The following is a 57671-nucleotide window of genomic DNA, read 5'->3' on the forward strand; positions in this document are numbered from 1 at the left end:
TCACGAATCGCTTCGCTGTCGCTCGAACTACTGGTTGTTGCCGTCGGAGTGGCTGCGGCGGCAGACGCAACTGGGGCCGGGCTCGCAGGCGGGGCGCTCGCTGGGGAGGGCGAGGGAGCGTGACTAGGCGCCGGTACCGCTTCTTCGGCGGGCACCACGCGTCCATCGCCAAGCTGTTGACGCTGCTCGGCTAGTTCTTTTTCGGAATAGAGGCCGTGCGTTACGATTTGTCCTCGACCTTTAGGTGTCAGAGGAATTACCAGCTTCTTGCGCTGCAGTTCATCGAGTAGTGGCTGAAGCGACGCCATATCAGGGATTTTCCCCATGCGGGCAGCTCGGCCGCGAAGTTCGCCCACGGTTTGGGGACCGCGAAGCAAGAGTTCGGCCATGATTGCCAGTTCGTTGCCATCGCAGCCTAACCAGTCCTTCATGTAGTGGCGAAACTTAACGACACGTCCGTCGCCATGTACTTCCGCGACGGCGTTGAGGCTTCGAAGCTGTTCCAGGGCTTCTTCGACTTCCCAGCCCTCCAAACTCATCTGAGGGTCGCGGTTGCTTTTTTGGTTGCAGCCGGTTGTTAGGCCGTTAAGCGACATGGGATAAGCGTCCGGGGTGGTCTTGGCCTTTTCTACCAACACCCCGAGAACCCGCCGCTGAATTTTAGAAATGGGGCGCCAAGCGGGTTCGGGAGATTCTAGATCCTGGGACATGAGAGGCCTTCCTGCTAATACGACAAGATGTTTGCCGCGCAGGATACGACGCTCGCCCCCAAAAGGCAAGGTGCTCAGGAGTTTGAAGTTTTCAGTGTTCAGGTTTCTATGAAGAAACAGAACATGAGCGGGTTAACGAAGCGCGCTAAATGCAGCGTGTTTCCCAGATCGCCGAATACTGAAAACTTCCACGACTCCCAGCGGATTAGCCTTGCGACGAGTTGGCCTGAGCATCGCGAGCCGCCGGAATCAAGAATTCCAGGTGATGCTGGCAGTGCCACAAGTGGACTTTGCGCCACTGTTCGGCCGTCAGGTTGCCAAACGCCGGTGAGGCGACGAACTCGACATTGGGATCTTGGATGCGGGCAATCGCCTTTTCCAATTGGGGAAGGGCGTTGGCATCTTCGGTCCATTCGTCCGGTTCCAGCTCTTTGAGAGTTGGCATCTTGGCGGGGATCCGTTCGTTGCGAAGTACTTTGCCCAAGTACATCATCCGCAGAAACGGTCGCACAAGCGGAGCGAAACCTGGGGCCGACTTAAAGCCGTCGATCGAATCATCCATGAAGCGCGAGACGTGATCGCAGATCTGACCGAGCGACCACTTCGAGACACGATGGTACCCGACGCGAGACAGACTTTTGGCCTCCGCCAAAACATCCTCGAATGATTGGAGGTGAAGGTGACGCCGCGACAACCGGTCGGTAGCGCCGTTACGATTAAAGCTCATTTTGCACCGATGGTAATGTTCCAGTGTATGGCCCGCCCCGTTGGCGGACACACGGCAAGTTGCTGGGTGCCTCTGGATACCAAAAAACAATACACGGTTCCGACATGTATCGTCTCTTACGTCAGGTGGTGCCTAGCTTCTCTGCTGTTCCTTCCGCTGGCCTGGAAGTTATCGAATGTGCAAGAAGACTTTATGAGCTTTTATTGAATGATACGATCGTCTTCAGGCTTATCGACACGAGGAGTCTGACCGCCTCGCAGAACACTATTTCCTTCGAACAACGATCGCTGATCGATAGGTTCTGGAGAAAGCCAATCCGATTCCTCGAACTGACCGCTCTGACCATAGGCTGCCAGAGCGTTCTTGTAACAGGTTAGCTCAACGTGCTCTTTGGGAATACCCCGCTCTAGCATCAAATTCCCGGTTTTCGGAACCGCTAGCGGATCGGATACTCCCCAGTCGGCGGACGAGTCGATAATGATGCGCTCAGCACCATATTTCTTAACAACTTCAACCATTCGTTCATTACCCATCTTCGTCTTTGGATAGATGGTAAATGCCGTCCAATAACCGCGTCGTAAGACTTCTTCACAGGTCTCCTCATTATTGTGGTCAATGACCACCATATGAGGTGGAATTTCATGTTCCTCAATGATGTCCATGCTCCGATACGTTCCCTGCTTCTTATTGCGATGGGGCGTATGAATCAGGATCGGAAGATTCACTTCCTTCGCCATTTCCAGCTGAATTCGGAGGTACTTTTCCTCGGCGGCTGTCATGTCGTCAAAGCCGATTTCACCGACAGCCACGACGTTCTCTTTCGCCAGGAACAGCGGCATCAACTCCATCACTTGTTCGGCCAACGCTTCGTTATTGGCTTCCTTCGAGTTAAGGCCGATGGTGCAATAATGGCGAATGCCAAACTGCGCCGCGCGGAACTTCTCGAATCCGACCAGGCTACTGAAGTAATCTTGAAATGACCCTACATTGGTGCGTGGCTGACCCAGCCAAAATGCGGGCTCGATGATTGCTGCGACACCGGCAGCTGCCATCGCTTCGTAGTCGTCGGTAGTTCGCGAAGTAACGTGAATGTGCGGGTCGATGAATTTCATGGTTGGTAGCACGCAAGTGTGAAGTTTTTCAGTATTCAGTTTTCGGAAGCGTACGCTTGCTCGGCGATTCCACGCCAGGTGATATCACCACTCTCGGCTCGCTTGGCGACTTCGGGATCGGTTTTCAAAATCTCGTCCGCTTCATCGAGCGCCGTTGATACCAAGGCCAAAGCGATCGCCGACTTCTCGAGGTTCTCGCCTGAGGTATATAACGCCTTCATATCTTCTAAGGCGATCTCATCCGCGAAGGGAGCGGCAACCCGCCACAGTTCGACCGGGATCGGTCGCTTGGCGGCTCGGCGTTCGTGGGCAAAGTCGATCAGCATGCGAGCCAGTTCCGGGTTCACGCGTTGGTCCAGGCCTTCAATCGGATCGAGCGCGGCGCCGATGAACAATGCCTTTAGAACCATCTGGTTCCATGCTGGCTCCGACATTAACTCCATCGGTAGTGGATTGCAGTGGGCAATCGCACAGAAGACCGTCTTGATGTTCGTGCGAATGCCTTCGGCCAAACGGTCGTCGAACAGCTCTTGATGCGGAAGCAGCTGCAACGCTTGGTATAAGCAAATTTGTTCCCGAATCTCGGCTGTCTGGAACAGCTTCTCAATCGTCGCGAGATAAGCGGCATCGTCCTCGCTAGGCAACGACATGAGCAGCAGCACGCGTGCTGCTTGATCGATCGTCCAGGTCTGTGGCTGCCAGCCCGGACGAGATTCGGCAGCGTCGTTCAGGTCGCGCTCCGTCAGTTCGAGATCTGCCTTGCCGATCTTACGTGGGGCGAATCCGAACGCCAGATATAGTGACTTCGGATCGCCGGAAGCGACCGCTTCGCGCTGCGTATCCAGCCAAGCCTGACCGGCATCAGAGGCCTGACGCAAGATCCAATTCTCGAGTAGCTGAATTGGCGTGTAGGACATGTTGATCGACCTGATTGTCAAATGGAGGAATCCCTGTGGCTTAATCTAGCGTTAAGGGACCACCTTTTAGCCTAAATCTTGAAAGTCGCCCTGGCAAGAGATTCACGTCTACGACGTGAGTTCCCGCAAAGGAATGTAAATTGTCGTAACTAGCCGCTTTGAAGCAGCTTTGCCGCTTGGGGAGCAAAGTAGGTCAAGATCCCGTCTGCCCCCGCTCGCTTGAAGCCCATCAGGCTTTCCATCATCGACTTCTCGAGATCCAGCCAACCGTTTCCGGCGGCGGCGTGTAGCATCGCGTACTCGCCGGAGACCTGATACACGTAGGTCGGCACCGAGAATGTCTCTTTCACACGCTGCACAATGTCGAGATAGGGCATTCCTGGTTTGACCATCACCATGTCGGCTCCTTCTTTTAGGTCGAGCGCCACCTCGCGGAGGGCTTCGTCCGAATTGGCCGGATCCATTTGGTAGGTCTTCTTGTCGCCACCACCCAGGTTGCCTGACGAGCCCACCGCATCACGGAACGGGCCATAGAAGGCTGAAGCGTACTTTGCGGCGTAGGCCATGATCTGGACGTGTTGGTAGCAGTCGTGATCCAGGGCATTGCGGATCGCTCCAATCCGACCATCCATCATGTCGCTCGGTGCGATGATGTCGCATCCGGCTTGTGCTTGGACAATCGCTTGCCGGCACAGCATCTCGACGGTCTCGTCGTTGACCACGTAACCATCGCGAACCAGTCCGTCTTGCCCATGGCTCGAATAAGGATCGAGCGCCACATCACAAAGGATGCCCAAGTCGAGGTTTTGTTCTTTAATCGCCCGGACGGCTTGGCAAACTAGATTGTCTGGGTTGATCGCCTCTTCGCATTCCGGCGTCTTCAGTTCGGCTGGCGTAGCCGGGAATAGGGCGATCACCGGAATGCCCAAGCTTTCCGCTCGTTGGGCTTCTTCGACCGCGATGTCGATCGTCAGTCGATCGACGCCTGGGAGCGAAGGGACCGGGGTTCGCTTCCCTTCGCCAGGCTGTACGAAGATTGGCCAGATCAAATCGTCGACCGTCAGGGTGTTTTCGCGAACAAGCCGGCGTGACCAGGCCGTCTGACGGCTACGGCGCGGACGATAGCGTGGATAGTCTCCGAGATGACCCGAGGCGGACATAAATCTGGTTTTCCGGATAGGATTTCTGCGATGGATTGACTTTTAGCGACGCTTGGAAACGATTATCCATAAATAAGTTATCGACAATTCACGTTCCGCTCGCGAAGGGAATTGTTGAGCCGCCGCGGGTGGCAGACAACAATAATAAGTCAGTGGTGGGGTATTCGTTAGTTTACTCACTTCGCCCCCCGCTGGGCAGTCTCCCGCGAAATGTAACGTCGCGAGCTTCTCGTACATCTCAAGACTTACTGTTCGGATTGCGGTATCATAAAGCCCCCTAAGTGGTTTGATTCCCAACAAGGACAGCATGTCCTTTTGACTGAAATATGCGGTTGCCCCCGCGCGAATCTGCCGGTCTAAGACCTTGGCAATTTCCAACCGCCTTTGCATTACACTCCGCCAAGGAAACTTCGATGACGCCCGAGTCTCCCCTGTCTTCTCAACCTGGTTCGACTGCTTCGCTGACTCCCGACGCGATGCGTCCTTTGGCCATGGATACCTCACCACGTCTCCTTCCCGATGTGGCTAACGATACGGCGCCTCAGTTCCAATCGTCCATCGACCGGGTAGGAATGTCCGGTATCGAAGTCGCCATCCTGGTGAAAGGCGAGGACGACGTGCTGATGCGGACGCCGGCCAAGGTCGACGCTTACGTCAGCTTGGACGACCCAGCGATTAAGGGCATCCACATGTCCCGGCTCTACTTGAGCCTGCAGAACGAATTGCATACCGAGTTCTCGCGGAAGCAGATCGAACGCATCTTGGGCCGCTTCTTGGAAACTCACCAAGAGATGAGCGGTTCGGCCTACGTGAAGTTCTCGTTCGAGCACATGATCCAGCGTGCTTCCTTGCTTTCGGAGAATACCGCTTGGCGAAGCTATCCGATCCAAGTCGAAGCTCTGCAGAAGGGGAGCGAGGTTAAATATCGAATTCACGTTCGCCTGACCTATTCGAGCGCTTGTCCCTGCTCGGCAGCGTTGTCGCGTCAGCTTCTGCAGCAACAATTTGAAGAGCAATTCTATGGGCACAATTGGATGAGCGCCGCCACTGTGCTGAACTGGTTGGGATCGAACAGCACCTTGATCGCGGTTCCGCACAGTCAGCGTAGCCATGCTGACATCACGGTTGATCTGGACGAATCGCGAAGCGACCTGCCGATTGACGAGATCATTCAACGAACCGAAGGTGTGTTGAATACGGCAGTGCAAGCAGCCGTGAAGCGAGCCGACGAACAAGAGTTCGCTCGTTTGAACGGTGAGAACTTAATGTTCTGCGAAGATGCTGCACGCCGAATGAAGTCGGCCATCGATCCGATGGAGGGAGTTACAGACTACCGAATTCAAGCCAGTCACTTCGAAAGTTTGCATCCACACGATGCTGTGGCCATCGTGGTGAAGGGTGTTCCGGGGGGGGTGAAGCCGTAATCGCCGAACCAAAACCGTCCACTGCCAGGATCATTATCCATGGTTAATCGTCGTGATCTTATGAAACAAGCTGCCGCTCTGGTAGCTTGTTCTGCATTCATGGCTCCTCACCAGCTACTCGCAGCATTGGCTGAGGCTGAACTCCCGATTGCCACCCAGCAATATCCGTGGGGGACCTTCTATGGACGTAGCGGAAAGAACGCCGGTGATCTGAAGGCCTTATTGTCGGACGTGGCTTCCTGCGGATTTGTGGGGTACGAACCGATCGCTGGCTCGCCAGAACAAATCGGTGCGATCGCGAAAGAAGCCAAGGATAACGGACTGAAGGTCGATTCCCTCTACGTGAACAGCACCCTTCACGATACCAGCCAAACGCAGGTAAGTATGGAATCGGTCTTGGCAATCGCCACGGCCGCGAAAAAGACCTGTGGGACAAAGGTCATCGTGACCAACCCCAGCCCAATTCAGTGGGGAGGCGGTCAGGATAAGTCAGATCAGCAGCTTCGGACTCAAGCCAAGGCGCTTAATCAATTAGGAGCGAAGCTACGCGAAAACGGTCAGGTCTTGGCTTACCACAACCACGACGCCGAGCTTCGCCAGGGCGCACGGGAACTGCATCATATGCTGACGGCGACCAATCCAGAGAATGTCAAGTTTTGTTTGGATGCCCACTGGATCTACCGCGGCTGTGGTGACTCGGAAGTCGCCGTGTTGGATGTCGTTCGTCTTCATCGCTCTCGAATCGTCGAGCTACATCTACGCCAGTCGCACGACGGTGTTTGGGATGAAGCATTCGGAGAAGGGGATATTGATTACGGTCAGTTAGCGGAAATGCTGGCCGATTTGCCCACGAAGCCGTTGTTGGTGTTAGAACAATGTATCGAAGGTAAAACTCCCAACACGATGGATGCGGTTGAGGCACACCAGCGTGGGCGAGTCTATGCGCAGCAAGTCTTTCAGCGATGGGCCAGCAAGTGACAAACACGGATCAGCAACTGACTCTTCGTCAGGCTCAAGATGATGTCGATCAATGGATTCAAACGATCGGCGTGCGGTACTTCTCCGAACTCACCAACTTGGCGCAGCTCGTCGAAGAAGTGGGCGAAGTTGCTCGCGTGATCTCGCGGACTTACGGCGAGCAAAGTTTCAAGCCGTCCGATGAAAAGGTTGAGCTCTCGGACGAACTGGCTGATGTCTTATTCGTCTTAATCTGCCTCGCCAATCAAACAGGCGTCGATCTGACCGAGGCACTGAAACGCAACCTCGACAAGAAGACGAAGCGAGATGCGACTCGACATCAGCAAAACGCGAAGCTGAAATAGACGGCAGTTAGGAAGCCTACGTAATTCAGGTGTCCACCGATAAATAAGGTAATTGCTGGCGTAAAGTCATTTTATCTTCCGTTGAACATTCGCTCTGACGTAACAGGAACGAATCCTTCATCCGGTAGCCGAAAACATGTCGACTTAGAGCCTGGGTTTGGTGCTTTCGTTTCTATAGCTTGAACTCACGGGTAAGTATCAGCAACTCGTTCGCTCGCCATCGCTTACGAGGATTTGCCGGTTGGAAGCGGCGAAGAGAATTTCACTTCCTCGGTCGTCGCGTGTGAATGCGATCACTTAGATCGCTTTCATCACAAAAATCCACTGATTTCGTTGGATCTGCGGGGATCGCGATTGGCTTCGTCAAGAAACTCCCTCTCGTTAGGTACTAGCAAAGCTGTGTGAAAAATGGTACGATGGTTCGAGCTGTAGAGAAAGTATCGGCGACATAGTCGGGGTCATGAGGACTCCAATGACGTTCTTTGTTGTTCTCGATCCGTGAGGTAAATGAGTCAACTTCAATTGACTCAACGAATTACGGGCAGCCATCTGGCTTTATGGAGAAAGCTGTAACGTGCGAGCAGGAGGCTAAGCTCTTCGAATCCTTATCATAGGAGCTTCCCATGCTGACCGATGGTGAAAAGAAAGTCCTCAGAACGTTCCGCCAATACTTGATGGATCCTGGCCGAATGCTCTGCTTCACTGGTCCTATGCTGGCAACCCACAAAAACTCCCTCGCCAAATTGGTCAAGCGGGAATACTTGGTCCCGGAAACGTTTAAAGGCGCTTACAGCCTGACCAACGCCGGTTTCAAAGCGATGCGAACTTGCGGTAAATAACAACCTCCCTGAAGGTTGGATTCTTATATTCGGGTGTTGGGATGATTTCGCTCAGAAGTCGCCCAGCACCCGTTTTTCGTTCAATATCGAATGAAGCAACCCCGCTGCCAGGACAAACATGTCCGGCTACCCGGACAAGTGGCAAGGAAGCCACTTGCTCCTGACAGGCAGACTCTACGAATGACATCATCGGGAGTTCCATACGAGCTTGCTTTCGTTCCCTCTCGTGTTGAAGGGCATGTTGGCGTAACGCTTGTGCGTGTCTTCCCAGATCGCATGGTGATCAAGTCATCAACGGGGCAACGCGTCGTGCGATTTAGGAAGATTGCTCGCTATCATGAATCGCTTCCTCGACGGATCTTGTGGCGAATGCTACTCAAGCGTCCAAGCACACCATCTGTCGCCTACCGTGACTGGTTTCACGCTCCCCCGGAACGATTCTTTCGTTTTCACACCTCGCCTCCGCTCACGATCACGATGCCCGTCGACGAGCCGGCAGACTATGCAGCCAGTAACTTCTTCGCCATTCAGCAAGTGATACGTGCTGGCGGATACGAGACATTGGACCTCGGCTAGATTGGTTGACCCGTGATTCCTCGCCAGCGATCATGATGCTTCTCGAATCGGTCTCCAGGTCGCCCAGGTGCTCAACATTGGGGGAAGCTCATCATGACTCAAATGCAAAGCGGTGCGCTGATTCTCTCGATCGTGCTTTCCTCACATGCGGCGTTGTTTGCCAAAGACACCGACTGTGCATGGAAGCAAACGGCCGTGCTTAATGCTCCCGAGGCCTTTCAAGCCGCTGCGGCTGACAATCGTCATGTTTACGCGATCACCAATCGAACGATTGCCAAGTACGATCGTGCGACTCAACGGCTTGTCGCTCGGAGTGAAGGAGATGCCCATCATCTCAATAGTGGATTCTTGCACGAGGGAAAGCTGTACTGTGCTCATTCCAGCTATCCGCTGAAGCCGGAGTCGAGCATCATCAAAGTGCTCGATCTCAAGACAATGCAGTTGAGCGACTTTCACGACTTTGGCCACTCTGTCCATGGCAGCTTGACGGTCGCCTTATTCAAGGACAACGCATGGTGGTGCGTCTTCGCCGTCTATGGCAAAGAAGAAAATGCTCGGACCGCGTTAGTGAAGTTTGATCAAGCGTGGAATGAGAAGCAGGTGTGGACATTTCCTGAAAGTGTTGTGTCCGACTTGGGGTCGTCCAGTATCTCGGGTGGAATCTGGTGGGACGACAAGTTTCTTGCGACCGGGCATGATAAGAAGGTTCTCTATCGCTTGAAGTTGCCGCAGACCGGTACCGTGCTGGAACATCTCGCAACGTGCGAAACGCCGTTTCCAGGGCAGGGGATTGCCATTGATCCTGAGACAGGCGGCTTGGTAGGGATTAATCGCAAGAATCGGCAGGTAGTATTCGCGGAAACGGTCCCTTCTAAGAAACCGCAGTAACGTTGAGAGTATCTCCAATCGATCGATGATCTGTCTTATGCTGAAGCATTCTTATTGAGAACTACGCCGCCAACCCAACCCGGGCGACCAACGGAAGCCCCAGTTTCGCGGCAAGTTGGCCCGTAGCAATGTTAAGTCACGCGCGCAGAAATCAATAAATCGTTTCGCACGAGGAGCAGATCGGCATGAAGAAGCTGGATAGCAAGACAGCGATTGTCACAGGGGGATCACGAGGGATCGGGGCTAATATCTGCATGAGCCTAGCCGCCGCAGGCGCCAATGTAGTGGTCAACTATGCTCAGAATCAGGAAGCGGCTGAGCGAGTTGTCTCGGAAATCTTGTCTCAAGGAGGCAAGGCGATTGCGGTGGCTGGGGATGTTTCTAAATCGACCGAGGTGAAGCAGCTATTTGATCGCGCCGAATCCGAGTTTGGTCAAGTTGACATCTTGGTCAACAACGCAGGCGTCGTGCACTACAAGACGATCGCAGAAACCACCGATGAAGAGTTTGATCAGGTGATGAAGGTCAACGCCTACGGCGCGTTTTATGGGATGCGTGAAGCGGCAACACGCCTGGCGGAAGGTGGTCGCGTGATTAACATCTCGAGCTCGGCCGTCCGCATGATGCTACCGACTTATGGTCCCTACTGCGCAACCAAGGGAGCGATGGAGCAATTGACACGCAGCTTCGCCAAAGAGATGGGATCTCGCCGTATTACCGTGAATGCGGTTTCCCCAGGGCCGACCGAGACGGAGTTGTTTATGGAGAACAACGAGTCGGAAAAGATCGAACGCATGAAGAATCTTTCTGCGTTTGGAAGACTTGGCAAAGTCGAAGACATGGGGCCGGTCGTAGTGTTCTTGGCAAGCGAAGACGGCGGTTGGATTACCGGGCAAGTCATCCCGGTGAATGGTGGTACGGCTTAGCGGGTTCGTCATCGCAGAGGTGAAGATCTTGCCATTGGTTGTCTATCGGGCTGCATCTCCGCCTATTGTTAAGCTCCCAACTTTGTCGTCCTCCCTGAAAGGGCAGTGTAATGATAAGTTCTGGGATTAAGTGATTAAAAGCAGTGGATATCTCGGGTAAGCATGATTTGTGGGCACCAACAAACGAAGAGCCTAATGTCCTAGCAACTTCGCATCGGTGGGTCTTGTTTGGTTAAGAATCTGCGAACATGGTGCAAATTTGCAACGTCAGTGGATGTAATTGAAACCGCCTTTATCTCTCGGTTAATGGACTCACTGTGGATGCTGCTGGCTCTGTGACTGGCATTGCGGTCAAACGTAAGCCGTTGGGCCAGAGGCGCGGAACAGGATTTGTACTCTAGTCTGCCATGCATTTGTTAATGGCTTTTTCTTTGCCATTCATATTTCCTGCTTTCCATTCTTTTGGAGTCTCCCTGAATGACCGTCCGTACCCCACAGCGACATGCATTCACTCTTGTTGAGTTATTGGTCGTGATCGCGATCATCGGTGTTTTGATCGCTCTTCTGCTGCCGGCCGTGCAGCAAGCTCGTGAAGCCGCTCGCCGAATTCAGTGCACCAACAATCAGAAGCAAATTGGATTGGCTCTGCACAACTATCACGATACCTATGGCAAGTTGCCATACAACGCCGTTCCACAAACCGGCAGTGTTGGCGATCGTCAGCGCGGACCATCGTGGTTGACGCGCATTTTGCCTTTCGTGGAGCAGAGTGCTGCCTACGATCAGTTCGTCTTCACCGGCGACTGGACGATGCAGGACGGGCCAAGCCCAAATGCGAACATCCTTGGTCAGCTACGTGTTCCTGGGTTCAACTGTCCTTCCAGCCCACTGCCGGAAACCGAAACACAATCGACCAACGCCAACGGCGACGTGATTCTGCAGGTTGTGAATTACGTTGGCATCACCGGTTCGTACTGGCAGGGTGGAACAACCAACGTTGTGTCCCCTTCGCCACAAGATAGCAGCTATGGCGATGCGGTTTACAACGGCATGATCGTGCCGGTCAACACGAAGAGCAATGCGATCAGTCTGGCGAGTGTCACCGACGGTACCAGCAACACGATGATGGTCAGCGAACAGAGCGACTTCTTCTACGACGTCAACCGTGCGAAGATCACCCGCCGTAGCTCAGGTCACGCAGGACGTTCGTGGGGCAACGGTGGCGGTGCCGGTACCTGGACCGCAAATGTTACGACCTTGCGTTATCCGATCGCGACCGAAGGTGGTACGGGCAATGGAGCGAACTATCACGTGAACGTCGCTTTGGTTTCTGCTCATCCAGGTGGTGTGCTGGCAACGCTAGGTGATGCGAGTGTTCGTTTCGTCACCGAAACCGTGAACTTCGCAACCTTGACCGGACTGGCCGATCGCCAGGATGGTAACGTCCTAGGTGAATTCTAAGCCGCTGTCGATTGAAGTTAATCTCCGCAGGCTCATCGTTTGGATGGGCCTGCGATGCATCTCGTTTGATTGAGTGGCGCTTTATAAGCGTTGAACGCTCAGCATAGCACGCGAGGTGTTTCTCGATATCTTGGGCGGAATTTGATTTTGTGGAGCTGAATTAAGAATGACTTCGTGTAAGTACAATCCAGGCCTGCTTTCGCTTTTAGCGATTCTGGCAGTTAGTGCTCTGGGGTGCGCCGAGGAAGATTACGGCGATCTCGGGAAGGTAACTGGGGTAGTGACGATGGATGGTCAACCGTATCCCGGTGCCATGATCACGTTCACGCCTAGCGAAGGACGTCCCTCAAAGGGAATTACCGATCAATCAGGCAACTACGAGTTGATCTATATTCGTGATACCAAAGGTGCCGAACCAGGTCAGCATCGCGTGATGATCACAACCGTCCCGCCGGATCAACCCGACAACTACAGTGGTCCGAAGTTTAAGGACCCGATCCCGTCGAAGTACAACCTTCGTTCCGAATTGACCGAGAACGTCGTGCTTGGCCCGAACGAGTTCAACTTCGACCTGAAGAAGTAAGTGGCCAGCATCGCCTACTCGCTTCCATTTCCCAAGAGACGCCTCGGAGCTTACGCGTTCTGAGGCGTCTTTTTCTTTTCTTGAGGGAAGCTAGGATTGTGGGGGACCCTCTTTCTTCAGCCGAGACCAAACCATGATTGAAGAACAAGACCCACAGCCGGACGATCAGGAGTCGAGCGACGGCTATCGCCCACCCGTGGAGACCATGAAGTATGGCCAAATTGATCGCGAGCTAAGGGAAGTGTTTGGTGTCTCAGTGATGTATCTCCTGGTGCCGATCTTCTTACTGGTCACGGGTTCGATATCGGTGGTCGCTTCTCGATGGTTCTTGCGTGTGCTGCCGGGAGCGGCTGCCGTATTTGTGGCCTACTGGATCCTGTTGCGTGCGTTCGCCCCGATGTACGATGCCTCGCCCGAAATGGCCAATCGCTACTCACTGCTCATCTCACGAATCGCGGGCGGTATTATGAGTACTTCTCATAGTCGACTGGCTGCTCTCTATGATCGACGCGAAGAATTGAAGGACCTGGAACACGTAAATTGAGATATATTGCGGATTCCTTTAGATTGAGCAGTTTCACCTTAAGCGTGTGGGGGTTTACGTCCGTCGTTCCAGCCTCACGAGCGATCCTTCGAAAGGGGAGTGCGGATATAAGCCAAATACAGGATTAAGGACAGCAATTTGCTATGTGTAATATTGCGGGATATCTCAGCAATATAGACACTTAGTTGATTAGTGATGGAATTGTTCGATCGCCATGCGATTGAGTAGGGATAGGGAAAAAAGTCTACTTTCTCAGGATTATGCGCACCACGATTTCTCGGCCTGTATCCCTCGTTTGAATGGGGCTGTGTGAAATACAGCACCCTTAAGGTTAATTGGTGCTGTGTCAGCAAAAATACTTTCTTATACTTGCGCAAAACCGTAGCTGTAAGCTAGAGAAGTTGAGTATAAATGAACTTGCGGTGGCATAAGTTTCGTACGCGAACTAAATCGTCGTCCAAACTTGATCGCCCATCGGGAAGAATTGCCAAAGAGGCGCGGGGGGAGGACTCTCCGTGGTGATTCGACCGGCTCCTTAGATCCTGTAAGCGAGGAGCTCATCCACAACTCAATTTCTTTTATTTGTCTCTGGGAACAGAGAAGGAGACCGTACGTGACTCATTCCTCGTATGCGCGCCGGGGGTTTACCCTGGTGGAATTGCTCGTCGTGATCGCGATCATCGGCGTGCTGATTGCCCTGTTGCTGCCCGCTGTGCAGCAAGCTCGTGAAGCTGCCCGCCGTATTCAGTGCAACAATAACCTGAAGCAAATCGGTCTGGCGGTTCAGACTTATCACGACACCTACCGTAACAAGATCCCGTTCAACACCATGGGGAACTCAGGATCAAATCCATCTTTTTTTGTGCGATTGTTGCCGTTCATCGAACAGTCGGCCGCCTACAACTTGCTGGAATTTCCGGTCAACAATTTCGTAACGACAAACACCTACAACGGACAGTCGATTCCTAATGCGACAACGTTGTCGGCACTACGTGTGGATGGCTTCAAGTGCCCATCCAGCCCACTGCCAGAAACCTTCACCGACACGAACCTAAACCTTCAATTCCAGTTGGCTAGCTACGTCGGTATCAGTGGTTCTTACCTGCGTGGTGGTACGGCTCAGCCGTCGACCTTCCCGCCAACCACTCCGACTGGTACCCCAAACTTCGGCACCAACGGCGGCACCACTTACAACGGTATGATCGTCGCTTCCAGTCCCTCTGGGGTGAGCGTCTCGTCGCGTCCAATCGGTTTGGAAAGTGCCACGGACGGTACCAGCAACACGATGGTTGTCAGTGAATGTGGTAACTACTACTACGATCAAAACCGCAATCGTCAATCGCAGAACCTGAACTCCAGCTACGGCCTTGGCCTGGGTGGTGCTTGGAACAGCGCTTACTACGACAGCAACGGTTCGGTCGCTCAGAACGTGACCACGATCAAGTTCCCAATCAATTACCCGTACAACAGCCTCGATGGCTACGCCAGTCCTGGCGACGAAAACCTTCCTTTGGTTTCCGCTCACCCAGGTGGTGTCATCGCCATGTTTGCCGATGGTTCGTGTCAGTTCCTGACCGAGAACATCAATTACTCGGTTTTGACCGGCTTAGCCGATCGCCAAGATGGTACGGTCTTGGGTGAATATTAATCACCCTCCGGCAATTGCCCATTGATTCAACAAAGGCGAGGATACTTCAGGTGTCCTCGCCTTTTTCATGCCGTAGAAGATTTAGAGAGAAGCAAACTCCATTACGAGTCGAAGCTAAACGTATCGGTCGCTGCGATCGATGGCTCTGGCTCATTCTGGCTTTGCTGATAAGCGATTGCACTTGCCGCGCGAGCGTAATAATTCTGCAGCGTTCCCATGAGCTCTTGCTGCTCATTCTGCTTCTTGCTCAGCGGTAACTTGATCGTCTTGTTTTTGCCGTTCCGCTTGACCACCAAATCGAGGCGAGCGCCCCACTCGTTCTCGAACGACATCGATTCGATCTCGCGATAATAGATCGGCCTATCCCAGTCTTCGTAAGTGACTTTCTCATAGTCGAATTCGACAGGTCGATCCTTGGCAGCTACATGGGTAATTGGTGGGAAGAACTTCTCGACCAGTTCCTGCTCCGATTCATTCGCAGGGAGATAGCGATAGGCGAGAATGTTCTCGTGGAACTGGCGAAACTGCTCTTCGTAAGCAGTCCACTGATCACGTTCTAGGATTGTGGCAGCTTCGATCTTTTGAAACCATGTTCCGATTGATTCGTCGTAAAGCGCGTTTCGCATCGCATCCGGTGTTGCACTAAACCCGATCGCTTCCAGACGCTGTTTCAGTGGAGGATGTGAATCGAAGGGGTGCGAAGACGCGAGATCGCCCACGTTGTGTTTGTCAACGAATGCACTCGTGTAAGCTAGGAAGCCACCGTCAATTCGTTCCGACAGGTTCACCTGTTGATGCACTTCTTCGGCGTCAAAAAACTCCTTTTCCAATTCCGCGCGGTACTGAGAATAGGCGGTAATTCGTAACAGGGCATGGGCCATGTCATGTGGCGAAGTGCCTTCCGCGGCAAGTCGGTCGGCGCGGAATTCGCGTTGACGACTAAGGCTCCCCAAAGAGATCTCGTACAGGGCGCGGAACATGACTGCGAAGTAGAAGACTGGCATCGAGAGCCCGCCTTCGTACAGTCCTTGAAGAAAGTGGTCGTAGCGGGCGAGTAGGGGAGCGATACGTTGTGAATACAACGTGTCATTGCCGCTGAAATGTGCCAACTCATGCAGTAGCACGGCATCGGCTTCTTGGCCAGGCAGTTTCTTCAAAAGAGATAAGCTCACGAAAAGTGATCGACCTGTGAGCGTCTGAATCTGCTCGTCTTTGCCTTGCACTTTGATCGGGAGCTGCGTGACAAAGAAGTTGTCGTCAATCCCCGCAATCACGTGATCTGGCGGAGCCGTTTGCATCTTGCCGCTGAGAAGTTCCAGGTCATACCAAAGCTGCGGTGCCATCTCTCGTGTTAAGATTTCGCCTTGTACCACGAAGTCGTCATCAGGTCGCTTAAAGATGGCTGCGATTACCACACCGATCGCGCCCAGGGCGATACATGCAAATACGATAATCAGCTTCACGATATAGATGTCGAAGAAGAACGCCGGAATCCAAAACGAAAGCGAGAAAATCAACAGCCCCTGAGCAATGACTTCCAGCGTGCAAAAAATGCGCAGCGTCATCCAGCCAATTAGAAGACTGGTGTACTGCATAGCTTGCGATTGCAGCGAGATGAGCACACCAATACCAGTCATCACGAAAGCAGCAATACCGGCCAGGATACACGCCCAGCTGATGCGAATCGCCCAGACGACGGAGAGTTGATAGAACAGGAATTCCGAATCCTGGGCTTGTCGAAAGGCGACATCCTGGGGATGGCTGCTCACCAGCATATCGGACAAGCGATGCGATTGTAGGAACTCAATCGCCGCGGCCTTATCTTCAGGCGCGATCGTTGGATCGCTGCGGAGATCGGCTACCGTTGCCTCGAAGAATTGCTGATCGAATGATGACTGAACGTACTCATAAAAAATAAGACAAGCGATCGGAATTAGAAACAAGGCCAAAGCGGGATAGACGTAGGTTTTGGCAAACCCAAGCTTGCTAAAGTCTTCGGACATGAGGTGGCGTGCTCGCGATTGGGCCCAGGGCGGGCGATTAGAAGAGGGGCAGCAAATGGAAGCCAAGGCTTCCAGCGTGCAGTATGAAAGAATGTTAATGCCGAGGCAAGCAAAAGAGGAGTAATCGAAGAAGGTGCATCCAGGCCCCAAAAAAAGCCTCAATCGGTCGTCCGGTTGAGGCTTGGATGAATACGGTTCACTAAAGATCTAGTTGAGGTTTACGGGCTCGCCATCGTTGCGGATGATGAGACGCTGCCAAACTTGCGGATCGACGGTGTTCGTCACGAAGCGGACCGCTCCGTCGCTGATCCCCATCAGGAATCCACCGGGGTGAAAGCCGCCCAGTTTGGCCGCGGCAGCTTCTGCCAAGGGAATATCCTCAGGCTTGGTCCATGGGACAGCCTTTTTGGTTTGAATGATCATGACCGTGTTTGACAAGCCATCCGTGAAGCTGGCGAAGGTCGGGGCGTCTCCCGCTGCTCGAGGTTGCCGAACTTTAACGTTGCCAGAAGGAAGTTCGACATCTTTCTCACGCGAACCTTCGTCGCCATCCGAAAATGGGGCGAGTGCGGTGTTCTTGCCGACGATTGAAAAGAAGCACGTGGAGTTCCCTCCAGGAGAACCGGCGTTGCCATAGATGGCCGGCATGCGTTCCAGCACCTTTCGATTCGCTTCACTGTCCCACGGTTCGTCCATTCGATACATCTTATAGAGTTCTTCCTCGCCTATTAGCGGCAGCAGTTCGACTCGCCATGAGTGCGGCACGCCACTATCTGGGTCGATCATTACAGACATGGGAAGGTGACCGTACATGTCGTGGTAGTTGTGCATCGCCAGCATGATTTGCTTCAGGCGATTCGTATCGTTCATCCGCTCAGCTGCCATACGAGAGGCAATGATCGCGGGTGCGAACACGGTGACCATCTCGTCTAACGATCGATCAAGGGTCGAAGTCACGACGACATCCTTGTCATCGGTTTTTACCTGAGCCGCGTCGAGCAGCGCGATACCGAGATCAAAGACCTGTTTTTGGTCGGCTGCCTGGAGTTGGCCTTTTATGCCAACCGCCATGTTTTTCAGGAGGATTTTGCCCGCCTTCATTGTTTCCTCGGCGGTAGTCGCATCGTCCGCCGAAGGAAAGCTGCCAGTGATCTTCATGGTTAATGGGGTACCCGACTCGCCAGCATCGACTGTCATACGCCAGATCTGCGAGGTTTCCGCGATTGGGCGAACCATCGACACGTACGGTGATTGAACGAATTCACGGGACTCGAGAACTTGTGATTTAATGGCTTGCCAGTTGAGTGTCGTACGCATCACCGAATCTGTTGGTGGCAAGAGCGTGGCCAGAGATTGGCGTTCAGTAGGGGGCTGGCTCAGGAACTGTGATAACTGATCTAAGACATCGGGCGTCGAGCGCGCGAGGATCTTGGGAGTGATGAGCATGAAGTATGTGGTCTTGTCTTCGCTAGGGAAGATCTTCATCGGGGCCGAATCGGGAAACGAGAAGGGTTGTTTGGCCTTGATCAGGATCAGTTCTTTGCCAAACGAGGTGAGTAAAACGGATTCGACCTGCGAGGGTGGAACAACCGTCAGTTGCTGCTGAAGTGTGTTGCCGAGTGATGGCGTCTGGGAATCGCCAACATTCCGATTGGTATCGAGGGCAGCGACAATCTTGGGTGACTTGAGTAGACGTGCAACGTTGACTTCCGAAACAGAAATTCCAAAACGTGCTGGTACGAGTTCGGGCAAGGTCGTGTCTGAGGATTCGGTGGCGGCGACGGGTGGCGATGCCTCGGTTTCAGTTGCTGAAGGCGAATTAGGGGCCTGGGCAGAAAGTGGCCGAAGCCCTCCGACGACCATGGCGGCAGCAATGAGTAAGGTCAGTGAGCCAAATTGGAGAACTCGTTCGGTTGCTTGGGAAAAGTGCCGCGGAACTTCACGTAACATTTCAAGTCTCCTGAGAAACATGGAGCGGGGTGGTAGAAACGCCAGCGTTGACCATGCCGGCACTGGGGGCGCTTTGCGGAGAGCTAGTGAGGCGAGGCTCTGCAAGTAGCTCTCACGATCGCCGAGCCATTCGCAGGCAAGCTTGTCGGCGGCCAATTCTTGTTCCAGCGTGTAGCGGCGCGACAACGCAAACGCTAACGGATTGTAAAAGTGCAACGCCTGCAGCAGCACGGCGACCGCTCGCCACCAAGCGTCGCAACGCTTGATGTGGGCTAATTCGTGGGCAAGAACGGCATCGCGTTGTGAACTGCTCCACTGCTCAAATTCGTTGGGCAGCAATATGGTGAATCGCTTCCACCCAACTACCGCTGGCGTTTGCAGGCGATCAATCAATGCAAGATCAAGCGGGGCTTCAACGCCGCTCTGCGAACCTAGGCGTAGCATCCGCTGCTGCATGTCGGCGTCGATGCAGGGGCGGCTGCGACGTTCGAGTAACTTTAATGCCCAGAGGCCGCCGACGATACGGCAGATAGCGAGAAGCTGCGCGATGCCAAGAATGCCAGCAAACCACAGCATCCACGGAGAGCTAGAACGAACGGGCTGACGATTGTCGGCAGTAACTTCGAGGGGACTTTGTGTTTCCGCAGGGACGAACCAAGCCGTTAGTTGTTGCCACTGTTCGGAGAGCGGCTGGGCGTTAGGCGACGGTGCGTTGGTGACGAGTGCAGCATCTGGCGGGACGGCCGATCCTGTTGAATGGGAGAGTGTTTCATCGACATCCATGGACCTGGCCTGAGGGGGCTCGTCTGACATCTGGGCCATCCAGCCGCTACCGGGAATGATGCCAGCGAGAAGTACGATTCCCATCGCTGCGAGACCGGCCATTGCAAGACGACCGCGTGTGTCTGGCATGGATCGTGATAGAGGTAACATTAGCAAGATGGCGATGATACCTACCATGCTGCACTGTAATACGATCCACAATAGCCAAAGCGAAATCTGGGCGAACATGGAAGGAACCTTACGAAGAGCGGGGTGGTTTAGGTTTCGGCTTGCTGGATGGCTTCTGCGATTCCGCAGGAGGTTGCTGAAGAAGTGATTCGATCAGCTTGCGTTCCTTGGCTGAGATTTGACCAGGATCGAACAAACGCGTCAGGAGTGCTTCTCGGCTCCCGCCGAACACGCGTTCGATCAAATCGGTGATGAGTCGGCCGCTGACGTCCGCGAAGGAACGGACGGCCTGAAACTGGTAGGGACGTTCGTCAGTGATCTGCTCGAGAAACCCTTTCTCTTCGAGGATCTTTACTAAGGTGCTGACGGTTGTGTAAGCCAGTGGTCGCCCCGACTTTTCCAGGGCCTGTTGGACTTCCGCCACACCGCAGGCGTCTTCCTGCCAGAAGACATGCATGATCTCCAGCTCACGTTCGGTTAACTGCTTGGCTTTCGGCCGTGCCACGATAGCTCTCCTGTTCGGGCAGCGTGTTCTTTGGTTTCTTAGTTTTGGTTTTATAGAAAACCTGTCGGGCGTGCAATGGAATTGTTCTAAGAAACCAAAAAACGATTCGTTCCCGTCAAGAATCAGGAGTCGCCGACGGCGGCGCAACTATGGAGACATGGAGCGATGGCGTTTGGCGAATTAAGAACGTGTCGGACTACGGATTGGCCCGTTTGATCGGACGGAATGGTTCTGGCAGGGGCACCTTCTTGCCATCCGCTTTGAGGAGCATGTTCCGCCAGTTTTCCAAAGAAAAATCGGTAGGGAGGACGACGGCACGATAGTTGGCAGTGCCGACCAATATTCGATCGTCGCCCCAAGTCCCCAGTTTCTCAAGATCAAGAGCTTGTTCTAGATTCAGGTCGACTGGCATGGTCCAGGGGATATTGCGGTCTGCACTAACAAGAATCGCTGTCTCGCCCAGAGCATCTTTGATTTGCTGCCGCGTTGCTTCTTCGTCATGTAAGGCCGTTCCCTCGCCAAGTACGAGAAAGAAGCTGGCAGCATGCGGGTCAGTTTCCCAGTTACTGGAGAAAATGGAAACTGAGGCGTCGAGAAGTTTCAAGTTGGCTTCGCTGTCCCAAGGCTCGTCCTTGCGGTACTTCTCGTACAGCTCTTTGTACTTTTCATCCCCTAAATACTTGAGCATTTCGACTCGCCAGGAACGGACGTGCCCAGATTCTTCGTCCACGATTATGGAAGATGGATAGTGATCATGAATCGCATGGTAACGGCTCAACGCAGCAAGAAGTCGTTGCAGGCGAAACTGGTCGTCTATCCGGGCCGTATGTTCTGGCAGCCTCTTAATGATGGTGAGCAGCGTGTCGTAAAGCTCCCGGTCACAATTGGTTTGGATCACGCACTGGTCACCGTCCACGCTGGCTTGGGCATTTTCCAGAAGTTGATTTAGGACGGAAACGGCATGCGGCCAATTCTTATAGGCGACGGGATAAGCCGTGGGTGGTAATTCGGTATCTTCGAGATACAACTCGAAGAACTGATCGAGCATGGCTTTGCCCATACGATACTTAATCGAAGCCTCTTTGGCTGCTTCCGCTGAGGTAAACGTTCCCTTGAGTTCCAGGGATAGCGAGTGTTCATCAGTAAATTTCGCTTGAAACATCAGTCGATCGAGAGTGCGATCCAGCGGAGCGAGAAGCTTGGCTACGGGATCGTTCCGGATCATCTCTTCTGACAGTTCCGCATCTTCTTGTCCCGGTGGCTTTCGTTGTGCATAACGAAGAATGAAATTCGGATCAGAGAAAACAGTCGCAGCCGACTTCCGAGAAGTGATCGGTAGCTTCTGGAATTCAAGGAACGCATCCATGTTCGCCTGATTGCTTGCGATGACGACACGATTCGGCGAAACGAGTCTTGCCAAACGACCACCGCCGAAAGGCTTGATCTCGAAAGTTTGGTAGACATCAAAATCGGAATCAAATCCTTGAGACTTCTTTAGTTCCGCCACGTCGATCGGGGTTCGCATTTGAATGATGAGCAGGTTGGGGGCACCGAATCGGTAGTCGGCTCCATTGGCCCATAAAATCTTCTCTGCGGACTCGATCGGGACAAGAAACACTTGGGTGACCAAGGTTCGATCAAATGCCCCCGAAGACTCAAATGCGTCTACATGCGGACCTTGAGGGCCAGGCTCCTTCTCTAAGTCATTCATCTGGTGCCAAAAGCTCAGATTCGCTTCTCCAATCAAGTAAGAGAACTCGAAGGGAACGCTTTCCGCCAGTGTCTGATCGCCATCGGAAGTTGCCTGAGCCATCACCCTCGCAGGGGAAAATCCCAGCAAGACGCTTAGCGCGATCAAATGAAGTGACAAGTAACAGCGTAGGGAAGAACTGCAAGCAACAACGGAAAGCTGGCAAGGCATCTGATTGGCATACATTCGTTAGGGGAACGGTTCGTTAGTCCCCTAATGTGCCTGGAAACTTCTGCGATCGCAAGGGAAAACTCAATAAGTCCAAATGGCAATCGAGGGATGCGATTCGGACGCGAGTTTGGGTATCGGAGGCTGTACTAAGCCGTCGTTTGTATCTCGGACTTGTCGGCATGGAACTTGAACTGGTGCACGCACTCGCGCAGTTCGTGAGCCAACTGCTCCAGGATGTCACCTTCATTCGATAGCTGAATGCCGTCCTGCTGTGTCGATTCATGGATTTCACGCAGGTTGGCAATTTGCATTCTTAGGCGTTCGGCGGAGTCGACTTGATTCTGCGTCAAAGCCACGATGCCGCTCGTCTCGGCATTGATCGAAGCGACTGCTGAGCAGACTTCCTTAAACTGGTATGTTGTCCGGCTGCTTTTCTCAACACCAGTTTGAATGTGCTGGCGTGTTTGCTGGATCATCTGAGTGACCAGCGTGATGTTCTTATCGCAGTGACCAGCGAGTTCTTTGACCTGCTGGGCCACCACGGCGAAGCCGCGACCGGCCTCGCCAGAACGTGCCGCCTCGATCGATGCATTCAAGGCCAACATGTTGGTTTGTTTGGCAAGCTCCTGGATCGTTCCCACCGTCGCGATCATTTGATCAGCACTCTCTTCGATGATTTTCATCGACTGTTCTGATTCCGCGAGGCTCGTCTCGCTTTGATGAGCCATCGAGTTGGCCGCTTCGGTGGCTGCTTCCGCACGACGAACATTCTCGCGAATGGAATGAATCGATTGATGCAGTGCTTCCACTTCAGTCAGGATCGCGGTGAGCGATTCGCTCTGGATTTCGATTCCCTGCGAGAGGTTCGTTGAACTGGAATGCAGATGGCTCGAACTAGCGGTCACGTTATCGACGCTCTGCGAGAACATTGCGACAACGTGATTCCACGAGCGAATCGTACGATCCAGGTCGGTCTGAAGTGACTTCACATGCGGATCGCGAACGTCAGGGATATCAACGGTCAGGTCTCCCTGGGCTGCTAAGTCGAACACCGGTCGCAGTTGATCGATGGCTTGGTTCAAGTTTTGATGTTGGCGACGATGTAAGACTTGGTCTCGGCAGCGGGTTGATGCTTCCCGTAACGAAGAATAGATTCCGACCAAGAGGACGGCATCTTCAATGATCACCCAAGAAGCATGCTCAATGACTAGCATCAACGCAGGATCGGAAAGTCCGAAAATCGAATACGGCCAAAACAAACCACGTCCCAAGTGATCGACCGCCGTAATCACAGTGGCGATCAAGAGAACTAAGGGATCGCGATACAGCGACAAGAATGCCAGCGAGGCGAAGACATGAAAATGGACTTCCGTACGCCCCCCCGAAATATGAATGAACAGTGCGGAAAAACTCGCCTGCGAGATCGCCATCACATATCGTGTTAGGGGATTCTGCGATTGAAACCAGCCGAGATACGCGGGAACAACTCCAAGCAGTATCGCTAGAATCGCCGAACCCCACACGTGCGGATGGACGCTGCTTGCTTCGCCAGCCCATGTTTGTGGCGTAATCACGAGCGACAGGCCAAACGCGACCAGCCCTTGAATCAGCATTAACACAGCGAACAATCGATTGGTTCGAGCGTTGGCTGCTAACTCTTCCCGATGCAAGGTGGCCGATTCATCAGCATCCAGTCCGGAGTATTGGGGAAACAGAATCTTGCTAAGCATGGAATCGTCCTTCGCAACATTCGGGAGGATCTAAGGAAGGGGGTGAATCGAGAGGGAGATCTTCCGGCTTCTTTTCTAGAAGCGGGCACCCGAAAACAGGATAGCTCGATTCGGCGCTGTCGAATTCGACGAGCGTGGACTTCAAAATTGAAAGGCCCGTGTTCGCACCACGATGGCCGCGACTTGATGTGACGCCACCGTTGTAAACCAGTTTTCCTTCACGATCGTATAGCAGGCAGTGACCGCTGGTCGAAGCTCCAAACCTCTCCGCTTCCTGACCGGTGACGTCTGACACGAGTGTGACTTGTGGCCGGTCATTCCAGGACTGCAATTCGCGATAACAACCCCCCAGGGAATTATTGGACTGGGGCTGAAAGTCACCGAAACAAATTAGCGTCACTTGAAGATCATCGCTGCGGATCAGTGGCTGCAAGTTATCGAGGGTTGCACGCGTGCAAGGGCATTCTGGGTGAAGGAAAACCAGAAGATGTTGTTGCCCTTCGCAGCGGTTAATTTCCGTACTGCTGGGCCAGCTTTCAGGCACATCCGAAGGCGGTCCCGGCATGCTCCCGTACAGGGTCAACCAAGCGAACGTACTGCCAACCAAGATCAGCCAGACACTGAACGCGGTGACTTGGATCAGACACTTTGATGCCGCAGTTGGCATGGAACCCCCTGGTAGCGAAGAAGTTAGACGACACGAAAGAATCTAGGTCACTTATGGACCAGTCGTCCTGCCTCTGCGGGAAGCCGATTGGGTTTACCGGGGAGAATCCTGGGTGCGACGCGTATCAAACAGAGAATGAGGATGGGTTAAAGCAGGTGTAGCGGTCGTATCGAACGGGAGCTCGGATCTTGACGTGCTTCCTATTAAATGGAGCGATCATCCAGAACTGGCATCGCTAACTGCTCGTCTCTAGTGATTAAGGCCAATTCAACCTGGATGGCATTGAGATCGAGGTCACGGACGCATTTGGGCGTCCACGAACGTGCCAGCACCAGGAAATAGTCTCGCGACATCAAAACTGCCGAAAGGTGTTGGGGAAAGAAAAAAGCGGGCCGAGATGTAAAGTCTCGGCCCGCTTTCGTTCTATAGTCAATGCAATCTCAGACGCATTAGCGAATGAACAGCATTTCCTGGTAGGTTGGCAGTGGCCACAGATCGTCAGCGACGTAGCCTTCCAGTTCGTCAGCGAACTTGCGAACTTCGTTCATGGCTGGCAGAACTTCGTAGCAGCTGCACTTCGCTTTTTCGTGCCAGCATTCGATCGCGTCGGCTTTCGCTGCGACCGAAACCAGGGCGGCGACGCTGTCTTGCAGCGACTTGACCAAGCTGGTCATGGTGTCCAGCGTATCCTTGTCGAAGTCGTAGCCCAGAGCTTGCAGGTTCGCACAAGTTGCAGCCAGCTCGTTTTGGTAACGAACGGCAGCTGGGAAGATCATCGTGCGAGCCATCTCGACGGTGAGATTGGTTTCAACAACGATCGATTTGCAGTACTGTTCCAGGTAGGTTTCCAGTCGACTTTCCAGTTCACGTTCCGACAGAACGCTGTACTTGGTGAACAGCTCTTTGACTTCCGCCTTTTCCAGGAATGGCAAAGCATCGGCAGTCGTCTTCAAGTTCAGCAAGCCACGCTTTTCAGCTTCCTGGTGCCATTCTTCCGAGTAACCGTCACCGTTGAACACGACCATTCCATGTTCGTTCATGATGTCGGTGAGCAGCTTCTGGATAGCGCCATTGAGCTTCGAGCTATCGCCACCGGTTGCTTCTTCTAGCTTGGTCGCACAGTAGTCCAGCGATTCCGCGACGATCGTGTTCATCGCGACCAACGGACCAGCGATCGACTGGTTAGAACCAACCGCACGGAATTCAAAACGGTTGCCAGTGAAGGCGAAGGGGCTGGTACGGTTACGATCGCCAGCATCCTTAGGAAGCGGTGGTAGAACGTCAGCACCAATTTCCAGCGTCCCCTTTGGAATGGAACTGCTGGCACCGCCACCCTTGATTTGCTCGAAGACGTCGGCCAATTGATCGCCGAGGAAGATCGAGATAATCGCCGGAGGAGCTTCGTTGGCACCCAAGCGGTGATCGTTGGAAGCCGAGGCGACCACAGCACGCAGCAAACCTTGGAACTTGTGTACGGCACGAATGACCGCTCCACAGAAGACCAGGAACTGAGCGTTTTCGTGTGGGGTTTCACCTGGATCGAGCAGATTACCTTGCGAGGAGCTACCCATCGACCAGTTAACGTGTTTACCTGAACCATTGACGCCAGCGAACGGCTTCTCGTGGGTCAAGCAGGCCATGCCATATTTTTCGGCGACCTTACGTAGGATGATCATGATCAATTGCTGATGGTCGGTGGCCACATTAGCGAACTCGAACATCGGAGCGATTTCGTACTGGCCAGGAGCCACTTCGTTATGACGCGTCTTGACCGGGATGCCCAACTTGAACAGTTCTCGTTCCGATTCCAGCATGAACGCCAGAACGCGATCTGGAATGGCACCGAAGTAATGGTCGTCGAATTCCTGCCCCTTAGGGGGTGCAGCACCAAACAAGGTGCGACCAGCGTTGAGCAGGTCAGGGCGAGCGAAGTAAAAGTTGCGGTCGACTAGGAAGTATTCCTGTTCAGGACCGGCGGTCGAGCTGACCATTGCACCGTCGGTGTGACCGAACAGAGCGAGGATACGCTGGGCTTCCTTGTTCAAAGCCTGCATCGAACGTAGAACAGGAGTCTTTTTGTCGAGAGCCTCGCCAGTCCATGAAACGAACGCCGTCGGGATGCACAGCGTGGTCCCGTTGGGGTTTTCCATGATGTAGGCTGGGCTGGTGACGTCCCAAGCGGTGTAACCACGGGCTTCGAACGTTTGGCGGATACCGCCAGAGGGGAAGCTTGAACCGTCCGGTTCGCCCTGAATCAACTGTGATCCGCTGAACTCGGCGATTGCACTGCCGCTGCCATCTGGGCTCAAGAAGCTATCGTGCTTTTCAGCGGTGCTGCCCGTAAGTGGATAGAAGACGTGAGCGTAGTGCGTCGCACCCTTTTCGATAGCCCAATCTTTCATGGCCGACGCGACATAGTCAGCAACGGTTGTATCCAACTTCTCGCCCGTTTCAATCGTCTTCATCAACGACTTGAAAATCGGCTTGGGAAGACGGTCTTTCATGACCGATTTGCTGAAGACGTTCGCACAGAACAGTTCCTGGGTCGGCGTCTCCAAAAAATTCATGGCTGGGACGGAAGGCTTGTAGTTAGTCACCGCGGCGATGGCGGCCATTCGTGCCGTTCCGCCGACGTACCCGCTACCGCTGCCTGTGGTTGTTGTTCCGTTGGAACCCGCCTTACCTTTCGATGCCGTGCTCACTAGTGTGTGACCTCCAAAGCCTAGCGCGAACGGCGACCCCCAGAGGGATCCGCGTCACGCCCTATATTGATAAAAATCCCTTACCGTCAAATAGCTTCGCGATCCCTGCTGAAGCGTTGTGCGGGATGAAAGCAAGTATCATGCCGCAGCGTCAGAAGATGCAAAACTGCTAGAAAACGACCCCAGAAGAGGCGTCCGGTGCGCGCAAAAGTAGCGTGACCTGCATAGAAATGTAGCAAAAATGACTTGCCGAGGCCTATTTCTTGAACTTTGCAAAAAGGGTGCCGATGCGGATTGGGGATGAGTACAACTTTTGCCCACCATTCGCAGTGCGTTGACATTGGATCCCTTCGCTGACAAGAAGACCAGTTCGTTCCTACGGCTCAATCTCTCGGTTGAGCGGTCACTTCCGGTCAACTTAAGGCGTGACCAACCGGTTTGGAAGTAGGCAATATTTCTGACGAGCCGTTTTTCTTCCTTTCTCTGATAAGTTTGGCCTTATCAAAGGAGTTCCTATTCTCCTGGAACTCAGATTCACGATTCTTCATCGATCGACGATCACCGAGTAGATGCCCCCGGGCACTGAAAACAGTTGAGTGGGCGGATCCGATTTCGCGATTACTTCCCAGGGAGCGGTAAGCCAAACTTGTCGGAGGTGCCGCAGGATATTGGAAGCATCGCCTCGGCTAAAACGCCGCATCAAGATCGGCTTCCCAAGGTGAAGAGAGAGAGGTTCGATGAGCGGGCGATCTTCAGTGACTTTCTATGGTTAAGCCTGCTTTAGCAGCTTGCGCACTCTAGGAAGACCGACTGCGATTGGAACGGGAAGAACCAATATTTTTGCCTATAAGCGCGAACACGTTAGTTGAGAACGGCTCTTCACTTGTCTACGCTACTGAGTCTGGATCCCCGCAAGAGGCAGGGTTTTTGTGGCGATTGAACGCCGGGAAACTTATTGGGGGATATCTTGTGACACGTTTCTTCGTGGGCAATTCGTTTGCCGTCGCTTTATTGCTGGCTGTTTTGATCATCACACGTCTTAAGGGTCAAGACGCCGCCCCTGAGGTTCTGCTATTTCCAGGTCTGGGGGAACACAGCTGGAAGATTTCAAGCGAAGTTCCGAAGGCTCAGGCCTATTTTGATCAGGGGCTCGCCTTTATGTATGGCTTCAATCATGACGAAGCCATTCGCAGCTTTCGTGTTGCTGCCGAAGAAGATCCCTCGTGTCCGATGAATTGGTGGGCAATCTCATTGGCGAATGGACCAAATATCAATTATCCGCTACTCGACGAAAAGCATGCTCCCCAGGCCTGGCAGGCACTTCAGAAAGCTAAAGAACTAGCAAACAACGGTTCGCCGTTGGAGCAAGATCTCATCGCTGCTTTAGAAGCAAGGTATGCCGATCCTCCTCCGGAAGATCGTAATCAATTAGATCAGTCCTATGCCGACGCCATGCGCAAGGTTTGGAATAAATATCCCGATCAGCCTGACGTAGGAGCTTTGTTCGCGGAAAGTTTGATGGACCTTTGGCCATGGGATCTCTGGCAAAAGGCGGGAGCGGCCAATCCAGATACAGCCGAGGTTATGCAAACTCTTGAGCAGGTCTTAGAGTTATCTCCTAATCATCCCTTGGCGTTACATCTCTACATCCACACGCTCGAAGCTTCAGGCGAAGTGAAGAAGGCAGCCGACGAGGCAGATCGTTTACGTAACCTACAGCCAGGGCTTGGGCACATGGTTCACATGCCTTCACATATCGATGTCCGCTTAGGGGCGTGGCGAAAGGCAATCGCTGCCAATGAGAAAGCGATCGTTGCCGATACGGCTTATAAGAAACGTTCGCCAGACCAAGATTTCTTTCGGATCTACATGGCGCACAATCGCCACATGTTGGCTTTCGCCGCGATGATGATTGGCCAAGAGAAAGTTGCGACTGAACAAATTAATATGATGTTGGAAGAAATGCCGGAGAAGTGGGTCGAAGCGAACGCTCCCTTTGTCGACGGAATGCACAGCATGCCATACGAAATGCACATCCGTTTTGGCCGCTGGGATGCCATTCTTGCGGAGCCAGAACCAGCGAAGCATTTCCCAATCTGTAGAGCGATGCGTCACTTTGCCCGAGGTGTGGCATACGCAGCCAAAAAGCAGCCCGAGAAGGCCCGCGCAGAGCAAGTGGAATTCCGTCGTTTGAAGGAAGAGGTCCCGGAAGAGGCATTCTTTGCATTGAACGTCGCATCGATTGTATTGGCGGTTGCCGACAACATGCTCGAGGGAGAAATCCTTTATCGCGAAGGTAACGTTGATGCCGCGATTGCGAAGCTCGAGAAGGCCGCCGAACTGGAGGACGATCTCCGCTATACCGAACCGCCTGATTGGATCCAGCCGGTTCGTCACGCACTGGCCGCGACACTGATGGATGCGAAACGCTACGAACACGCCGAGAAGGTCCTAAGGCGTGATCTAGAAATTCACCCTCACAACGGCTGGGCACTGTACGACCTGGCACGAAGCCTGCGGATGCAAGGAAAGCTGGAAGAGGCTAACAAAGTTCAAGCTGAATTCGAAATCGCTTGGCGAGATGCTGACGTTCAAATGACTTCAGCTTGCATGTGCCTGCCGGGCGACGGTTAGAGCTTGCGTGAATGTCGTTTCCTTTTTTCAGTTGAACTGGTCAGTGCTGAGGTGAGTTGAATTGTCTTGATCAGAGCCGGCGGTGGATGGATGAAGGTTCGCAGTCTCCCGCCTTCTTCTGCGTGGTAGGCACCAACGCTCGACCCCATACCAGCTGGCGATCCCAGCGAGAATCGATGCTGGCGTAGCCAACAAAAATAACAAGAAGGGGTTCATCGAACCGCCATTTGCATAAACGATCATCTGCTGAATCGGAAACGCGTAAAGGTAGATGCCGTAAGAGAAGTCGCCATATTTGCCGAAATGGTGAAAACAAATACGTCGCTGAAATGCTGCATAGAAAACTGCGTAGGTCATCGCGACAGGAAGTATTAGCGGTTTGACGATTGGCACTAATCCCGCTAAGAGGCAACCCGCCAAGCTGACAAAAAACCACGTCTTGTGAAACTCGATTTTCTCGCGGTACTCGTAGAAGCATGAACCAACAAGAAAGAATGAACTTGTCTTGATTAGCAAAAAAAGCCGTGGGTGAACGGACAACTCGTAGATATCCGCGCCAACATTTATGGCTGCTGCGACAAGGAGCACAACTCCTGTAAAGATCGCCAAACGTCTTGGGGATCTTAACAATTGAGCGAATCCAATGCCCATCAATACAAGGTAACAAGCCCACTCATATGGAATTGACCAAAGGGAGCCATTGATTGTTCCGCTGTAGATGTTAGTCGCGAATGCTTTTGAGGTTTCGAATTGCTTGAGGATAAGAATACCTGGTATCCAATTCAAAAACTCTCGCAATGAAATCATAGACATTGCAAGTAGGATGATTATGGTTAGAAGATTGACCGTTAGCCATCCTGGGTATATGCGTAAAAATCGTTTTCGCATGTAATCGAACAAGGACTTTCTACGCTGCCAGCTTGCTAAGATGAGATAGCCACTAATTGTGAAGAATCCCGCGACAGCTAAGTCGCCCATGGTCGTTTCGAACATCATAAAAAACGGTTCAGAATCGTTGCTTCCCGTTCCTATTGGGAAGGAGTGTGAAAGGATTACGATGCAAGCAAAGAAGAATCGGATAATGTCGAAGTTGTTGGACTGCGATGAGTTGGCGTCGACTCGCATTCTTACTCTCAGGTTAGGCAGCTAAGAAATAATTGCGAAGATCGGTGCCACCTAATCCGATATTCGTTTTGCGACGCGCTTCATCACAATGGCCCGTTGTTCATGCTGATCATAATTGATTGAGGATGAGACGCGAGATGTTTTAGATAAAAAGGCCGTGGTCGGTACAGGATCCTTCGGTACAGGATCAGCGATTTATCGCGAAGAATTGATTGGTTGGCGAGGACTCAAGAGCTAATGCCATGAATGATGGGACTGTCCTGGCAAGGAAGGTGCTCGTTCAAGAAATCCAACAGGCCGAAGGCAATACCTCCGGCCTGTTGAGGTTTTTTGTTAATGTGGAGTACTTAAATGAACAAAAAACAATTTGCCTCAAAACCTTGGATAATGCCTAGTTGAAACTCACCCAAAGTCATCGATTCCATTAATCCATTACATGGACTTGTTCGACTGGGGGAAGCATCTCTTGCGCCTTAGGATTAGTTAGCGTTGCTGGCACTGGTTCCTGGTGGCATTGGTACCCCCAGCCCTCTGGGAAGGTGTCCCAGCATGTTGCTCGGTATCCATAGTGAAGGTAGTCAGGGCCGCAGGGCGTCCTGCGGACAGCTTCTTCGCCGACTCCGCAATACAGATTGCGAGCATCAACTGGGCAGCATTGGTCCTTCTTGGTTGCTGAGCAACCTACGATGAGTAGGAAACCCACAACGAGTAACAACTGCTTTCCCCGTGACTCAATTCTTTTCAAATACATCGTGAACTACCCAAGCTTTGAATTAAGGAGGTAAGCCGCTCTAGGCTGAAATTCGGTATCGGTGAGCGGACTTACCAGGAGAATGTTCCAATTTAAGATACTTCGCGAATCGACATTAGAAGTTGTTCAGGTTCGTATTGGTTCTGTCGAATAGGTGAATTGTTCGAGCAGTCTGTGTACCAAGTAGCGTCACCCCGAGCACTCGCTCGATTGGAGAGATTAGCTTGGCCAATGCCGTATCGAACGCGACAAGCTTGTTCTCGGCCACAAAGACGCGGTCGCCCGGCATCAATTGGTAGTTTGTGGCAACGTCACCACGCTGGGTGATACCTTGCCAGTCAATCGGTAGAATTTGGTCTCCACATTGTCCATTCGGGCCAGGTCGAGCGATCCACATACGCGTGGAATTGGCACTCGAGAGGCTATCAATTTGGCTAAGTGCATCGAGTGCGGTGTCTTTGCCAGTAATCGGCATTGGCACAACACGATCGCCTAGCCCAGCCCCTTGGAGAACGACGTAATAGATCTTGCTGTTGTATCCGAATACATCGACAGCCACTTCAGGGTTCGCAAATCGAGTGGAGAGGAACTGTTGGATAGCACTTTTGGCTTGATCAACCGTCATGCCAACAACGCGAACTCGCCCGTAGCTTCCCAGGGTGACAGTGCCGTCGGGAGCAACCAGGTGTTCTCCGGAAATCTCCTGGTGTGCTGAGATTCCTGCCAGGCGAACCCAGACAACCGGGTTCTGGACGTGAACAGCCAGACGCTCCCGGATAACGGCTTGCGCTTCGGGAACGGTAAGCCCTGCTAGGCGAAGCGGTCGGTAAGCACCACCAAGTGTCTGCTCGTCATATCCGAAACCCAGAGTGACGGTCCCGTCGATACCGACGGTATATTCACCAATGACTGGCTGCTCTTCTGGAAGCCCCGACGTTTCGACGGTAATCGTGTCGAGCGGATGAAGGGTGTATGGAGCATTGGGGATCAGGTTAACTGCTTGAATGCTGAGGAGGTCAGGTGGCTCGATTACATAGTCCGGCATCGTAACCATCTGTAGTTCTTTGGGTTGCTCCGGATAGATCGGGGCATTGTGTTCCGGATGATCGAGATAACGATCAAATGTGTGATTGAACGTCTGGCAGCCCATGAAACTGCAAACCAGAACTGTTAACAGTGCCACGAGTTGATACTTTTGCATGTTCATTTAAACGAGCCGATTGCCAGTATGTGTTTGGGCCATCCGAGGGGCATTGGGGTATTCACCCTGCGTTCCCCTCAAAAAGTCGGTACATATTGCGTACAATGCAGTACATATGGAATTGTCGGCGTTTTTATGACAATCCTTCAGACCAGAAGTGGGATCTCGCCGATTTTATGCATAGGAAAGGCAGAAAACTTGCTTGCCCGGAAATCGCACTGAGAAGGAGAGAGTTATGTATGTAACATCGATAAGGAATAACGTTATGGTCCGCGGTGGGCTTTTTCTGCTTGTCGTCGGCGTAATCTGGATGATGGGAGAGGGGAGTGCTAATGCCCAGTACGGCTATCAGCGATATCGCCCAGCGACTCCAGTCCTCAGTCCTTACCTTGGATTAACGGCCTCAAACAACGGCGCTTTGCCGAACTATTTTGCTTTCGTGCGGCCGCTTGAGGCAGCTCAGCAAACAATTCGCGAAGAGAACCGCGTCTTTAGTCAGCAGCGGAAAGAGCTAATCATCCAACGCAATCAGCTACAGCAATTACAGACGGAATTTGGGCAATCGGTTGCCGCGCCTACCGGCCAGGCTGGTTGGTTCCGAACGCAGGGGCGACAAAGTGGCTTCAAAAACACGTCGCATTATTACCAGCGATGGCAGAGATGAGCCGATCGCTTGGCGTCTAGGCCATTGACGTCAAGTGGGTGAAAACATGTTTCCCATTTACCGTAAAAAAAATAGCTTCGGACTCCGAAGCTATTTTTTTTGCGGTAAATGCAGTATTGTCTAGACCGTTTTCGGCGAATAGTGTGTAAAATGGAGAATATGCCGCGATTCTAGCGCTCGTATGTTGCCTCACCGTGACTATAATCAGTTCACGTTGATTTACTTTAGAGAAAATGGCAAGCGCAGCGAGGACCGTCACGAATGTTAGATTTTCGTGCCCATACGAGCCTGATTTTGGCTTTCGTGATATGTGCGCCTGGTTGGGCAGGTGACCTTTACTCCACTTCTAATTCGGGACATAAGGTCAACATTCTAGACCCAAATAGTGGTAAAGTTTCAGAATTTGCCACATTCGAGGATGCTATTTCTCGCGGAATAGCATTCGAATCCAGTGGGAAGCTCTACGTCACCGCTAATTTCGATGATCACTCCAGTCTGGAAGAACTCGATCGGGCGACTGGTTCTAGGATTCACATCGGCCAATTCGAGGCAAATACTTTCGTCCAAGCGATAGATTTTGATTACCAAGGCAGTTTTTTTGCCTTGGCGACCGACGGAAAGCTGTTCAGGCTAGACCGCGAGGTAGGTGGCGAGTTTAAGAAGAAGGGAGATTCCGATGTGCTCGACATGGTTCTAGTCGGAGAAACCGGAGTGATGGATTCGACGGATATTGCTATCGACTTGATCGGGCGACTTTTTGCTATTTCTGGCGACGATCTTTACCAAGTTGATCCCTTAAATTCTAACGTTCTCGCTCAGGCGAAAGTGGTGATTCAAGCGCCTGGCGAAGAGACGATTCCTCCGCCGGAAGTTGAAGATTCCCGATCAATGCCGGTTAGCTTTCAGGCAGGCCAAAGTACATTCGCGGGTTTGATGTTCGATGAAGCTGGGGCTCTGTTCGCGACATCAAACTCTTGTCCTGCCTCGCTTTATCAAGTCGACACAGAAAGCGGTGCTGCGACTTTCGTCTCAAATACGGAAATGTGCGATCCTTGTAGCGGTGACTTTCCTCCACCAGAATTCGTGGCAGCTGGAATTGGCAGCTTTTGGGATGCCGGTGCTGGCGGAACTCCTTACATGGGGTTCGGTGGGTCTGGTCTCAGTGGCGGCGTTGGCGGTTACGCAGGTGGAGGCGCCTTTGGCGGTGGTGGAGGAGGGGGAGGTGGAAGTAACGGAACGACGAATGGAAACACGCCACCTGGGACGAATGGTCCAGATGGTGGCCCAGGTAATCCGGGGGTTACACCCGTTCCCGAGCCGGGGACGCTGTCAATTTTTGCGGTGGGGCTCGCAGGTTTGGGATTTGCTAGACGGTTCGCGGGTCGCCGTTCAGTCTCTTAGTTTCGTTTTCACTAGAGATTTGCGTTCATTGATCATCGCTCGAAGTCTAGGCAGTTTTCTGAGTGATCTCGTTGGTAAGAGTACTCGTGCTTCGGAGTTTCGATATATAGGGTTGCTAAGGAGTTCGAGTGGAATTCTTAGTGACTGGGCCGTATTCGCTAATTGGATAAGCTGAGGTCTGTGGGAGATTTGTTTGTGTTGATTTCGTCTAGCGAGGGCATTGCTTCCACTGTTGGTGTTGGCGTTTGAAATCGCTTACTGGTTGGGATTGAGGTATTCGCTTAGCTCCGTTTAGATGGACCTTAGAGGATAGAAATCAGCGAGTAAGGGCAAAATTCGCGAAACTTGGGGATTCAGTGAATTGCGCTAAACTTGAATTGAAGTTGCTTGACTTCTTGTTAGGTCAGCATTTTAATGACATTAGAGAAATCGCTAAATGGTGGGGTGTCTACCAGCGAAGAAGGTTTAAATTAGGAGAAATGGTATGATTGTAAGTTCTCTCCGTGGGGGGGTGTTAAAAGCATTCGCGTGGATGCTCGCTCCTGCACTTTTGCTCGGCTGCGCGAGTGTGAGCAACGCAGCCATGATGCTGTACAGCGGTGGTGTCACCGTAGACAGCAACAATCCTGAGTACGCAACCGAAAGCATTGCTCCGGTTACGCAGGATTTCTACTTTGCTTACACGATGGAACTGACGTCTGGTTCGCTTGACGCACTCGATCAGGTTCAGTTCTACTTCGATTCTGATCCGTCTGTGATGCCAGGCGCTATGCCTTGGTCCTTCGCGCCTTCAGTTGGCCTGAAGGTCGATCAAGGTGGTGCAGGTACCAGTGACTTCCAGGCGCGTTGGGGTTACACCAATCAACAGTACTCTGGTGCGAAAGAAGCTCCGGGTGTTGGCGAGACTGTAGGTATTATTGCTAAGCTCTCGAAGAGTGGTGGCACAGTCTACGACACGATTGAGTTGTGGGTGGTCGACGCTTTCGCTGGCGTTCCTGCTTTTCATACTCTCGGTGCTCCTCAAGCTACTTCGGTCACTGGATCGTCTTCTTTGACGTCTGTTTCGACCGTCGGTATCTTCAGTGCCGCTCTTGATGCAGGTGACTCCGTCTTTCTGGATAACGTCAGCCTCGCAACTGTTCCTGAGCCAATGACCATGGCCCTCTGGGGTATGGGCGGTATTGCTGGCCTAGCTTACTCGGCACGTCGTCGCAAGCTGGCTGCTAAGGACACCGAAGCTGTATAGCTTTCGATGGAATCAGCAAGCTGCCCGCTTTCTCAGCGGGCGGCTTCTTTTTTTTATTGTTTCCATGCCTTTAGGAAAACACTGGGCGTCACCGCATTTGTGGTTATGCTTTCTTCTACCAGGGATGGGCTCCCCATATGAGGGTGCATCTAACGGCATTGGCCAGTTCCAAGGATTGGAGGCCTACAGTGGGGCATTTCATAAGTAGGCAACAGAAAACGGTATTCTTGGCGAATGGCAAGCGAGAAAAATATTATTGCTGAGCACAAGTCGTCTCAAGTCACTCTGGTTGGCTTGGTTGTTTGCATTCTCGTAATCGCATTTTGGTCGGTAGGGCTGACCTTAACCCGCATATGGTCTAGTCAGCCTGATATGTCGCACGGGTTTTTTGTGCCGATTGTTTCACTTTGGCTACTTTGGTTTCGTTCTGACTTGATACCGGAAAAGGGCGAAATTGGCGGGGTGGGGTCGGTTTTCGCAGGTGTGGTAATCATCCTTCTAGGTATCGCAATTCGCTGTTTTGGAATTCTCTATCACTCTTTGACATTCGAGACTTGGTCTGTCTTGCCAGTCGTGCTCGGAACTGTCATTGGGATCGGCGGTTGGAAGGGTTTGCGTTGGGCATGGCCTTCTGTGGTATTCCTGGCATTCATGCTGCCATTACCTGCAGCCGTCGGCGGGATGTTCGGAGCGAAACTTCAGTCGCTCTCAACAGTCGTCAGTAATTTCACGCTTCAGCTAGTAGGCATTCCCGCAGTCGCTGAGGGTAATGTGATATGGCTGTCTTCTCAGCCGTTAGGGGTTGCTGAGGCTTGTAATGGATTAAGGATGCTAACCGCATTTTTCGCTATATCTGTTGCAACCTGCTTTATCTTAGATCGCCCGGTTTGGCAGAAGGTCGTTTTACTCGCGAGCGCACCCTTTGTTGGCGTTGTAGCCAACGTTTTTCGGATTACGCTGATTGGTATCATCTATGAACAAGAGCCGGGAGAAGCAATGTCGAAGTTCGCGCATGATTTCGCCGGGTGGACGATGATGCCTTTTGCCATAGTCATCTTAGTGATTGAGTTGTGGGTTCTCTCTGGCTTGATCTTGCCAGATGATTCTACGCTTCCCTATCACGATGATGCTCCTGTGTAGGAAGGGGCATCTATCCGGGCGGCCGGTGGATGTTGATTTTTTAGTTTATTGTCGATTTTGGGCAGATAAGGGCAAAGAAGATCACTATGTCAAACGGAAATCTGGTCATATCCTCTGAAAAAGATCGACGCCGACAAGGGACTAATGTTCCAGGCACTGTTGTTGCTAATCGCCCTCAGGAAGAGGACGGCATGCAGTTTGGGCAGGTTCTTCATTCGCTCAGACGTCAATGGCTGGCATCGATCGTGCTGGGGCTTTTAGTCGCCGTACCAGTGGCGATTGCCGCATGGGTACTTCAGTCACCCACTTACACATCATCTGCCTACTTGCGAATTTCCTCAAACGATCAGCCCCTTGCATTTAAAACCATAGAACAAACCAACCGGAATGACTACCGAACATTTAAGAACACTCAGCGTCAGTTGATGGTTACTCCGTTTGTCTTGAACTCGGCCCTCAGTCGTGAAGACATCATGAGTCTTGACATTGTCCGTGAAGAGGAAAACCCACTCGAGTGGTTGCAGGAAGAATTGATTGTCGGATTCCCAGGCGATGCTGAGATTCTTCAGGTTTCAATGATGAGTAAGGATCCCACTTCAGCCCCGAAAATCGTCAACGCAGTCGTTTCAGCATACAAAGACGAAGTGATCGAGACCGAGCGACTGGCAAGAGTAACTCGATTAGAAAACTTAGAGCGTGTTCATAGCGAGACAGAGAATAAAGCTCGTCAAATGCGTTCCGACTTCAAGCAATTGGCGGAAACTTTAGGAACGAGCGACAGCGAAACACTTAGCTTGGCTCAGCAGGGCTCAGTGCAGCACTATGGTCTAGTGCGTAACGAACTCGCGCAAGTTCGGTTTGAACTGATGCGTGCGGAAGGTGAGCTCGACTTTTTGCTTTCAAGCAATAAGGCTCAAATCGAAAGTGTTTCCAGATCCGGTGGAGACGGTGGGCTTACAACCGAAAATGCTCCCGGAGTTGGAGATGACGCCACACCTCGCGTTCCTGTTTCCGATGCTGATGATTCCGTTGACGAAGTTGCTGAAAATGGCGACGGTGACTCAAATGATGGCGAAGTAGCTGACCTCAAGCTTTCGGATGTGGAAATGGATGAGGCCATCGCAAATGACCCAGTCTCGGTCAAATTGCAAGCTGAATTGGATCGATTCGAGGATGTTCGGTTCACGTTAACTGAAGCTGCGTATGAGCGATATCGCCAGACTAATTCTGCGGAAATCAATGCGATTGAGACGAGTCTAAAGGAACGTCGGGCACATCTCGAAAAGCTTGTTATCGAGAGGATTGCACAACAGCAGGCCGAGGGAGATGTTCGCAAGAATAGCATGATGACGACCAGCTTGAAGCTGCCGGAAGTTGATAACACGATTCCTGAGTTGAAGGTCCGAATTGGCGTCTTGCGTCAGCAGCAAAGAGAACTTTCCAAGGAGGTTGCTGATCTTGAAAAGGAAGTGAGAACGTTTGGTCGATCATCCGTGGAAGTTGAAATGAAGCGTTCCGAGATTGCCAGCCTCGACGAGATTCTTCAGCAGCTTAATACCGAAATTGAACGGACGAATATTGAATTACGTGGGGCTCCGAGGATCACTCTCTTAAGTGAAGCGAAAACCGGAACCGTTACGGATAAGAAAAAACCGATTATGATCACAGCGGCTGCTGCCCTTGCAGGCTTCGTATTGCCTGGTGGTTTGCTTCTCCTGCGTGATTTCCGTAAAAAGCATCTAAGTGATTTGCCGACAACACGTGATGAGCTTGGCTTGGAGCTGTTAGGGACAATTCCTCGGCTTCCACGTGGTATCGTTCGCAAGCCGAAGGCCCTCTCGCACAACCTGGGGCCATACGAAGATCAGGTTCGAGATTCTTCCGACTCCGTAGCAGCTACGGTACTTCGGCGCTCGCTCAGTGAGCAATGTCAAGTTCTTCTCATTTCTAGCGCTATGCCACGTGAAGGCAAATCGAGTCTGACGTGCCATCTTGCGATCAGTTTGGCACAAGCCGGGCGAAAGGTTGTCGTCGTTGACTTCGACTTGCGTCGTCCAAGCATGCACAGCATTTTTGGATTACCAGTCGGGCCAGGCGTGGGTGATATTTTAGTCGGCGAAGCCAAGTTGGCTGACAGCATTCGGCCAACCGACATCCCTAACGTTGATCTATTGCCTGCCGGGATAAAAGAGCAATCGGTTCCGCGAAGTGCCTCGACTGGCCGGCTTGATCAGCTTTTTGCAGACCTTCGTAAGTCATATGATTTCATAATTGTTGATGCTGGTCCTGTCCTGGGGTCGCCGAGTACACGTTTCCTGGCACAGCCTCAACACGTAGATGGCGTTATTCTTTCCATCTTCAAGGATGTAAGTCAGGTTGCTCAAGTTGATGATGCGAAACGCATTCTGAATAGTTTTGGGGCACCAATCATCGGAACTGTTTTGTCAGGCTATAGCTCCGGAATGTACTACTCGTACACAAACCGCAGTACAAGCACCGTTGAAGTTGAATAGAGCAGAGAATATCGGAACGGGACCATGAACAAGATCGCGGCGCGAACCATCGTAGTATGTACTTTTGTACTGCTCTGTTCGGCAGGAGCTACTTGGCTGGAGCATCGCTTCGATGTTACTGTTCGGCAGCCAGATGTTGATGTCAACAAAATGCCGGAAGTGTTTGCTGGTTGGGAAAGCGAGTCCGTTCCGATTGATCCCGAAATTGCTCGATTTGTAGGAGCAGGCGCATTTGTTAGTCGCGTGTATCGACGATCAGGTGAATCGCCAGTCTCTGTATATGCGGCCGTTTGGGCCGACCAGTCGATCGTTTCTGATATTTCTCCGCACCCGCCTACGGTCTGTTATCCGAATGCAGGTTGGACTCAAGGGCGTAGTAAGGAAGTCTTAGTAGGGGGGGCGTTGCCTGTTTTACTGCTGGAATTCTCACGTGCGGGAGAGCGTATCGTGACAGCGCACTGGTATCAATTGGGTGGCTTGCAGTATACGGATCGCGATTCTGGGCGTTTCGGGCTCAGCAAGTTATGGGGAGAACAGGACTGGCCGCCAATGGTAAAAGTCCTGCTTCAAACCCAGGCGTCGAGTATTGAAGATGCCGAATCACAATTGATTGCAATTGCTTCGGAAGTGAATGAGTTCACTAAGACGATTCAGTAGTTCATTTACTTTGTCTCGCCGCAATTGGAACTACCCCGAGTAATCTCGACAGGCAACTATGTTCTCTAGTGTCCCCCGCCTTAACTACCGATTCATTGCGTGGCTTCTTTTGGGATTGGCCGTGGTAGTTGCAGCTGCCTTCGGAGTTCATTCCTGGCAGATGTCACGACACAAGGATTCTTTTTTGCGAGAGGCTCGGCGAGTACGTGACGAGGGACGAATCGGTGACGCATTGGCCCATTACCGGCGATATTCGTTGGTTTCACCAACCGATGTCGAAGCTCTTTCAGAATTCGGCTATTTGCTCAAAGATGTAGGGAGCTACGATCAGGCATATCTTATACTAACTCGTGCGCTTGCATTAGAGCCGAATCAAGATGACCTTCGCCTTGTTGCGGCCGAGTTGGCGATTCGTTTGCGTCGGTTTAATGATGCAGTTAATCTCATTAATTCGCTGATTGAAAAGTCTCCTGACGATCCCGTCTTGCAAGAGCGACTTGCCATTTGTCAGAGCGGTAAAGGGGATTACCGAGAGGCACGTCAAACGCTGGAAAGAGCGATCAAGTTAGATAAAAAGAATCGCGATTACTACTTGCATCTTGCGAATTTACAGTTCTCAGCGTTGAACAGCTACATCGAAGCGAAGAAAACTCTCGATCGTATGGTCGAAAGTGATCCTAAAGAACCGCTCACCTATGTGAATAGAGGGCACTGGATTCTTTCAGTGATTGCTAGTGGCGTAGCAGATAAACAGGAAAACGCCGCGAATGCAAATATTCAAACGTCTCGTGATTATCGGATTGAACAGGTTCAAGCAGACGTTGATAAGTCGCTCGAACTAGCTCCTGGATTAATTGATGTCAATCTGCTCGCTGCGGAACTCGCTCTAACAAAATCAGATCTGGACGAGGCGGCCAAGTTTGCGAATTACGCTAAGCGGATTGCCCCACAAGAGCCTTATCCTGTTCGGCTATTGATTCGAGTTGAGAGTCTCAAGGGAGATCTTGAGAGGGCCGTTGAGCTTTCAAAGGAAGCGGTGCAGGTTTGGCCGAAAGATTTCCAAATTCATTGGATGTTAGCAAACCTCCTTATCGACCTGCAAAATGTTGAAGAAGCCTCGCCCGTCGTCGACAAGCTGCGATCGCTTTCACCAAGTCCGGCGTTGGTCGCCTTGCTCGAGGCCCGGATCCTTGCCGTTCAAGGAAAGTGGTTGGAATCTGCCAAGTTGGTCGAGGCAAACCGAGCTCTGTTAATTAACTGGCCTACAATCGCTAGTCGCGCTGACTTTCATTTAGGGCGATGTTATCAGCAATTGGCTCGACCGGATCAGGAGTTGAATGCCTATCGTCGGGCATTAGCAGCAGACCCGACATCTCGTGATCTTCGTTTGGCGGTTGCGAATGCATTGAGAGATGCGAACAAATTCGATGAGGCATTTGAGGAGTATCAAGTTCTAGTCGAATTTGAGCGTTCGAGTGCTGAAAGCGGAGAAGGTGAAGGGGTTCCTTTCGAGGCGGTTGTGAATTACTTCCGGCTACTTATTCGTGAAGAATCGCTCAAATCGAATGATCAGTCGTTTGATAATGTTGGCAAGGTCCTCGATCAATTAGAGTCGCGTGAGCCGGAAATTGAGTTTCTTCCGATCCTGCGTGCTGAGTGGCTAATCTCGAAAGGTGAAACGGAAGAAGCGGTCGAGCTCGTACACAAGGCAAGGACCGAATCACCGAACAAGTTCGAGTATTTGTCTGCCGAGGTAATGTTAGCTTGTCAGCAGGAAGATTGGTCGGCCGCAGATCGAATGTTGGCCGACGGCAAAAAGGAATTTAGCGCCGATGAGAGATATTGGATGCTTCGCGGGAAGTACGCGATGCTCCGTTATGGAACCGATGCTGGGCAGTACCTGAAAGAGATTTCCCAAAGTAGTGAATTGCAGGATCTGGAAAAATACCCAGCAGTTGTAAGTTATCTGGCGTCGCTCGCATTTTGGATTCAGGATTCTGAACTGACTAAGGAGCTTGGTCAGAAGGTCGTGAAGGCTGAGCCAGATCAACTTGCAATTCGCCTTCTCTTGTTGGAGGTCGCATTTCGCGAGGAGGACTTGGAGGCGATCGGTCCATTGCTAGCCGAAGTCGAAAAGATCGATGGTCAACACGCGACATGGAATTATGGTGAGGCTGTTCGGTTGGTGCTTTCTGCTCAAGTCGACGATAACAAAACACCCGAAGATAAGCGGTTGTTACGCGCATTTGCTCACTTGGCCGACGCAGAGAAACTGCGTCCAGGTTGGAGCCGACCAATCACTTTCGAGGCTCAAATCCTTGAGTCACAAGGTCAAGAAGATGTTGCATTAGCGAAGTATGAGGATGCCATCTCTCTTGGTGAACGTGATCCAATCGTCGTACAACGTACGACTGCGCTTCTGTTTAAACGCGGTCGGTATGGAGAGGTTGATCGATTATTAGCTCGTCTTGACGACAACGGAAATAAGATCTCTGCCGATCTGCTTGAGGCCGGTAGAGAGGCGGCAATGCAATTGGGCAATCTTGGTCGGGCTTTGCAGCTCGCTCAAGATCTGGCGGGTAAGTCAGGAAGTTCTGATGATCATGTTTGGCTTGCTCAGCTACTTGTGATGCTACAGAAGCCAGAGCAGGCTGAAATTGAATTGAAGAAGGCGATCGAGATTTCTCCAAATATGCCCGAACCTTGGCTCGGTATGGTCAGTATTTATGCCAAGAATGGTCAAAGAGATCTTGCCTCGCAGGCAATTGAAGATGGAAGTAGTAAGCTCGACGAAAATAAGAGGGATATCTTCAGAGGGCGTAGCTACGAGATTCTTGGCGACGGCGGAAAAGCGGAAGCATCATATCGGACGGCGATTATTAACAATCCAGACGACGTACAAGCGAGGTTCTCCCTTGTAAGGTACTATTTGCGAACCAATCGTCAGGCCGATTCAATTCGTGAGCTTCGTCTTTTTCTTAAAGAGGAACTCACTGAAGATATGCGAACCTGGGCACGTCGAAATCTAGCAATTCAGCTCGCAAAAGAAGGCGGTGATGGCAACACTGAAGAATCGCTCAAGCTATTAGATGACAATGAAGAGGCCATTGGGCAGAATCGGCAAGATCAAATTGTAAGAGCAACCATCTTTGCAATTCAGCCAGAGGAAGAAGCGCAGAAGTCTGCGATTAAGACATTGGAGGAAGTGGGGGGAAGTAGTCTAAGCTTGGAAGAGCAGTTTCTTTTGGGCAAGTTGTACGCGACACATGATCAAATCGCGAAAGCGACTCAATTGTTTAGTCAGCTTACAATTCGCTCTTCTGGCGATCCCAAGTACCTACGAGCCTATATTGCCGCTCTTTTAAAGAATGGGGAAGTCAGCGAAGCAGGGGTTTGGGCAGATAGGTTGGCGCTGGACCTGCCTTCTCACATCACGACCGTTGATCTTCAATCCAAGGTCCTTTTCGCTAAGGGACGCTACGATGAGATTCCGCCCCTCCTGAATAAGTGGCTTAACGATGATGTCACTTCACAGGAGAGGGGTGTTGCCAGTCATAGTGTTCAATTGGAGTGGGCTGCATCTAAATTAGATGAGTTCGCAGATCAAATGGACAAAGATCATCTAAGTACCGCAAGTAAGTTTCGCTCGCAGGCTAATGATTTGCGTTTGGCACTAAAAGAGCCAGCGATGAAGCTGCAGCAAGCCACTTTATTGGTAGCACGCACACAGATTGAACCTGCTTTGACAATGCTTCGCGAGATTGTTGGCAAGGTACCAGCTCAAGATTTTAGTAGAACATTTTCGTACATCGTTGGGCAAAATCCCAGCGTGACTATATTGGAAGAAATGGATGAGATTTTGAAAGAGGCTCAAAAAGAGTACTCCGATGACATGGATGTTCTTAAAGTTGCGGGGGATGTCGCACTTCTAAGAGGGGAGTTCGAGAGGTCTCGCAAGGCTTATCAGCAGGTTTTGGCTGGAAGTCCAGAGGATGTGCACGCACTGAACAATTGTGCATTGGCAATGGCGTTTGAAGGTGGTAGCAAAGAAGCGGTGGTCCTGGCTAATAAGGCGGTTGCCGTTGGAGGAGAGGTGCCTCCTTTACTCGACACTCGGGGAGTTACCTATTTGGCCGTTGGTGATACCGCAAGTGCAATCCAGGACTTTAAGAAGGCGATCGCTTCCAGTCCACTACCGGAGTACTTTTTCCATTTAGCACTGGCCCAGAAACGGGCTGGAAAGTTTGCCGAAAGCAAGGCGTCGCTTACAGCGATCGATTTGCCTGAATTCGGTGACTTAACCTTGCACGAGAGTGAAAGAGCAGCATACGAAGAGTTGTTGTCCACCGATTGAAACCATGGTTATGGGGGATAATTTTGCGTTAAGGCGACTATGGTTTTTTTAGCGATGGTTCAGTTGACATAGCGATATAACCAGCATAGTTTGTCCAGTGCTAGGTCCAGCTATTTTTTTCGTTTCCAAGGCGGTGTTTAGTGTTCAGTCGACGGCGGTTTAACTCTCCTGACTGCGATGAAACACGGGCAGATGCTCGGTAAGAACTCAAGCCCTAGGGGGATTGTTATGGCCAGTGAAGGTTCAGTCGTACTTACTCAGGAACGCTTCTCCGATACGAGTTCGGTTCCGTTGGTAAATGAGAGGCATCTATATCGTGTCGAGGCTCAGGGTGTGCCCTTGGGATCGGACGTTGAAGAGCCGATGGCACGGCGTCTCGCAGACCTATCACTCAGGCAGTCATTGTTGTTTGGTTTCCCGCTCATGCTTGCCGATTTCGGCGTCATGTGGGCAACCATCTTTATGGTTACTCAGGTGCAATCGCTGTGGCTAACGCTTCCATACACCGGTGTAGGCGCTACTGTGGCCTCATTGGCTGCGTCGCTATTGGTTCTGATTGCTCACGGTTCAGGTCTTTATCCTGCGATTGGAATGGCCTCGGTTGTCGAGTTTCGCAATCTTGTAAAAGCATCTGGAATCTCGGTGCTGGCGTGTTCTTCGATTGCATGTATTACAGTCACTCAGGGTGACTTCTTGTATTATGCTTCCCTCGGCATGATTTCACTTCCGATGCTCTTGTTTCTGCTTCCCTCTGCGAGGTTTATTGTTCGCTCTTTCATGACCCGATTTAGTTGGTGGGGAGCCCCAACGCTGATCTATACTCAGCCTGAACAAGCGCGATACCTTGTTGGACAGCTTCGGGGCATGGCGGAACGCGGCTTGAAGCCGGTTGGCATTCTTGTCGCACCTGGTCAGTACTGGGATTCTGGCTGCAAAGATATCGGGTATCCCGTGTTTGATGTGCGTGATGCGATGACGTGCGCGATCGGATTGAAATCGACTTGGGTATTGATCAGCGAAGGTAGCGAAAGCGAGGCTTCGCTCGAGATTCCTGCGACGCTCGAATTGATTCCTAATCGAATCGTGCTGTCCCAGAAAAATCCCGTTGGACTTTGGGGGGAAAGGCAATGTATTGGGCTTAGCGGTGGTGTGCGACTTCAAAGTCGTTGTCCTGACACTTTTCGCTGCATGGTGAAGCGGGCATTTGATCTTTTTGTATCAGGTAGTGCCCTCGTTTTTCTTTCTCCCTTTCTTCTGGCAATTACACTTCTCATTCGGATTGGCTCTCCTGGGCCTGTGTTCTACGGCCAGACCCGCGTTGGACGGTTTGGCAAGAGTTTCACGGCATGGAAATTCCGAACTATGCGAGTTAATGCAGATCAGTATCTAGAGGAGTGTCTTCGCAACAACAAGGAATTGCGGGCCGAGTGGGACGCTACTCACAAGCTAAAGCGAGATCCGCGAGTGACTTGGGTTGGACGTTTCCTCCGCAAGACGAGCTTGGACGAACTACCGCAGTTGTGGAATATCCTTATAGGTCAGATGAGTGTTGTCGGGCCTCGACCTATCGTCGATTCCGAAACGTATGATCGCAGTTACATTGTTGATTTCCCTAATGCTTTTGCGGCCTATAAGACCGTTCGACCGGGTTTGACCGGTATGTGGCAAATCAGCTGTCGTAATCGTGGAACCTATGAGATGCGAATCTACTGGGACGTTTACTACATACAGAACTGGTCATTATGGCTTGATCTGTACATCACGTTAAGAACGGTCCGAACGGTGTTCCTGCGAGAAGGGGCATATTAGTGGCTGGCTTGTGTCTCGTTGCGACATCGCTTCCTGGCACGAAGATAGTAGTAGCGTTCATCGTGCTGTCGTTAACGATGGCCCACTTGGTCTATCGCCTAAACCGATTGCGACGTACTCCTGCCTTTCCGGCACTAGTGCTCTGTGCCGTGGTTATGTTTTCCATGTTGGTTGCGCTTGCATTGGCGCAAGTCTATTCCAATTCATGGCGGCAAATAGCGCGAGAGTATGGCGTGTATGAAGCTAGAAGGCCGGCTCAACGGATGGCCACGGCGGCAGTGGTCGGTGTAGTTCCGTTATTGGGTGTATTGGGGGGGCTTTGGGCAAGTGGATGGCGTTTTCCTGCCGCTACAGCTATGGCGGTCACATTTCTGTTGCTTGCTTTTGCCATCGTGAAGGTGATTTCTTACCACCCAATTGACGCAATTTTACAGGTCGAAGCGATTCACGGCGTTACTCTTTTTGGGGTGGTTTTTGCAGTTGGGATCTTTGCGCTAAATATATGTCTATTTCAATGTATTGAAGACGACTTAGGTGCCTAGTTTCTTCCTTGTTGGTTGTTTGGACGTGATTAGAATCAAGGTTTCCCTTGGTGTCAGTGGTGCGAAGAATGAACGCAAGCAGTAAAAAAACGCGAGTTATAGCGATATCATCGCGTGGTGGTCATTGGATCGAACTTCTTCGCTTGAGAGAAGCATTCTCGGATCAAGACGTGACATTCGTGACGACCGTGCCCGAATATCGAACGATGGTCGATGGATTTAAGTTCCGTGTCGTGACTGAGGCTAGTCGGGATACGAAATTCCGAATGGTCTTAATGTCTCTGCAAGTCTTGTGGATATTACTTCGAGTCCGACCCTCAGTAATCGTAACGACAGGGGCAGCCCCAGGATTCATGGCCATTTGGCTGGGGCGTAGGCTTGGAATCCGAACGCTGTGGGTTGACAGTATCGCCAATGCTGAGGAGTTGTCGATGTCCGGGCAACTTGCTGTAAAGCACGCCGATAAGATTCTTACCCAGTGGGAACATCTTTCATCGGATCGAATTGAGTATCACGGAGCAATAGTGTGATTTTCGTAACTGTTGGGAATATGGACCCGTTTGATCGCCTCATCAAGGCAATGGATGAATGGGTTGGTAAGCAGGATGCCTCGATTGAGATTCTGGCGCAAATTGGCACCGGGAGTTATCGACCGAAGAATCTTGAGTTCGTTCCCTTTCTTAAGCCCGATCAATATCGTGACGCATTCGAACGCGCCGATTTTGTTGTATCGCACGCCGGTACCGGTTCTATCATAACGGCTTTGGAACGTGACAAGCCGATGGTAATCATGCCAAAGTTGGCAAGCTTGGGTGAGCAGCGGAATGAGCATCAGTTGGCGACGGCGAATCGATTCAAGCCCTCAACACTGATTCAAGTTGCATACGATGTCGATGAACTCAATGCTATTTTGGACAGAGTTGCGTTAAGCGATGAAAGGAAGGTGTTTCAACCGCAGATTTGGCCGCCTGATCAAAGCTTAATTTCTTTTGTCCGCGACTTCATTCGCCCCGTTCCCGGGTAATCACGGGTGTTTTTCTGCACCTCAAGGTTTTACGGTCAAGTCTTGAGCTGTTTTCGAAAATCGGTTGCTTGGATTTGAACCTTCTAAGGTTAAACTGAGACTTGTTATTTTCAGCTATTCTGCCCTGAAGGCGTATGATTTTTCCCTGATGCGTTTCAGTGTCAGCTGCAAAAGCATATCGCTACGGGGTCTTTTGTTTCTTAGGTGGGGCTAGGTTCTTGTCGCAATCTGCATCAATCGAGAATACCCAGCCTGAACTAACTACCACCGAGCCCACAGGTGAAATTGATTCGGCGCACCGTTCCATAGAGGATCGGCTCTTCGATACATCGAGAGCTGATAAAGATCTGGGGCGTAGGGCAGTTCGCGGCGGCGCGATAACGATTACGACTCAAGGCTTTCGGTTTCTCTTGCGAACAGGTTCAACTGCGGTCTTGGCGCGAATGCTAACACCGGAAGACTTTGGTTTAATCGCGATGGTTACAGTTGTTGTTGGTTTCACCGAGATCCTAAACAATGCTGGACTTTCGGCTGCTACCGTTCAACGCAAGGAAATCACACGTGCCCAGATTAGCACGCTATTCTGGGCGAATATTGTAATTAGCACTACGGTGATGTTACTGGTTGCCGCATCTGCGCCGATGCTAAGTTGGTTCTACAATGAGCCGAGGTTGGTGGGGGTCACGCTTGCTCTTTCAGCATCAATCATTTTTGGTGGCGTTGGGATTCAGCACCAAGCTCTCTTGCGGCGATCAATGCAGTTCGGACGCTTAGCCGTAGTTGAAGTAGGTGGAATTTTTGCTGGTGTTGTTGTTGCCATCGTCATGGCATCCTTGGGATTTGGGTATTGGTCCTTGGTGGGTATGACAATAGCTACTTCATTCATGACCGCAATACTTAGCTTTGCCATGACTGGCTGGACGCCAGGGAAGCCGACTCGCGACAGTGGGGCACTTGAGATGCTTAAGTTCGGGGTCGGGGTTTCATCTTTTACTATCGTCAATTATTTCTCTAGGAATTGCGATAATTTTCTCATCGGTTGGCGATGGGGGGCTGGAGCCCTTGGGGTCTATTCCAAGGCATACGGCTTGCTCTTGTTGCCTACCGCACAGATTAGCCGACCTGCGATGGCGGCTTTCCTGCCGATGCTTTGCCGCTTACAAGATAAGCCTGAGCAATTTCGCACGGTCTTTCAGCAGGTCATTAGAGCGTTGTCTTTTTTGACGATGCCAGGAATGGCGGCGTTGGTGATTGCTGCAGATGCCGCAGTATTCGTTTTTTTGGGACCGCAATGGGACGCAGCTGTTCCGGTATTTCAGATCCTGGGATTGGCTGCAATTTTTGAATGCGTCTTCAGTGCTTTAGGACAGCCAATGATTGCCTGTGGAAAGGCAAGTGCCCTCTATAGAATGGGGCTCATTGGGGCCGTCCCTACAATTGGAGCGTTCTTTATCGGTCTGCCTTATGGTCCAGAAGGGGTGGCGGCGGGCTACACATTGAGTAACACATTAGTGGTTTGTCCGCTGCTGTTTCTTTTTGTTGCAGGTCAAACGCCGATAAAAGTATTCGATTTCTATAGAGCGATTTCTCCACCATTTTTGTTAGCTGTTTTGGTTGCTGGTATCGTGTATGGGGTTCGATATCTATTTGATATTCAGTCGCCGATCCTCGTTTTGCTAGTTGCCGGTATCTGTGTGACTCCGAGCACGATATTGAGTATCCAGCTCTTTCGACAGATTCGGAATCTTCAGCATGACTAGTGCAGGTCATTGAGGACTGTTTTTCGTTACAGAAGTAATACTGTGAATTCTCAGTGAGAGTCGAATCTGCTTCATTGTTTGTCAGAAGAGTTCAAGTAGGTTGGATCTTTGACGGGTTCGACGGCATGTTACTGAATTAGGTCGTTAAGGAATTAAATGAGCGTAGTTGCCCCCGCAAAGATTAGTGTAGGTTTGCTTGGAGCGGCGCCCGATACTGGTAACCGTGGTGTGTCCGCGCTCGGCCTTTCTTTATGTAGCGGCCTGTCGGCAGTTTCGCCTGACTTTGCCGTTACCGTTTTCGACTTTGGTCGTGAAATCAAAGAGACGTATGCCGAACAGTTGGGTGGCGATGTAACCGTTGATCGTTTGCCTTGCTATCGAACGAAGCGATTCTTTAGCCCTGCTAGTCACGCTCAGATCGCCCTGGCAACCAAACTCGGAATGGGCGGCTTCCAACCAACCATAAAGAAGATCCGTAAAATGCGGGCCTTGCTTGACGTTTCAGGCGGAGACAGCTTTTCTGACATATATGGCCAATTTCGTTTTGACAGCATCGTCGGAGATAAGATGCTCGCGATTTCGCAGGGAAGGCCTCTTATTCTTCTTCCGCAAACCTATGGGCCATTCCTGACGGAAAAGAATCGTGAAACAGCTAGTCGCGTGGTCCGTGAAGCAAAAGCCGTTTGGGCTCGTGATGAACGAAGCTTATCGATTGTCCGTGACCTTTTGGGGGATCACTTCGATCCCGAGCGACACAAGTCAACCGTCGATATGGCATTCGGCCTTCCCGTCGTGCAGCCAGAAGAATCGATCGCCAAAGGTATCCAAGATTTTGCTTCCGCTGCAGATGTATTGGTCGGATTAAATGTCAGCGGCTTGCTGTATCAATCTCCTACCGGTGGCGTTGAAGACTTCAAGTTTCTAAGTAGCTATCGAGAGGTCATCGAAAGTTTGTTTCGGGAGTTGCTCGCACAGCCCGGCGTTCGCATATTGTTAGTCGGGCACGTAGGGCCAAATCAATTTTCGGAGGAGTCGGCAGGTTCTGAGTCCGATACTTCGGCGATGCGTTCACTGTTAGAAACAGTAAAGGTTGACGATCCTGATCGTGCTTACCTGGTGCCTCACTATCTAAATGCCTTGCAGTTGAAATGGGCAATTGGCCAGTGCGATTGGTTTTGTGGGACGCGGATGCATTCTTGTATTGCCGGGTTATCACAAGGAGTGCCGACCGGAGCAATTGCTTACAGCGACAAAACGATTGGCGTCTTCGAGACCGCCTCGGTAGGTGAAAGTGTGATCGATCCGCGCGTAGACGATGCTGAAACCGTAGTGCGAAAGTTGATTGAGAGTTTCCATCAGCGTGACACGACGCGGGAGACATTGCGTCAGTGGTTGCCGGTTGTCAAAGGCCGGTTGAAGGACTTCTTTGAAACACTTAAGACGCAAATTGGCTAACTATGAAGACCATCACACAAATAGCTGAAAACCATTTGTGCTGCGGATGTGGCGTTTGCAGCTACTTAGACCCAGTTCAGATTCAAATGGTGGATGACTTGGACCAGGGGCGTCGTCCAGTTGTCCGTGGAAAGGCCAATCCCACGGAAGCCCATCTCGAAGCGGTTGCGGCATGCCCAGGGCAGGCCCTCGCTCACGAAACTCCAAGAGAAAACGATTTCATAAAAGAACTGCTTCCAGATTGGGGCCCAGTTCTGGAGTTGTGGGAAGGGCACGCAAGTGACTCGCAGATTCGCTTTGCGGGTAGCTCTGGTGGTGTAGCTACCGCGTTGGCAACGGTTGCCGTCGAGCAGATGAATTACTCTGGCGTATTACACATTGCCGCTCGCAAAGATCGCCCTTTGTTTAACGAAACGGTTTTCAGTACTAATGGGCAAGAGATGTTGGAGCGAACGGGAAGTCGGTATGCTCCGGCAAGTCCCTGTGACAAGCTTCATTTGATCGAAGAGGCCGAAGCCCCTTGTGTTTTCATTGGCAAGCCGTGTGATGTTGCGGCGACCTATCAAGCAAGAAGGGTTCGACCCAAACTCGATCAGAATCTTGGTCTAACGATCGGTATCTTTTGCGCCGGTACGCCAACAACTCGTGGCACCATGGAGACGATGAAGTCGATGGGGATCGATGATCCAGCATCAGTGACTTCGGTTCGTTATCGAGGCAACGGTTGGCCAGGCAATTTTACTGTTGAGTACCAAGGCGAGAGGGGACCGGAAGTTAAAGAATTGACCTACCAGGAGAGTTGGGGCAATACTTTGCAACGGCACCGCCAATGGCGATGTTATGTTTGCCCTGATCACACTGGAGAGTTTGCTGATATTGCGGTCGGCGATCCTTGGCACAAGCCTCCTACTGGTGATACTCCGGGGCGAAGTTTGGTTGTTGTCCGTACCGAACGCGGTCGCGTATTTCTGCAAGAGGCAATCAGGTCAGGCGTAGTTAACCTGGAAAAAGCTGAGCCGAACGTGTTGGAACTGGCTCAGCCGAACCTGCGAGACGGACGCAAGATTCTCTGGCCTCGTCTTGCTACGTCAAGAATTATGTTCGCTGCTTCTCCAAGGTTTTCGGGGTTCAACCTGTTCAACAATTGGTGGAAGAATACGACTATTCGAGAGAAGTTTCATTCCATTGCATCAACAGCAAAGCGAGTTGTTACGAAGCGTCTCTACCGAACGAGATCAGTAACGCCAACAGATACCTAAACACATTTAGTCGATGTGAGGGAAAAGAAGGTTAAATGGTTTCGAGCGACAGTCAAAGCGATCACGCCGCTTCTGGTCAGGGTAAGAAGGTTGAACATGGTCGGCTTTCGAGTGGCGAAATGAAATCTGCGCTTCGGATGAAGCGGAGCGTATTCGCGCCGTTGCTGAAGTTCGCATATCACGTTTTGAATTGCTCCAAAAGGTGGCGCATCGGTCGGATCCTTATGGACATAACTTGCCGATTTGAAGGAGGGGCAATGTTCTCTCTCACGGCAAGGGAGCTCTTGTCAAGGTATCACGACGTTCACGTTGGGCCTTATTCGTATGGTCCTTGCTTTTCGCCAGGCTTATTTCCTCCTCAGGTTCACGTTGGGAATTATACCTCCATTGCGGATGGAGTGATGATTGTCAATGAGAATCATCCAATGACCAAGCTTTCGACGCATCCTCTGTTATACGGCGATCACTCCGACCGAGTCGTATTGAAAATTGAGAACGATGTTTGGTTGGGCTACAACGTCGTAATTCTACCTGGTTGCCAGTCGATCGGAACTGGGGCAATTATTGGCGCCGGTTCGATCGTCACCAAAGATATTCCTCCTTATGCAATCGCTGTCGGAAATCCAGCACGTGTACTTCGATACCGATTTTCCCCCGAAGTTTGTGCGAAGTTGCTTGAGTCCAAATGGTGGAACAAGGTATTTCCTGCCGCGCAAGAATTTCAGGAAGAGTTAGGAGAAGATGTCGCGCTCGCATTTGGTGAGGAGGACGTTGAACTGACATGAGCGAACAATCTCAGATGTTTGCGGTCGAGGGAAGTGGAACAACCGTCTTGCATCCGGTTGGATTTCTATTTCTGATTATTTGTGGTGTAACCTTCATATTTCTTCCGAGGAAATATGCATTGTTTCCTCTGTCAATCCTCATCTGTTTTGTCGCTAGTCGACAGTGCATTGCAATCGGTGGGCTCAATCTTTACTTCATGCGGATAATGGTGCTGTTCTTTGGCGCAATCCGTGTCATTTCTCGAAGTGAATTTCAATCGATACGATTCAACGCTCTCGATTGGTGCGTCTTACTGTACGGTCTGTCGATCTTCGTTACTGGCGTGCTCAATTTCGGTATCACATCTCCTGAAATTAAGATGCGATCAGGTTTCATGGTTGACATTATTGGGATGTACTTTTTACTGCGCTCGATCATTCGAGATGAGGAAGATGTTAACATGGCGATCAAAGGATTGGCGCTAATTTCCATTCCGTTGGCGGTTTTCTTCTTCATTGAGCATTCTACTGGCAGAAACTTGTTTTCAATTTTCGGAGGAGTGCCAGAATTGACACCAATTCGCGAAGGTAGACTGCGATGCCAGGGCGCGTTTGGGCATCCTCTATTGGCCGGGATTATATGGGCAGCTTTCATGCCGATGTTCATCTACCGCGCCATAAGTAAAGATTCCTCGAATCGACCATTATTCTGGCTCTCAATAATCTGCACTTGTTGCATCGTATTGCTGACTGCCTCAAGTACACCTGTTTTAGGCCTTGCTGCAGCCTTTGTCTTAATGTTGCTGTTTCCATTGCGCAAGCTGACTCGTCCAGCAGTGTTTACAGGCTTTCTTTCGATTGTTGTTCTGCATTTCGTTATGCAGGGACCAGTTTGGGGCTTGATCATGAAGATCAATATCACTGCTGGAAACTCAGGTTATCATAGGTTTTTATTGGTTGATGGGTTTATTAATCACTGGCAAGAATGGTTTCTCCTCGGCTCTCGTATTGGAACCGGGCACTGGGGACATTTTACATTCGACACTGCCAATCAGTATGTTTCGGTAGGAGTTCAAGGTGGGTTCGTCGCCTTAGCCTTTTTCATGATGACAATAGTTCTCGGGTTCATTGCTGCGGGGCGTATTTCTAAACATCGTCCTTTCTTAGGTTGGACAGTAGGGGTCGTATTGGCGGTCTATTGCATATGCTTCTTTGGTATTTCCGTTTGGGGACAGATGTTTTTTGCTTGGGCGCTGCCGTTGGCAGTGATTTCGAGCCTTCAGCAATCTTATTCGAGGGTCGCCTTGTCAGAGCGTGATGAGGGAGTCGGATACATCTATGGTGAGGAACTTGCATCGTAATGAACGAATCACCAAAACCAAAACGCGGACTGCTCTCAGACCTAAACAAATTCATTTGGCTGCAGCGGTTCTTCAATCGCATACGCCTGTGGGTTTTTACGCGTATATGGGGAATGGACATCAGTCCAACTGCCGTGATCTCACTTAGCGCAAAGCTGGATAAGACGAATCCGAAGGGCGTGCACATTGGGAGCCATACTTACGTCGCTTTTCAATCGGTCATTCTGGCTCATGACATGTGCCGCAGATATCGGCCTGATACTCGCATCGGTTCGAATTGTTTTATTGGTGGGCGATCGATCGTCATGCCAGGAATTACAGTGGGCGATGGCAGTATTGTCGGAGCTGGGTCGGTCGTTACAAAGGATGTACCGCCAGGATCCATTGTTGCCGGAAACCCGGCGAAAGTAATTCGAACGGGTATAAGCGTCGGGCCGTTTGGTGTCTTGCGACCAGCAGTGGAACCCGCCGACAAAGATGCCTCGGTAGCAATAAGCTGAGAGATGAGTTCCGTGAAGAATATTTCTGTTGTCATACCTGCCTACAACGAAGCGAATGTAATTCGCCGTTGTTTGAACTCGTTAGTGAACTCCTCGAAGAATAGTCGCGTTCAGATCGTTGTCGTGGCGAACGGTTGTTCCGACGAAACAGCCAATCGAGCAAGAGAGTTTGGCCCAGATGTCAAGGTGATCGAAACAGAGATTGGGTCAAAAATCCACGCACTCAACTTGGGGGATGAAGCTGCCGAAGGATTTCCTCGGTTTTACATTGATGCAGATATCGAGTTTGAAGAGGGAACTCTTGACAAGCTAAGCGAGGAGCTCGAAAGGCCAGGTGTTTTGGCCGTTGCCCCGAGGATGCTGGTGAATTGCAATGATCGGCCCTGGATCGTGCGAGCCTACTATGATGTTTGGCTGCAAATGCCATACTGTCAATCGGGAATGATTGGCTCTGGTGTATACGGAATGAGTGAGGAAGGTCGCCAGCGGTTTGGTGAGTTTCCTAAGATCACTGCGGACGATGGCTACGTTCGACTCCTTTTTTCTCCCAGCGAACGTAAAACGGTTGAGTCATGCTCTTTCGCGATCACCCCGCCTAAGTCGCTCGAAAAGATTGTCGATATAAATACACGTAGTCATTTTGGCAATGCCGAACTGAAAAAGCTGTATCCCGAGTTGTGGACAAGCGACGAAGGAAGCCACGGTTTGTCCCTAATGAAACTCGCAATCAATCCATTATGGTGGCCGTCGCTCGCTGTCTACATTTACGTGAAGCTTGCGGTGCGGAGACGTGTTCGGGAGCGTTTTCGGCGGGGAGAGATCGATAAGTGGGAGCGAGATGAAACCTCGCGAGAAGAGCCAGCTTCATAGTTGCGTGAAAAGGAAGCTGTGTCGGGCAGCCTCCTTGTTTTTGTCGATGCAACGTTAGGCTCTTAAGAGCATTTTAGGGTAGAGTAGGATTCGGAGTTGTGAACTAGAGATGAGTTGTGACGTTTCTATTTTGGTCGTCTCTTATAACACCAAGGAAGAAACCCTTGCGTGTATCGAGTCGGTCTACGATCAGACGAAAGAAGTGTCGTTCGAACTGATTGTGCTCGATAACGACTCGAAGGACGGTTCGGCAGAAGCAATTGAAAAGAAGTTCCCCCGACTCACTCTCGTTAAGTCCAAAAAGAATCTTGGATTTGCAGGGGCCAACAATGTCGCCGCCGAACAGGCGACGGGTGAGTATGTGTTGCTTCTGAATCCCGATACGGTGATTCTCGATCAAGCAATCGATCGGATCGTCAAATTCGCCAGGTCGAATAGCGAGCCTGGCGTGTACGGTGGTCGCACTTTGTTTGAGGATATGTCTTTGAACAAAGATTCATGCCATGGTGCACCTACTCCCTGGAGTTTGTTGTCCATGGGCATTGGATTCTCTTCAATGTTCAGCAGGTCGGCCTTGTTTAATCCAGAAGGATTGGGGGCATGGCAGCGAGATAGTTTTCGTGAAGTCGACTGCATCACAGGATGTTTCCTGTTATTGGAGCGTTCGTTGTGGAAAGAGCTCGGTGGGTTCGATCTTGACTATTTCATGTACGGCGAAGATACCGACCTCTGCCTCCGTGCTCGTAAGCATGGGGTCAAGTGCTTCGTCTATCCAGATGCTCAACTGATTCATCATGGGGGTCGCTCCGAGAAGGTCCGAGCAGATAAGATGATCCGTCTCTTTCGAGCGAAACATCAACTCTTTCAAAAGCATTGGAAACCTCATTCTGTGAAGTTCGGCGCTAATATGCTCGTATGCTGGGCATTTACGCGTTATTTGGCCTTGCGGACACTTGGAGTAGCTAACGCTTCATACCGGCAGCGTGCTTCTGAGTGGTACTCGGTGTTCAGCCGCCGATCCGAATACTGCGATATCCCGAAAAGAATGGCATAGTGTTCAAGAAGATGACTTGGCTACGGGGGATTAACCTCTTTTGTTGCCAAGATGAGGGAGCGTGGATAGTTGTTCGAAAACATCTCGAAACTTCGCAACTTGTTTCCAGAAAAGCAGTAAGCGAGTTCGGGTTGGTTGGTTAAACTGAAGATGAACACGAGACTTTAGGAAGGCCGATTGTGCCATTCCGATAAACCGATTGGCATGAAAGTCTCAAAAAACTAGTAATCATCGCTCTCTTACGGAAAGTGGGACTTCACAATGATCGTCGTACTCGGTGGCTCAGGTTATGTTGGGTCGAGTATCGTAAATTTGTTAGCC

The 57671-nt window shown here is 51.5% G+C and carries 46 protein-coding genes and 1 pseudogene (2 of these 47 only partly in view); 32 read left to right on the plus strand and 15 right to left on the minus strand.

All coding sequences use genetic code 11. The features are described from left to right. The 5 genes from C5Y83_RS21710 to hemB form a co-directional block, all read right to left on the minus strand. A protein-coding gene (locus C5Y83_RS21710) for a DUF480 domain-containing protein (RefSeq protein WP_105331818.1) crosses the window boundary here: on the minus strand, window positions 1-710 show its 5' portion. The gene continues 85 nt to the left of window position 1, outside the view; 710 of the gene's 795 nt are visible here — the first part of the coding sequence; the start codon lies at window positions 708-710; its stop codon lies off the left edge, out of view. 205 nt (window positions 711-915) lie between these two features. Continuing rightward, a complete protein-coding gene (locus C5Y83_RS21715; RefSeq protein WP_105331819.1) occupies window positions 916-1437 on the minus strand; it encodes a DUF1569 domain-containing protein in 522 nt (173 codons plus the stop codon). 200 nt (window positions 1438-1637) lie between these two features. Beyond that, window positions 1638-2549 carry a TatD family hydrolase gene (locus tag C5Y83_RS21720; protein ID WP_105331820.1) on the minus strand — a complete coding sequence of 304 codons (912 nt, stop codon included), beginning with the start codon at window positions 2547-2549 and terminating at the stop codon, window positions 1638-1640. A 35-nt stretch (window positions 2550-2584) separates the two neighbouring features. Beyond that, the gene (locus C5Y83_RS21725) at window positions 2585-3466 is read right to left on the minus strand and encodes an EboA domain-containing protein (RefSeq protein WP_105331821.1); all 882 of its coding nucleotides are present in this window, start codon (window positions 3464-3466) and stop codon (window positions 2585-2587) included. 149 nt (window positions 3467-3615) lie between these two features. Beyond that, window positions 3616-4626, minus strand: coding sequence for a porphobilinogen synthase (gene hemB / locus C5Y83_RS21730; protein WP_105331822.1), 1011 nt, complete (start codon window positions 4624-4626; stop codon window positions 3616-3618). A gap of 413 nt (window positions 4627-5039) precedes the next feature. Between hemB and folE2 the strand changes: the two genes are divergently transcribed. The 11 genes from folE2 (at window position 5040) to C5Y83_RS21790 (ending at window position 14837) form a co-directional block, all read left to right on the plus strand. Beyond that, window positions 5040-6050 (plus strand): GTP cyclohydrolase FolE2, encoded by a 1011-nt coding sequence (folE2, locus tag C5Y83_RS21740; RefSeq protein WP_233207307.1) that lies wholly within the window; start codon window positions 5040-5042, stop codon window positions 6048-6050. Between the two features lie 39 nt (window positions 6051-6089). Then, window positions 6090-7028 (plus strand): sugar phosphate isomerase/epimerase family protein, encoded by a 939-nt coding sequence (locus tag C5Y83_RS21745; RefSeq protein ID WP_199195092.1) that lies wholly within the window; start codon window positions 6090-6092, stop codon window positions 7026-7028. Further along, window positions 7013-7372 carry a nucleotide pyrophosphohydrolase gene (locus C5Y83_RS21750; protein ID WP_105331824.1) on the plus strand — a complete coding sequence of 120 codons (360 nt, stop codon included), beginning with the start codon at window positions 7013-7015 and terminating at the stop codon, window positions 7370-7372. Before C5Y83_RS21745 ends, C5Y83_RS21750 begins: the two co-directional genes overlap by 16 nt. 623 nt (window positions 7373-7995) lie before the next feature. Beyond that, a complete protein-coding gene (locus C5Y83_RS21755; RefSeq protein WP_105331825.1) occupies window positions 7996-8211 on the plus strand; it encodes a hypothetical protein in 216 nt (71 codons plus the stop codon). Between the two features lie 180 nt (window positions 8212-8391). Next, entirely contained in the window at window positions 8392-8787 is a 396-nt protein-coding gene (locus tag C5Y83_RS21760) for a hypothetical protein (RefSeq protein WP_105331826.1), read from the plus strand. A 93-nt stretch (window positions 8788-8880) separates the two neighbouring features. Continuing rightward, window positions 8881-9675, plus strand: a complete 795-nt coding sequence (locus C5Y83_RS21765; RefSeq protein ID WP_105331827.1) for an endonuclease — start codon at window positions 8881-8883, stop codon at window positions 9673-9675. Between the two features lie 185 nt (window positions 9676-9860). After that, the gene (locus tag C5Y83_RS21770; protein WP_105331828.1) at window positions 9861-10601 is read left to right on the plus strand and encodes an SDR family oxidoreductase; all 741 of its coding nucleotides are present in this window, start codon (window positions 9861-9863) and stop codon (window positions 10599-10601) included. Between the two features lie 477 nt (window positions 10602-11078). Then, complete coding sequence (locus C5Y83_RS21775) at window positions 11079-12062, plus strand: DUF1559 domain-containing protein (protein ID WP_105331962.1); 984 nt, start codon at window positions 11079-11081, stop codon at window positions 12060-12062. Window positions 12063-12228: 166 nt separating this feature from the next. Beyond that, entirely contained in the window at window positions 12229-12645 is a 417-nt protein-coding gene (locus tag C5Y83_RS21780; RefSeq protein WP_105331829.1) for a carboxypeptidase regulatory-like domain-containing protein, read from the plus strand. Between the two features lie 133 nt (window positions 12646-12778). Further along, a complete protein-coding gene (locus C5Y83_RS21785) occupies window positions 12779-13189 on the plus strand; it encodes a hypothetical protein (RefSeq protein WP_105331830.1) in 411 nt (136 codons plus the stop codon). Window positions 13190-13802: 613 nt separating this feature from the next. Further along, window positions 13803-14837: a DUF1559 domain-containing protein gene (locus tag C5Y83_RS21790; protein WP_146117872.1), complete on the plus strand. Its 1035-nt coding sequence runs from the start codon at window positions 13803-13805 to the stop codon at window positions 14835-14837. Between the two features lie 101 nt (window positions 14838-14938). On the opposite strand, the gene C5Y83_RS21795 is transcribed toward C5Y83_RS21790, so the two are convergent. From C5Y83_RS21795 to C5Y83_RS29480, 8 genes are all read right to left on the minus strand, one after another. Next, on the minus strand, window positions 14939-16840 hold the full coding sequence (locus C5Y83_RS21795) for a M48 family metallopeptidase (protein ID WP_105331832.1): 1902 nt from the start codon (window positions 16838-16840) through the stop codon (window positions 14939-14941). A 207-nt stretch (window positions 16841-17047) separates the two neighbouring features. Continuing rightward, complete coding sequence (locus tag C5Y83_RS21800; RefSeq protein ID WP_105331833.1) at window positions 17048-19801, minus strand: M56 family metallopeptidase; 2754 nt, start codon at window positions 19799-19801, stop codon at window positions 17048-17050. A gap of 10 nt (window positions 19802-19811) precedes the next feature. After that, window positions 19812-20246 carry a BlaI/MecI/CopY family transcriptional regulator gene (locus C5Y83_RS21805; protein WP_105331834.1) on the minus strand — a complete coding sequence of 145 codons (435 nt, stop codon included), beginning with the start codon at window positions 20244-20246 and terminating at the stop codon, window positions 19812-19814. Window positions 20247-20442: 196 nt separating this feature from the next. Beyond that, window positions 20443-22182, minus strand: coding sequence for a DUF1559 domain-containing protein (locus tag C5Y83_RS21810; RefSeq protein WP_114304696.1), 1740 nt, complete (start codon window positions 22180-22182; stop codon window positions 20443-20445). A 131-nt stretch (window positions 22183-22313) separates the two neighbouring features. After that, the gene (locus C5Y83_RS21815; RefSeq protein ID WP_105331836.1) at window positions 22314-23897 is read right to left on the minus strand and encodes a methyl-accepting chemotaxis protein; all 1584 of its coding nucleotides are present in this window, start codon (window positions 23895-23897) and stop codon (window positions 22314-22316) included. Next, window positions 23890-24564: a hypothetical protein gene (locus tag C5Y83_RS21820; protein WP_105331837.1), complete on the minus strand. Its 675-nt coding sequence runs from the start codon at window positions 24562-24564 to the stop codon at window positions 23890-23892. Before C5Y83_RS21820 ends, C5Y83_RS21815 begins: the two co-directional genes overlap by 8 nt. Window positions 24565-25013: 449 nt before the next feature. Further along, window positions 25014-27179, minus strand: a complete 2166-nt coding sequence (locus tag C5Y83_RS21825) for a glutamine synthetase III (RefSeq protein ID WP_105331963.1) — start codon at window positions 27177-27179, stop codon at window positions 25014-25016. Between the two features lie 631 nt (window positions 27180-27810). Then, complete coding sequence (locus C5Y83_RS29480) at window positions 27811-27966, minus strand: hypothetical protein (protein WP_158262451.1); 156 nt, start codon at window positions 27964-27966, stop codon at window positions 27811-27813. A 269-nt stretch (window positions 27967-28235) separates the two neighbouring features. Between C5Y83_RS29480 and C5Y83_RS21830 the strand changes: the two genes are divergently transcribed. Continuing rightward, window positions 28236-29900, plus strand: a complete 1665-nt coding sequence (locus C5Y83_RS21830) for a tetratricopeptide repeat protein (protein ID WP_105331838.1) — start codon at window positions 28236-28238, stop codon at window positions 29898-29900. A gap of 27 nt (window positions 29901-29927) precedes the next feature. Here C5Y83_RS21830 and C5Y83_RS21835 read toward each other — a convergent pair whose 3' ends face one another. After that, window positions 29928-31025, minus strand: coding sequence for an acyltransferase family protein (locus C5Y83_RS21835; RefSeq protein WP_105331839.1), 1098 nt, complete (start codon window positions 31023-31025; stop codon window positions 29928-29930). A gap of 866 nt (window positions 31026-31891) precedes the next feature. Continuing rightward, complete coding sequence (locus C5Y83_RS21845; RefSeq protein WP_105331841.1) at window positions 31892-32983, minus strand: polysaccharide biosynthesis/export family protein; 1092 nt, start codon at window positions 32981-32983, stop codon at window positions 31892-31894. A gap of 229 nt (window positions 32984-33212) precedes the next feature. Between C5Y83_RS21845 and C5Y83_RS21850 the strand changes: the two genes are divergently transcribed. The 20 genes and pseudogenes from C5Y83_RS21850 to C5Y83_RS21950 form a co-directional block, all read left to right on the plus strand. After that, window positions 33213-33641, plus strand: a complete 429-nt coding sequence (locus C5Y83_RS21850; protein ID WP_146117867.1) for a hypothetical protein — start codon at window positions 33213-33215, stop codon at window positions 33639-33641. 261 nt (window positions 33642-33902) lie between these two features. After that, window positions 33903-35042 (plus strand): PEP-CTERM sorting domain-containing protein, encoded by a 1140-nt coding sequence (locus tag C5Y83_RS21860; protein ID WP_105331844.1) that lies wholly within the window; start codon window positions 33903-33905, stop codon window positions 35040-35042. Between the two features lie 484 nt (window positions 35043-35526). After that, a complete protein-coding gene (locus C5Y83_RS21865; protein WP_105331845.1) occupies window positions 35527-36288 on the plus strand; it encodes a hypothetical protein in 762 nt (253 codons plus the stop codon). 234 nt (window positions 36289-36522) lie between these two features. Beyond that, window positions 36523-37428 (plus strand): exosortase/archaeosortase family protein, encoded by a 906-nt coding sequence (locus C5Y83_RS21870; protein WP_105331846.1) that lies wholly within the window; start codon window positions 36523-36525, stop codon window positions 37426-37428. An 86-nt stretch (window positions 37429-37514) separates the two neighbouring features. Beyond that, a complete protein-coding gene (locus tag C5Y83_RS21875; protein ID WP_105331847.1) occupies window positions 37515-39941 on the plus strand; it encodes a polysaccharide biosynthesis tyrosine autokinase in 2427 nt (808 codons plus the stop codon). A gap of 24 nt (window positions 39942-39965) precedes the next feature. Beyond that, window positions 39966-40598 (plus strand): exosortase C-terminal domain/associated protein EpsI, encoded by a 633-nt coding sequence (locus C5Y83_RS21880; RefSeq protein WP_105331848.1) that lies wholly within the window; start codon window positions 39966-39968, stop codon window positions 40596-40598. 160 nt (window positions 40599-40758) lie between these two features. Next, on the plus strand, window positions 40759-44952 hold the full coding sequence (locus C5Y83_RS21885; RefSeq protein WP_158262452.1) for a tetratricopeptide repeat protein: 4194 nt from the start codon (window positions 40759-40761) through the stop codon (window positions 44950-44952). Between the two features lie 228 nt (window positions 44953-45180). Beyond that, entirely contained in the window at window positions 45181-46761 is a 1581-nt protein-coding gene (locus C5Y83_RS21890) for an exopolysaccharide biosynthesis polyprenyl glycosylphosphotransferase (RefSeq protein ID WP_158262453.1), read from the plus strand. A gap of 164 nt (window positions 46762-46925) precedes the next feature. Beyond that, window positions 46926-47303: a hypothetical protein gene (locus C5Y83_RS21895; protein WP_146117868.1), complete on the plus strand. Its 378-nt coding sequence runs from the start codon at window positions 46926-46928 to the stop codon at window positions 47301-47303. Between the two features lie 206 nt (window positions 47304-47509). Further along, entirely contained in the window at window positions 47510-47833 is a 324-nt protein-coding gene (locus tag C5Y83_RS30190; protein ID WP_409994598.1) for a hypothetical protein, read from the plus strand. Then, window positions 47830-48327, plus strand: a complete 498-nt coding sequence (locus C5Y83_RS21905; protein WP_146117869.1) for a glycosyltransferase — start codon at window positions 47830-47832, stop codon at window positions 48325-48327. The genes C5Y83_RS30190 and C5Y83_RS21905 overlap by 4 nt, the downstream gene beginning before the upstream one ends. A 218-nt stretch (window positions 48328-48545) precedes the next feature. Further along, window positions 48546-50087, plus strand: coding sequence for a lipopolysaccharide biosynthesis protein (locus C5Y83_RS21910; protein ID WP_158262454.1), 1542 nt, complete (start codon window positions 48546-48548; stop codon window positions 50085-50087). Between the two features lie 156 nt (window positions 50088-50243). Next, a complete protein-coding gene (locus C5Y83_RS21915) occupies window positions 50244-51542 on the plus strand; it encodes a polysaccharide pyruvyl transferase family protein (RefSeq protein WP_105331855.1) in 1299 nt (432 codons plus the stop codon). A 2-nt stretch (window positions 51543-51544) separates the two neighbouring features. Then, on the plus strand, window positions 51545-52801 hold the full coding sequence (locus tag C5Y83_RS21920) for a Coenzyme F420 hydrogenase/dehydrogenase, beta subunit C-terminal domain (RefSeq protein ID WP_105331856.1): 1257 nt from the start codon (window positions 51545-51547) through the stop codon (window positions 52799-52801). 425 nt (window positions 52802-53226) lie between these two features. Beyond that, complete coding sequence (locus C5Y83_RS29650; protein WP_199195094.1) at window positions 53227-53586, plus strand: CatB-related O-acetyltransferase; 360 nt, start codon at window positions 53227-53229, stop codon at window positions 53584-53586. Then, the gene (locus C5Y83_RS21930; protein WP_105331857.1) at window positions 53583-54926 is read left to right on the plus strand and encodes an O-antigen ligase family protein; all 1344 of its coding nucleotides are present in this window, start codon (window positions 53583-53585) and stop codon (window positions 54924-54926) included. Before C5Y83_RS29650 ends, C5Y83_RS21930 begins: the two co-directional genes overlap by 4 nt. A gap of 257 nt (window positions 54927-55183) precedes the next feature. Beyond that, window positions 55184-55426 (plus strand): annotated as a pseudogene (locus C5Y83_RS29885) (DapH/DapD/GlmU-related protein); the annotation flags it as partial. A gap of 12 nt (window positions 55427-55438) precedes the next feature. Next, window positions 55439-56296, plus strand: a complete 858-nt coding sequence (locus tag C5Y83_RS21940; protein WP_158262455.1) for a glycosyltransferase — start codon at window positions 55439-55441, stop codon at window positions 56294-56296. Between the two features lie 109 nt (window positions 56297-56405). Further along, entirely contained in the window at window positions 56406-57350 is a 945-nt protein-coding gene (locus tag C5Y83_RS21945) for a glycosyltransferase family 2 protein (protein ID WP_105331860.1), read from the plus strand. A gap of 261 nt (window positions 57351-57611) precedes the next feature. Next, window positions 57612-57671: the start of a sugar nucleotide-binding protein gene (locus C5Y83_RS21950; protein WP_105331861.1), read on the plus strand. Its footprint extends 831 nt past the window's final position; only the first 60 of its 891 coding nucleotides appear in the window; it begins with the start codon at window positions 57612-57614; the stop codon falls past the right edge of the window.

Source organism: Blastopirellula marina, from assembly GCF_002967765.1.
Lineage (GTDB): Bacteria > Planctomycetota > Planctomycetia > Pirellulales > Pirellulaceae > Bremerella > Bremerella marina_A.

What these genes read in the sequence shown, in the direction of transcription:
- C5Y83_RS21725 (WP_105331821.1), bottom strand. Translation starts at nt 3,466, where the DNA reads ATGTCCTACACGCCAATTCAGCTACTCGAGAATTGGATCTTGCGTCAG.
- C5Y83_RS21875 (WP_105331847.1), top strand. Translation starts at nt 37,515, where the DNA reads ATGTCAAACGGAAATCTGGTCATATCCTCTGAAAAAGATCGACGCCGA.
- C5Y83_RS21835 (WP_105331839.1), bottom strand. Translation starts at nt 31,025, where the DNA reads ATGCGAGTCGACGCCAACTCATCGCAGTCCAACAACTTCGACATTATC.
- C5Y83_RS21930 (WP_105331857.1), top strand. Translation starts at nt 53,583, where the DNA reads ATGAGCGAACAATCTCAGATGTTTGCGGTCGAGGGAAGTGGAACAACC.
- C5Y83_RS21820 (WP_105331837.1), bottom strand. Translation starts at nt 24,564, where the DNA reads ATGCCAACTGCGGCATCAAAGTGTCTGATCCAAGTCACCGCGTTCAGT.
- C5Y83_RS30190 (WP_409994598.1), top strand. Translation starts at nt 47,510, where the DNA reads ATGGTCGATGGATTTAAGTTCCGTGTCGTGACTGAGGCTAGTCGGGAT.
- C5Y83_RS29650 (WP_199195094.1), top strand. Translation starts at nt 53,227, where the DNA reads ATGACCAAGCTTTCGACGCATCCTCTGTTATACGGCGATCACTCCGAC.
- C5Y83_RS21945 (WP_105331860.1), top strand. Translation starts at nt 56,406, where the DNA reads ATGAGTTGTGACGTTTCTATTTTGGTCGTCTCTTATAACACCAAGGAA.
- C5Y83_RS21865 (WP_105331845.1), top strand. Translation starts at nt 35,527, where the DNA reads ATGATTGTAAGTTCTCTCCGTGGGGGGGTGTTAAAAGCATTCGCGTGG.
- C5Y83_RS21765 (WP_105331827.1), top strand. Translation starts at nt 8,881, where the DNA reads ATGACTCAAATGCAAAGCGGTGCGCTGATTCTCTCGATCGTGCTTTCC.
- C5Y83_RS21845 (WP_105331841.1), bottom strand. Translation starts at nt 32,983, where the DNA reads ATGAACATGCAAAAGTATCAACTCGTGGCACTGTTAACAGTTCTGGTT.
- C5Y83_RS21815 (WP_105331836.1), bottom strand. Translation starts at nt 23,897, where the DNA reads ATGCTTAGCAAGATTCTGTTTCCCCAATACTCCGGACTGGATGCTGAT.
- hemB (WP_105331822.1), bottom strand. Translation starts at nt 4,626, where the DNA reads ATGTCCGCCTCGGGTCATCTCGGAGACTATCCACGCTATCGTCCGCGC.
- C5Y83_RS21870 (WP_105331846.1), top strand. Translation starts at nt 36,523, where the DNA reads ATGGCAAGCGAGAAAAATATTATTGCTGAGCACAAGTCGTCTCAAGTC.
- C5Y83_RS21895 (WP_146117868.1), top strand. Translation starts at nt 46,926, where the DNA reads ATGTTGGTTGCGCTTGCATTGGCGCAAGTCTATTCCAATTCATGGCGG.
- C5Y83_RS21770 (WP_105331828.1), top strand. Translation starts at nt 9,861, where the DNA reads ATGAAGAAGCTGGATAGCAAGACAGCGATTGTCACAGGGGGATCACGA.
- C5Y83_RS21745 (WP_199195092.1), top strand. Translation starts at nt 6,090, where the DNA reads ATGGTTAATCGTCGTGATCTTATGAAACAAGCTGCCGCTCTGGTAGCT.
- C5Y83_RS21880 (WP_105331848.1), top strand. Translation starts at nt 39,966, where the DNA reads ATGAACAAGATCGCGGCGCGAACCATCGTAGTATGTACTTTTGTACTG.
- C5Y83_RS29480 (WP_158262451.1), bottom strand. Translation starts at nt 27,966, where the DNA reads ATGCGGCGTTTTAGCCGAGGCGATGCTTCCAATATCCTGCGGCACCTC.
- C5Y83_RS21885 (WP_158262452.1), top strand. Translation starts at nt 40,759, where the DNA reads ATGTCACGACACAAGGATTCTTTTTTGCGAGAGGCTCGGCGAGTACGT.
- C5Y83_RS21775 (WP_105331962.1), top strand. Translation starts at nt 11,079, where the DNA reads ATGACCGTCCGTACCCCACAGCGACATGCATTCACTCTTGTTGAGTTA.
- C5Y83_RS21850 (WP_146117867.1), top strand. Translation starts at nt 33,213, where the DNA reads ATGTATGTAACATCGATAAGGAATAACGTTATGGTCCGCGGTGGGCTT.
- C5Y83_RS21810 (WP_114304696.1), bottom strand. Translation starts at nt 22,182, where the DNA reads ATGTATGCCAATCAGATGCCTTGCCAGCTTTCCGTTGTTGCTTGCAGT.
- C5Y83_RS21720 (WP_105331820.1), bottom strand. Translation starts at nt 2,549, where the DNA reads ATGAAATTCATCGACCCGCACATTCACGTTACTTCGCGAACTACCGAC.
- C5Y83_RS21920 (WP_105331856.1), top strand. Translation starts at nt 51,545, where the DNA reads ATGAAGACCATCACACAAATAGCTGAAAACCATTTGTGCTGCGGATGT.
- C5Y83_RS21780 (WP_105331829.1), top strand. Translation starts at nt 12,229, where the DNA reads ATGACTTCGTGTAAGTACAATCCAGGCCTGCTTTCGCTTTTAGCGATT.
- folE2 (WP_233207307.1), top strand. Translation starts at nt 5,040, where the DNA reads ATGACGCCCGAGTCTCCCCTGTCTTCTCAACCTGGTTCGACTGCTTCG.
- C5Y83_RS21795 (WP_105331832.1), bottom strand. Translation starts at nt 16,840, where the DNA reads ATGTCCGAAGACTTTAGCAAGCTTGGGTTTGCCAAAACCTACGTCTAT.
- C5Y83_RS21760 (WP_105331826.1), top strand. Translation starts at nt 8,392, where the DNA reads ATGACATCATCGGGAGTTCCATACGAGCTTGCTTTCGTTCCCTCTCGT.
- C5Y83_RS21890 (WP_158262453.1), top strand. Translation starts at nt 45,181, where the DNA reads ATGGCCAGTGAAGGTTCAGTCGTACTTACTCAGGAACGCTTCTCCGAT.
- C5Y83_RS21825 (WP_105331963.1), bottom strand. Translation starts at nt 27,179, where the DNA reads ATGGCCGCCATCGCCGCGGTGACTAACTACAAGCCTTCCGTCCCAGCC.
- C5Y83_RS21915 (WP_105331855.1), top strand. Translation starts at nt 50,244, where the DNA reads ATGAGCGTAGTTGCCCCCGCAAAGATTAGTGTAGGTTTGCTTGGAGCG.
- C5Y83_RS21755 (WP_105331825.1), top strand. Translation starts at nt 7,996, where the DNA reads ATGCTGACCGATGGTGAAAAGAAAGTCCTCAGAACGTTCCGCCAATAC.
- C5Y83_RS21785 (WP_105331830.1), top strand. Translation starts at nt 12,779, where the DNA reads ATGATTGAAGAACAAGACCCACAGCCGGACGATCAGGAGTCGAGCGAC.
- C5Y83_RS21860 (WP_105331844.1), top strand. Translation starts at nt 33,903, where the DNA reads ATGTTAGATTTTCGTGCCCATACGAGCCTGATTTTGGCTTTCGTGATA.
- C5Y83_RS21715 (WP_105331819.1), bottom strand. Translation starts at nt 1,437, where the DNA reads ATGAGCTTTAATCGTAACGGCGCTACCGACCGGTTGTCGCGGCGTCAC.
- C5Y83_RS21750 (WP_105331824.1), top strand. Translation starts at nt 7,013, where the DNA reads ATGGGCCAGCAAGTGACAAACACGGATCAGCAACTGACTCTTCGTCAG.
- C5Y83_RS21800 (WP_105331833.1), bottom strand. Translation starts at nt 19,801, where the DNA reads ATGTTCGCCCAGATTTCGCTTTGGCTATTGTGGATCGTATTACAGTGC.